This is a genomic window from Rhodanobacter sp. Soil772 (genome assembly GCF_001428385.1).
Taxonomy (GTDB): domain Bacteria; phylum Pseudomonadota; class Gammaproteobacteria; order Xanthomonadales; family Rhodanobacteraceae; genus Rhodanobacter.
The window spans coordinates 1,355,674-1,410,904 of record NZ_LMSK01000001.1 but is presented as its reverse complement, the minus strand read 5'-3'; the positions used below and the strand labels follow the sequence as shown (position 1 = coordinate 1,410,904).

At 65.2% G+C, this 55,231-nt stretch carries 62 protein-coding genes and 2 pseudogenes (2 of these 64 running past the window's edge); 47 read left to right on the top strand and 17 right to left on the bottom strand.

Annotation, left to right across the window (positions count from 1 at the left end):
• The 36 genes and pseudogenes from rpoC to ASG75_RS06515 form a co-directional block, all read left to right on the top strand.
• Positions 1–764, top strand: the 3' end of a protein-coding gene (gene rpoC, locus ASG75_RS06680; RefSeq protein ID WP_056386850.1) for a DNA-directed RNA polymerase subunit beta'. 3,451 nt of this gene lie to the left of the window's left edge; the window shows 764 of its 4,215 coding nt (coding positions 3,452–4,215); its start codon lies beyond the left edge, outside the window; its stop codon occupies positions 762–764.
• A 177-nt stretch (positions 765–941) separates the two neighbouring features.
• Entirely contained in the window at positions 942–1,316 is a 375-nt protein-coding gene (gene rpsL / locus ASG75_RS06675) for a 30S ribosomal protein S12 (protein ID WP_056386848.1), read from the top strand.
• A gap of 78 nt (positions 1,317–1,394) precedes the next feature.
• Entirely contained in the window at positions 1,395–1,862 is a 468-nt protein-coding gene (rpsG, locus tag ASG75_RS06670; protein WP_007514548.1) for a 30S ribosomal protein S7, read from the top strand.
• A 186-nt stretch (positions 1,863–2,048) separates the two neighbouring features.
• Positions 2,049–4,166 carry an elongation factor G gene (fusA, locus tag ASG75_RS06665; RefSeq protein WP_056386846.1) on the top strand — a complete coding sequence of 706 codons (2,118 nt, stop codon included), beginning with the start codon at positions 2,049–2,051 and terminating at the stop codon, positions 4,164–4,166.
• A 122-nt stretch (positions 4,167–4,288) separates the two neighbouring features.
• Positions 4,289–4,395, top strand: a pseudogene (locus ASG75_RS16785) (GTP-binding protein); the annotation flags it as partial.
• Positions 4,396–4,470: 75 nt separating this feature from the next.
• Positions 4,471–5,075 (top strand): annotated as a pseudogene (locus ASG75_RS16620) (GTP-binding protein); the annotation flags it as partial.
• A 1-nt stretch (position 5,076) separates the two neighbouring features.
• The coding region (locus tag ASG75_RS16615) for an EF-Tu/IF-2/RF-3 family GTPase (RefSeq protein ID WP_268793532.1) at positions 5,077–5,761 on the top strand (685 nt) is incomplete at its 5' end.
• Between the two features lie 442 nt (positions 5,762–6,203).
• Positions 6,204–6,515, top strand: coding sequence for a 30S ribosomal protein S10 (rpsJ, locus tag ASG75_RS06655; RefSeq protein WP_007082173.1), 312 nt, complete (start codon positions 6,204–6,206; stop codon positions 6,513–6,515).
• Positions 6,516–6,535: 20 nt separating this feature from the next.
• On the top strand, positions 6,536–7,177 hold the full coding sequence (rplC, locus tag ASG75_RS06650) for a 50S ribosomal protein L3 (RefSeq protein WP_056386844.1): 642 nt from the start codon (positions 6,536–6,538) through the stop codon (positions 7,175–7,177).
• An 11-nt stretch (positions 7,178–7,188) separates the two neighbouring features.
• Positions 7,189–7,791, top strand: coding sequence for a 50S ribosomal protein L4 (gene rplD / locus ASG75_RS06645; RefSeq protein ID WP_056386841.1), 603 nt, complete (start codon positions 7,189–7,191; stop codon positions 7,789–7,791).
• On the top strand, positions 7,788–8,081 hold the full coding sequence (rplW, locus tag ASG75_RS06640) for a 50S ribosomal protein L23 (RefSeq protein ID WP_056386840.1): 294 nt from the start codon (positions 7,788–7,790) through the stop codon (positions 8,079–8,081). Before rplD ends, rplW begins: the two co-directional genes overlap by 4 nt.
• Positions 8,082–8,098: 17 nt before the next feature.
• A complete protein-coding gene (rplB, locus tag ASG75_RS06635; protein WP_056386838.1) occupies positions 8,099–8,923 on the top strand; it encodes a 50S ribosomal protein L2 in 825 nt (274 codons plus the stop codon).
• Between the two features lie 12 nt (positions 8,924–8,935).
• Positions 8,936–9,208, top strand: a complete 273-nt coding sequence (rpsS, locus tag ASG75_RS06630) for a 30S ribosomal protein S19 (protein ID WP_056386835.1) — start codon at positions 8,936–8,938, stop codon at positions 9,206–9,208.
• Positions 9,208–9,543 (top strand): 50S ribosomal protein L22, encoded by a 336-nt coding sequence (gene rplV, locus ASG75_RS06625; RefSeq protein ID WP_056386833.1) that lies wholly within the window; start codon positions 9,208–9,210, stop codon positions 9,541–9,543. Before rpsS ends, rplV begins: the two co-directional genes overlap by 1 nt.
• A 15-nt stretch (positions 9,544–9,558) precedes the next feature.
• Positions 9,559–10,314 carry a 30S ribosomal protein S3 gene (gene rpsC / locus ASG75_RS06620; RefSeq protein WP_056386831.1) on the top strand — a complete coding sequence of 252 codons (756 nt, stop codon included), beginning with the start codon at positions 9,559–9,561 and terminating at the stop codon, positions 10,312–10,314.
• Positions 10,315–10,325: 11 nt separating this feature from the next.
• Positions 10,326–10,739: a 50S ribosomal protein L16 gene (gene rplP, locus ASG75_RS06615; RefSeq protein ID WP_056386829.1), complete on the top strand. Its 414-nt coding sequence runs from the start codon at positions 10,326–10,328 to the stop codon at positions 10,737–10,739.
• A complete protein-coding gene (gene rpmC, locus ASG75_RS06610) occupies positions 10,739–10,924 on the top strand; it encodes a 50S ribosomal protein L29 (protein WP_007082182.1) in 186 nt (61 codons plus the stop codon). The genes rplP and rpmC overlap by 1 nt, the downstream gene beginning before the upstream one ends.
• Positions 10,925–10,936: 12 nt before the next feature.
• A complete protein-coding gene (rpsQ, locus tag ASG75_RS06605) occupies positions 10,937–11,197 on the top strand; it encodes a 30S ribosomal protein S17 (RefSeq protein WP_027485136.1) in 261 nt (86 codons plus the stop codon).
• Between the two features lie 14 nt (positions 11,198–11,211).
• Entirely contained in the window at positions 11,212–11,580 is a 369-nt protein-coding gene (gene rplN / locus ASG75_RS06600) for a 50S ribosomal protein L14 (RefSeq protein ID WP_007513359.1), read from the top strand.
• Positions 11,581–11,593: 13 nt separating this feature from the next.
• Entirely contained in the window at positions 11,594–11,908 is a 315-nt protein-coding gene (rplX, locus tag ASG75_RS06595) for a 50S ribosomal protein L24 (RefSeq protein ID WP_056386827.1), read from the top strand.
• An 8-nt stretch (positions 11,909–11,916) separates the two neighbouring features.
• The gene (gene rplE, locus ASG75_RS06590) at positions 11,917–12,459 is read left to right on the top strand and encodes a 50S ribosomal protein L5 (RefSeq protein ID WP_200935632.1); all 543 of its coding nucleotides are present in this window, start codon (positions 11,917–11,919) and stop codon (positions 12,457–12,459) included.
• Between the two features lie 12 nt (positions 12,460–12,471).
• The gene (rpsN, locus tag ASG75_RS06585; RefSeq protein WP_056386822.1) at positions 12,472–12,777 is read left to right on the top strand and encodes a 30S ribosomal protein S14; all 306 of its coding nucleotides are present in this window, start codon (positions 12,472–12,474) and stop codon (positions 12,775–12,777) included.
• Positions 12,778–12,995: 218 nt separating this feature from the next.
• Positions 12,996–13,391 carry a 30S ribosomal protein S8 gene (rpsH, locus tag ASG75_RS06580; RefSeq protein ID WP_007808190.1) on the top strand — a complete coding sequence of 132 codons (396 nt, stop codon included), beginning with the start codon at positions 12,996–12,998 and terminating at the stop codon, positions 13,389–13,391.
• Between the two features lie 11 nt (positions 13,392–13,402).
• The gene (gene rplF, locus ASG75_RS06575) at positions 13,403–13,930 is read left to right on the top strand and encodes a 50S ribosomal protein L6 (protein ID WP_056386820.1); all 528 of its coding nucleotides are present in this window, start codon (positions 13,403–13,405) and stop codon (positions 13,928–13,930) included.
• An 88-nt stretch (positions 13,931–14,018) separates the two neighbouring features.
• On the top strand, positions 14,019–14,378 hold the full coding sequence (gene rplR / locus ASG75_RS06570; protein WP_200935611.1) for a 50S ribosomal protein L18: 360 nt from the start codon (positions 14,019–14,021) through the stop codon (positions 14,376–14,378).
• A 107-nt stretch (positions 14,379–14,485) separates the two neighbouring features.
• Positions 14,486–14,995 carry a 30S ribosomal protein S5 gene (gene rpsE / locus ASG75_RS06565; protein ID WP_056387080.1) on the top strand — a complete coding sequence of 170 codons (510 nt, stop codon included), beginning with the start codon at positions 14,486–14,488 and terminating at the stop codon, positions 14,993–14,995.
• Positions 14,988–15,185, top strand: coding sequence for a 50S ribosomal protein L30 (gene rpmD / locus ASG75_RS06560; protein ID WP_007513375.1), 198 nt, complete (start codon positions 14,988–14,990; stop codon positions 15,183–15,185). The genes rpsE and rpmD overlap by 8 nt, the downstream gene beginning before the upstream one ends.
• A complete protein-coding gene (gene rplO, locus ASG75_RS06555; protein WP_200935630.1) occupies positions 15,185–15,622 on the top strand; it encodes a 50S ribosomal protein L15 in 438 nt (145 codons plus the stop codon). Before rpmD ends, rplO begins: the two co-directional genes overlap by 1 nt.
• Positions 15,623–15,626: 4 nt before the next feature.
• Positions 15,627–16,949 (top strand): preprotein translocase subunit SecY, encoded by a 1,323-nt coding sequence (gene secY / locus ASG75_RS06550; RefSeq protein ID WP_056386817.1) that lies wholly within the window; start codon positions 15,627–15,629, stop codon positions 16,947–16,949.
• Positions 16,950–17,076: 127 nt separating this feature from the next.
• Positions 17,077–17,433 (top strand): 30S ribosomal protein S13, encoded by a 357-nt coding sequence (gene rpsM / locus ASG75_RS06545; RefSeq protein WP_056386816.1) that lies wholly within the window; start codon positions 17,077–17,079, stop codon positions 17,431–17,433.
• Between the two features lie 84 nt (positions 17,434–17,517).
• Positions 17,518–17,904: a 30S ribosomal protein S11 gene (rpsK, locus tag ASG75_RS06540; protein ID WP_007513384.1), complete on the top strand. Its 387-nt coding sequence runs from the start codon at positions 17,518–17,520 to the stop codon at positions 17,902–17,904.
• Positions 17,905–17,915: 11 nt separating this feature from the next.
• Complete coding sequence (gene rpsD / locus ASG75_RS06535; protein WP_056386814.1) at positions 17,916–18,542, top strand: 30S ribosomal protein S4; 627 nt, start codon at positions 17,916–17,918, stop codon at positions 18,540–18,542.
• 15 nt (positions 18,543–18,557) lie between these two features.
• Positions 18,558–19,556 (top strand): DNA-directed RNA polymerase subunit alpha, encoded by a 999-nt coding sequence (gene rpoA, locus ASG75_RS06530; RefSeq protein ID WP_056386812.1) that lies wholly within the window; start codon positions 18,558–18,560, stop codon positions 19,554–19,556.
• 113 nt (positions 19,557–19,669) lie between these two features.
• On the top strand, positions 19,670–20,053 hold the full coding sequence (rplQ, locus tag ASG75_RS06525) for a 50S ribosomal protein L17 (protein WP_056386810.1): 384 nt from the start codon (positions 19,670–19,672) through the stop codon (positions 20,051–20,053).
• A gap of 191 nt (positions 20,054–20,244) precedes the next feature.
• The gene (locus ASG75_RS06520) at positions 20,245–20,748 is read left to right on the top strand and encodes a disulfide bond formation protein B (RefSeq protein ID WP_056386808.1); all 504 of its coding nucleotides are present in this window, start codon (positions 20,245–20,247) and stop codon (positions 20,746–20,748) included.
• Between the two features lie 19 nt (positions 20,749–20,767).
• A complete protein-coding gene (locus ASG75_RS06515; RefSeq protein WP_056386806.1) occupies positions 20,768–22,138 on the top strand; it encodes a 3-deoxy-7-phosphoheptulonate synthase class II in 1,371 nt (456 codons plus the stop codon).
• 61 nt (positions 22,139–22,199) lie between these two features.
• Here the strand turns inward: ASG75_RS06515 and ASG75_RS06510 are convergent, their stop codons facing one another.
• The gene (locus ASG75_RS06510) at positions 22,200–23,807 is read right to left on the bottom strand and encodes an amidase (RefSeq protein WP_056386804.1); all 1,608 of its coding nucleotides are present in this window, start codon (positions 23,805–23,807) and stop codon (positions 22,200–22,202) included.
• A 98-nt stretch (positions 23,808–23,905) separates the two neighbouring features.
• Here ASG75_RS06510 and ASG75_RS06505 point away from each other — a divergent pair, with 98 nt between their 5' ends.
• Together ASG75_RS06505 and ASG75_RS06500 are read left to right on the top strand one after the other, a co-directional pair.
• Positions 23,906–24,655, top strand: coding sequence for a c-type cytochrome (locus tag ASG75_RS06505; RefSeq protein ID WP_056386801.1), 750 nt, complete (start codon positions 23,906–23,908; stop codon positions 24,653–24,655).
• On the top strand, positions 24,652–25,944 hold the full coding sequence (locus ASG75_RS06500) for a cytochrome c (RefSeq protein ID WP_056386799.1): 1,293 nt from the start codon (positions 24,652–24,654) through the stop codon (positions 25,942–25,944). The genes ASG75_RS06505 and ASG75_RS06500 overlap by 4 nt, the downstream gene beginning before the upstream one ends.
• Positions 25,945–25,998: 54 nt before the next feature.
• Here ASG75_RS06500 and ASG75_RS06495 read toward each other — a convergent pair whose 3' ends face one another.
• From ASG75_RS06495 to ASG75_RS06480, 4 genes are all read right to left on the bottom strand, one after another.
• Complete coding sequence (locus ASG75_RS06495; protein WP_056386797.1) at positions 25,999–27,258, bottom strand: FtsX-like permease family protein; 1,260 nt, start codon at positions 27,256–27,258, stop codon at positions 25,999–26,001.
• Positions 27,259–27,268: 10 nt separating this feature from the next.
• Positions 27,269–28,579, bottom strand: coding sequence for an ABC transporter permease (locus ASG75_RS06490; protein ID WP_056386795.1), 1,311 nt, complete (start codon positions 28,577–28,579; stop codon positions 27,269–27,271).
• 214 nt (positions 28,580–28,793) lie between these two features.
• Complete coding sequence (locus ASG75_RS06485) at positions 28,794–29,303, bottom strand: mismatch-specific DNA-glycosylase (RefSeq protein WP_056386792.1); 510 nt, start codon at positions 29,301–29,303, stop codon at positions 28,794–28,796.
• Positions 29,287–29,991, bottom strand: coding sequence for an ATP-binding protein (locus ASG75_RS06480; RefSeq protein WP_056386790.1), 705 nt, complete (start codon positions 29,989–29,991; stop codon positions 29,287–29,289). The genes ASG75_RS06485 and ASG75_RS06480 overlap by 17 nt, the downstream gene beginning before the upstream one ends.
• A gap of 155 nt (positions 29,992–30,146) precedes the next feature.
• Between ASG75_RS06480 and rng the strand changes: the two genes are divergently transcribed.
• From rng to ASG75_RS06450, 6 genes are all read left to right on the top strand, one after another.
• A complete protein-coding gene (gene rng, locus ASG75_RS06475; protein ID WP_056386787.1) occupies positions 30,147–31,625 on the top strand; it encodes a ribonuclease G in 1,479 nt (492 codons plus the stop codon).
• Between the two features lie 36 nt (positions 31,626–31,661).
• Entirely contained in the window at positions 31,662–35,654 is a 3,993-nt protein-coding gene (locus ASG75_RS06470) for a YhdP family protein (RefSeq protein WP_056386785.1), read from the top strand.
• Positions 35,655–35,716: 62 nt separating this feature from the next.
• The gene (gene tldD, locus ASG75_RS06465; RefSeq protein ID WP_056386783.1) at positions 35,717–37,156 is read left to right on the top strand and encodes a metalloprotease TldD; all 1,440 of its coding nucleotides are present in this window, start codon (positions 35,717–35,719) and stop codon (positions 37,154–37,156) included.
• Between the two features lie 445 nt (positions 37,157–37,601).
• A complete protein-coding gene (locus tag ASG75_RS06460; protein WP_162253094.1) occupies positions 37,602–39,227 on the top strand; it encodes a S53 family peptidase in 1,626 nt (541 codons plus the stop codon).
• Between the two features lie 398 nt (positions 39,228–39,625).
• On the top strand, positions 39,626–39,910 hold the full coding sequence (locus ASG75_RS06455) for a ribbon-helix-helix protein, CopG family (protein WP_056386780.1): 285 nt from the start codon (positions 39,626–39,628) through the stop codon (positions 39,908–39,910).
• A gap of 1 nt (position 39,911) precedes the next feature.
• Entirely contained in the window at positions 39,912–40,208 is a 297-nt protein-coding gene (locus ASG75_RS06450; protein WP_056386778.1) for a type II toxin-antitoxin system RelE/ParE family toxin, read from the top strand.
• Between the two features lie 36 nt (positions 40,209–40,244).
• On the opposite strand, the gene ASG75_RS06445 is transcribed toward ASG75_RS06450, so the two are convergent.
• From ASG75_RS06445 to ASG75_RS06430, 4 genes are all read right to left on the bottom strand, one after another.
• A complete protein-coding gene (locus ASG75_RS06445; RefSeq protein ID WP_235580151.1) occupies positions 40,245–41,069 on the bottom strand; it encodes a DUF3883 domain-containing protein in 825 nt (274 codons plus the stop codon).
• Between the two features lie 173 nt (positions 41,070–41,242).
• Positions 41,243–42,121, bottom strand: a complete 879-nt coding sequence (locus ASG75_RS06440) for a nuclease-related domain-containing protein (RefSeq protein ID WP_056386774.1) — start codon at positions 42,119–42,121, stop codon at positions 41,243–41,245.
• 689 nt (positions 42,122–42,810) lie between these two features.
• The gene (gene yjgA, locus ASG75_RS06435; protein ID WP_056386772.1) at positions 42,811–43,362 is read right to left on the bottom strand and encodes a ribosome biogenesis factor YjgA; all 552 of its coding nucleotides are present in this window, start codon (positions 43,360–43,362) and stop codon (positions 42,811–42,813) included.
• Between the two features lie 29 nt (positions 43,363–43,391).
• Positions 43,392–43,661 (bottom strand): DUF1653 domain-containing protein, encoded by a 270-nt coding sequence (locus tag ASG75_RS06430; protein ID WP_056386771.1) that lies wholly within the window; start codon positions 43,659–43,661, stop codon positions 43,392–43,394.
• 106 nt (positions 43,662–43,767) lie between these two features.
• On the opposite strand from ASG75_RS06430, the gene pmbA reads away from it, so the two are divergent.
• Entirely contained in the window at positions 43,768–45,150 is a 1,383-nt protein-coding gene (gene pmbA, locus ASG75_RS06425) for a metalloprotease PmbA (protein ID WP_056386769.1), read from the top strand.
• Between the two features lie 277 nt (positions 45,151–45,427).
• On the top strand, positions 45,428–45,829 hold the full coding sequence (locus ASG75_RS06420) for a DUF4870 domain-containing protein (RefSeq protein ID WP_082547506.1): 402 nt from the start codon (positions 45,428–45,430) through the stop codon (positions 45,827–45,829).
• Positions 45,830–45,893: 64 nt separating this feature from the next.
• On the opposite strand, the gene ASG75_RS06415 is transcribed toward ASG75_RS06420, so the two are convergent.
• The 5 genes from ASG75_RS06415 to ASG75_RS06395 form a co-directional block, all read right to left on the bottom strand.
• Complete coding sequence (locus ASG75_RS06415) at positions 45,894–46,793, bottom strand: farnesyl diphosphate synthase (RefSeq protein WP_056386766.1); 900 nt, start codon at positions 46,791–46,793, stop codon at positions 45,894–45,896.
• Entirely contained in the window at positions 46,777–47,034 is a 258-nt protein-coding gene (locus ASG75_RS06410) for an exodeoxyribonuclease VII small subunit (protein WP_056386765.1), read from the bottom strand. Before ASG75_RS06410 ends, ASG75_RS06415 begins: the two co-directional genes overlap by 17 nt.
• 75 nt (positions 47,035–47,109) lie before the next feature.
• Positions 47,110–48,411: a tRNA lysidine(34) synthetase TilS gene (gene tilS, locus ASG75_RS06405; protein WP_056386763.1), complete on the bottom strand. Its 1,302-nt coding sequence runs from the start codon at positions 48,409–48,411 to the stop codon at positions 47,110–47,112.
• Entirely contained in the window at positions 48,408–49,145 is a 738-nt protein-coding gene (locus ASG75_RS06400; protein WP_056386761.1) for an NYN domain-containing protein, read from the bottom strand. The genes tilS and ASG75_RS06400 overlap by 4 nt, the downstream gene beginning before the upstream one ends.
• Before the next feature lie 70 nt (positions 49,146–49,215).
• A complete protein-coding gene (locus ASG75_RS06395) occupies positions 49,216–50,172 on the bottom strand; it encodes an acetyl-CoA carboxylase carboxyltransferase subunit alpha (protein ID WP_056386760.1) in 957 nt (318 codons plus the stop codon).
• 163 nt (positions 50,173–50,335) lie between these two features.
• Between ASG75_RS06395 and ASG75_RS06390 the strand changes: the two genes are divergently transcribed.
• Entirely contained in the window at positions 50,336–50,713 is a 378-nt protein-coding gene (locus ASG75_RS06390) for a YajD family HNH nuclease (RefSeq protein WP_056386759.1), read from the top strand.
• Between the two features lie 131 nt (positions 50,714–50,844).
• On the opposite strand, the gene dnaE is transcribed toward ASG75_RS06390, so the two are convergent.
• The 3 genes from dnaE to ASG75_RS16230 form a co-directional block, all read right to left on the bottom strand.
• Entirely contained in the window at positions 50,845–54,471 is a 3,627-nt protein-coding gene (dnaE, locus tag ASG75_RS06385; RefSeq protein ID WP_056386758.1) for a DNA polymerase III subunit alpha, read from the bottom strand.
• Positions 54,472–54,581: 110 nt separating this feature from the next.
• A complete protein-coding gene (locus ASG75_RS06380) occupies positions 54,582–55,118 on the bottom strand; it encodes a TlpA disulfide reductase family protein (protein WP_056387078.1) in 537 nt (178 codons plus the stop codon).
• 66 nt (positions 55,119–55,184) lie between these two features.
• Positions 55,185–55,231, bottom strand: the end of a protein-coding gene (locus ASG75_RS16230; protein WP_157616903.1) for a hypothetical protein. Its footprint extends 130 nt past the window's final position; only the last 47 of its 177 coding nucleotides appear in the window; its start codon lies beyond the right edge, outside the window; it ends in the stop codon at positions 55,185–55,187.

Genomic DNA, 55,231 nt, shown 5'->3' with positions numbered 1-55,231 from the left:
CGAAGGAACCGGCGATCCTCGCCGAGCGCTCCGGCATCATCAGCTTCGGCAAGGACACCAAGGGCAAGCAGCGTCTGGTCATCAAGGATGTCGACGGCAACGAGCACGAAGAGCTGATTCCGAAATGGCGCCAGGTCATCGTGTTCGAAGGCGAGCATGTGGAGAAGGGCGAAACTGTCGTCGACGGCGAGCCGAGCCCGCATGACATCCTGCGCCTGCTGGGCGTGGAGCCGCTGGCCACGTACCTGGTCAAGGAGATCCAGGACGTGTATCGCCTGCAGGGCGTGAAGATCAACGACAAGCACATCGAGGCGATCATTCGCCAGATGCTGCGCAAGGTCGAGATCGTCGAGCCGGGCGACAGCCATTACCTGCGCGGCGAGCAGATCGAGCGCGTGCGGATCAATGGTGAAAATGATCGTGCGGTCGCCAAGGGCGAGCGTCCGGCCGAATACCAGTCGATCCTGCTGGGCATCACCAAGGCGTCGCTGGCGACCGAGTCGTTCATCTCGGCGGCCTCGTTCCAGGAAACCACCCGCGTCCTCACCGAGGCGGCGGTTCGTGGCACGCGCGATACCTTGCGTGGCCTGAAGGAAAATGTTATTGTCGGCCGTCTTATTCCGGCAGGCACGGGCTTGGCGTACCACGCATCGCGTCGTCGCCAGGGCGGTCTGACCGCCACGGAGCTGGAGACTCTTTCCGGTTCCGCGTCCGCGGTCTCGTTCGCCGAGGCTCCGGCCGGCAGTGAAAACGGTGTCGAGTAAGCCCGTTCGGGACCCTACTCGCTGACATACGAAATGAGGTGCATGGACGCACCTCGTGTTCGGGTCCAGGACGGCTGAGCGCTGGCTTGCCTATGGCAGGTTGCTCATGTTAAATTCCCGCTTCTTGGCAGACCGAGCTTATTCGGGCTGCCTTTATGTTTTCAGGAACAGCTTCGCATGACGACAGTCAACCAATTGGTGCGCAAATCCCGCAGCCCCAAGACCTACAAGAGTGGGTCGCCGGCCCTGCAGAGCAGCCCGCAGCGTCGTGGTGTCTGCACGCGCGTTTACACAACCACTCCGAAAAAGCCGAACTCGGCCCTGCGCAAGGTTGCCAAGGTGCGCCTGACCAATGGCTTCGAGATCATCAGCTACATCGGTGGTGAAGGTCATAACCTGCAAGAGCACTCGGTGGTGCTGATCCGCGGCGGTCGCGTCAAGGATCTGCCCGGTGTGCGTTACCACACGGTGCGCGGCAGCCTCGACTGCGCGGGTGTCACCAAGCGCCGTCAGTCGCGCTCGAAGTACGGCGCCAAACGCCCGAAGAAGTGATCTTATTGAAGAGTGCGGCCAGGACGGCCGCTTTTCTGGCGGGCAGGGATGCTCGCAAAAAAATAACGGACAAAAAACATGTCGCGTAAAGGTTCACATCCCGCCCGTCTGGTTCTGCCGGATCCCAAGCACGGCAGCCAGCTGATTGCCCGTTTCATCAACATGGTGATGAAGAGCGGCAAGAAGTCCGTGGCCGAGAGCATCGTCTACGGTGCGCTGCAGCACATCGGCGAAAAGAATGCCGAGCCGGTGGCTCTGGTCGAGAAGGCACTGAACAACATCGCTCCGGCGGTCGAAGTGAAGTCGCGTCGTGTCGGCGGTGCCACCTACCAGGTGCCGGTCGAAGTGCGTCCGGGTCGCCGCATGGCGCTGGCGATGCGCTGGGTCATCGACGCTGCCCGCAAGCGCGGCGAGACCTCGATGCCGCGCAAGCTGGCTGCCGAGTTGCTGGAGGCTTCGGAGAGCCGCGGTGGCGCTGCCAAGAAGCGTGAGGAAACGCATCGCATGGCAGAGGCCAACAAGGCCTTCTCGCACTACCGCTGGTAATGGTCTTGCTTTGCCGTCATCGCTGACGGCAAAGAACAAATCCGCCATTCACGGCGGATTCTTGGAGTTCAAGCCGTCTTCCCTGATGGCAAGAACAAACTGGCGTCCAAGCCGGACTTTTCACTAAAAGCGTGGCCCGGACGGCTGCATAGAATCGGGCAGGCAGCCCGGCACAGGTACATATCAATGGCACGCACCACTCCAATCGATCGCTACCGCAATTTCGGCATCATGGCCCACATCGATGCCGGCAAGACCACCACCACGGAGCGCATCCTGTTCTACACCGGCGTCAGTCACAAGATTGGCGAGGTGCATGACGGCGCCGCCACGATGGACTGGATGGAGCAGGAGCAGGAGCGTGGCATCACCATTACGTCGGCGGCGACGACGGCGTTCTGGAAGGGCATGGACGGCTCGCTCGAGCAGCATCGCTTCAACATCATCGACACTCCCGGACACGTCGACTTCACCATCGAAGTCGAGCGTTCGCTGCGCGTGCTTGACGGCGCGGTGTTCGTGCTGTGCGCGGTCGGTGGCGTGCAGCCGCAGTCCGAGACCGTGTGGCGCCAGGCCAACAAGTACAAGGTTCCCCGCCTCGCCTTCGTCAACAAGATGGACCGTACCGGCGCCAACTTCGACAAGGTGGTCGGCCAGCTGAAGGCCCGCCTTGGCGCGCATCCGGTGCCGATGCAGGTGCCAATCGGCGCCGAGGACAGTTTCGAGGGCGTGGTCGACCTGCTCAAGATGAAGGCGATCGTCTGGGACATGGAGTCCCAGGGCATGAAATTCGTGCTCAAGGACATTCCTGCGGATCTGCTCGACAAGGCTGCAGAAGCGCACAGCTTCATGGTGGAATCCGCTGCGGAAGCCACCGAGGAGTTGATGAACAAGTATCTCGAAGGTGGTGACCTCACCATGGACGAGATCATCGCCGGCCTGCGCCAGCGCACGCTCGCGAACGAGATCATCCCGGTGTTCTGCGGTACCGCGTTCAAGAACAAGGGCGTCCAGGCGATGCTCGACGCAGTGGTTCAGCTGCTGCCGTCACCCGCCGACCGCCCGCCGGTTGCCGGCATCGACGAGAACGATCAGGAAGCCACGCGCAAGGCGGACGACGCCGCGCCGTTCTCCGCGCTCGCGTTCAAGATCATGACCGATCCGTTCGTCGGCTCGCTGACGTTCTTCCGTGTCTATTCGGGCACGTTGAACTCCGGCGATGCCGTGTACAACCCGGTCAAGAGCAAGAAGGAGCGCATTGGCCGCATCCTGCAGATGCACGCGAACGAGCGTCAGGAACTGAAGGAAGTCCGCGCGGGCGATATCGCCGCCGCGGTCGGCCTGAAGGACGTGACGACCGGCGACACGCTGTGCGCGCAGGACCACATCATCACCCTGGAGCGCATGACGTTCCCGGAGCCGGTGATCTCGATGGCGGTCGAGCCGAAGACCAAGTCGGACCAGGAAAAGATGGGCGTCGCCCTCGGCCGTCTGGCCGCGGAAGATCCGTCGTTCCGCGTGCGCACGGACGAGGAGTCGGGCCAGACGATCATCTCCGGCATGGGCGAGTTGCACCTGGACATCCTGGTCGATCGCATGCGCCGCGAGTTCAACGTCGAGGCCAACGTCGGCAAGCCGCAGGTGGCTTACCGCGAGACGATCCGCGCGTCGGACGTCAAATCGGATTACAAGCACGCCAAGCAGTCGGGCGGCAAGGGCCAGTACGGTCACGTCGTGATCGAGCTGTCGCCGATGACCGAGGCCGACCGTGCCGATCCGAACGTGAAGAACGATTTCCTCTTCATCAACGACATCACCGGTGGCGTGATTCCGAAGGAGTTCATCCCGTCGGTCGAAAAGGGCCTGCGTGAGACCATCACCAGTGGTCCGCTGGCCGGCTTCCCGGTCGTCGGCGTGAAGGTGAAGCTCGTGTTCGGCTCCTACCATGACGTCGACTCGTCCGAAATGGCGTTCAAGCTCGCCGCATCCATGGCGTTCAAGCAGGGCTTCGCGAAGGCGAACCCGGTGCTGCTCGAACCGATCATGAAGATCGAAGTGGTGACGCCGGAAGAGTACGTCGGTGACGTGATGGGCGACATGAGCCGTCGTCGCGGCCTGCTCCAGGGCCAGGACGACACGCCGTCGGGCAAGACCATCGACGCGATGGTTCCGCTGGGCGAGATGTTCGGCTACGCGACGACCATCCGCTCGCTGACCCAGGGTCGCGCCACCTTCACGATGGAATTCGACCACTACGCCGAAGCGCCGAACAACATCGCCGAGCAGGTCATGAAGAAGGCGTAACTTGTGCGATCTTCCTGATCGCAACGGCAAAGATCAGGAAGCGGCCATCCATGGCCGCACTCTTAAAAGAAGCGGCCATTCGTGGACGTATCATCAAATAAGTTCTCTCAGAGGTTTGAGTCATGGCAAAGGGTAAATTCGAACGCACCAAGCCGCACGTCAACGTCGGCACGATTGGTCACGTGGATCACGGCAAGACGACGCTGACGGCAGCGCTGACGAAGGTCGGNACAAGCACGACCTGCTGGAGCCGCGAAACGTGCAGCTGCAGATCATCAAATAAGTTCTCTCAGAGGTTTGAGTCATGGCAAAGGGTAAATTCGAACGCACCAAGCCGCACGTCAACGTCGGCACGATTGGTCACGTGGATCACGGCAAGACGACGCTGACGGCAGCGCTGACGAAGGTCGGTGCGGAGCGCTTCGGTGGCGAGTTCAAGGATTACAGCGCGATCGACGCGGCGCCGGAAGAGAAGGCGCGCGGCATCACGATCTCGACGGCGCACGTGGAATACGAGTCGCCGAAGCGTCACTACGCGCACGTCGATTGCCCGGGCCACGCTGACTATGTGAAGAACATGATCACGGGTGCGGCGCAGATGGACGGCGCGATCCTGGTGTGCTCGGCCGCGGACGGCCCGATGCCGCAGACGCGCGAACACATTCTGCTGAGCCGCCAGGTCGGCGTGCCGTACATCGTGGTCTACCTGAACAAGGCGGACATGGTGGACGACGCCGAGCTGCTGGAACTGGTCGAGATGGAAGTGCGCGAGCTGCTGTCGAAGTACGACTTCCCGGGCGACGACACGCCGATGATCCACGGTTCGGCCAAGCTGGCGCTGGAAGGCGATCAGAGCGAGATCGGCGTGCCGTCGATCATCAAGCTGGTCGATGCGCTGGACAGCTACATNGATGATCCACGGTTCGGCCAAGCTGGCGCTGGAAGGCGATCAGAGCGAGATCGGCGTGCCGTCGATCATCAAGCTGGTCGATGCGCTGGACAGCTACATTCCGGAGCCGGTGCGTGCGGTCGACAAGCCGTTCCTGATGCCGGTGGARGACGTGTTCTCGATCTCCGGTCGCGGCACGGTGGTGACCGGYCGTATCGAGCGCGGCATCATCAAGGTCGGCGACGAAATCGAAGTGGTCGGCATCCGCGACACGCAGAAGACCACGGTCACYGGCGTGGAAATGTTCCGCAAGCTGCTGGACCAGGGTCAGGCGGGCGACAACGCCGGTCTGYTGCTGCGCGGCCTGAAGCGTGACGACGTGGAGCGTGGCCAGGTGYTGGCCAAGCCGGGCACGATCACCCCGCATACGGACTTCGAGGCCGAGGTGTAYGTGCTGTCGAAGGACGAGGGTGGCCGTCACACGCCGTTCTTCAAGGGCTACCGCCCGCAGTTCTACTTCCGCACGACCGACGTGACCGGTGCCGTGACCCTGCCGGAAGGCGTGGAGATGGTGATGCCGGGCGACAACGTGAAGATGGTGGTGAGCCTGATCCACCCGATCGCGATGGACGAAGGCTTGCGTTTCGCCATCCGCGAAGGCGGCCGCACCGTCGGCGCCGGCGTGGTGGCCAAGGTCATCAAGTAAGAACCGTTATCCCGGCAGCAAGCTGCCGGGATAACTTCCGCCTTGATTCGACCTGATGGTCGGATAACGCCGGAGAGGCGGCTCGTGGTTTTGCCGCCGAACCACTTCCCTGTAGGGAAATTAGCAGATATACTTCGCAGCTCACTTGTCGATCAAAGCTTCGGCTTTGACCGATCTACCGCGAAATGAGGCGCAGGACGTGCTTCGAGTTCGCGGGCCGGGATGGCCCATCGCAATGGAATATTTCGCAGGTCCTGCCTGCCGACAATGTCTCGTTGCGCGATGCAGATTCTGTCCAGGCGAGCCGAATAGTGCTCGCCTGGCCTTTTCGAATTGGGGTCGGGGAATATTCACGGCTCCCGATGTGGTTGCAAAGGGTTGTGCGAGGCGGTGAGAAGCCGCTTCGTTTCACATTACGTTCTTTCGACAACAGGACACGGTTATGGCGAACCAGAAGATTCGGATTCGGCTGAAGGCGTACGATCACCGGCTGATCGACCGCTCGGCCAGCGAGATCGTCGAGACGGCTAAGCGCACGGGTGCCACGGTACTCGGCCCGATTCCGCTTCCGACCAAGATCGAGCGTTACACCATTCTGACGTCGCCGCACGTCGACAAGGATGCACGCGACCAGTACGAGACCCGTACGCACAAGCGTGTGCTCGACATCGTCGACCCGAACGACAAAACCGTGGACGCGCTCATGAAGCTTGATCTCGCCGCTGGCGTCGATGTTCAGATCAAGCTCGGTTGAGCGACAGACAGGATACGAAGATGAGTATCGGATTGGTTGGCCGCAAATGCGGCATGAGCCGACTCTTCACTGAAGATGGCCGCTCGATTCCGGTGACGCTGATTGAAGCGACGCCGAACCGCGTGACCCAGTTGAAGACGGACGATAACGATGGCTACAGCGCCGTCCAGGTTTCGGCGGGCAGCAAGCGCGCGAACCTGCTGACGCAGCCGCTGAAGGGTCATTACGCGAAGGCCAAGGTTGAGCCGGGTCGTGGTTTGTGGGAATTCCGCGTGTCTGCCGACGATCTCGGCAAGTACACCGTGGGCGCCGAGATCAAGGCTGACGACGTGTTCTCCGTTGGCCAGATCGTCGATGTCGCCGGCGTGTCGAAGGGCAAGGGTTTCCAGGGCACGATCAAGCGCTGGAACTTCAAGATGGGTGACGCCACCCACGGTAACTCGCTGTCGCATCGCGCGCCGGGCTCCATCGGTCAGCGCCAGACGCCGGGTCGCGTGTTTCCGGGCAAGAAGATGGCCGGTCACATGGGTGCCGTGCGCCGTTCGGCGCAGGGTCTGGAAGTGGTCAAGGTCGACGCCGAGCGTCACCTGATTGCGGTGAAGGGCGCGGTACCGGGTGCAACCGGTGGCGACGTCATCATCCGCCCGACGACCAAGGGTTGAGGAGAGTCGCCATGGAATTGAATGTCATTGGCGCCAAGCCGCTCAACGTGTCGGACGAAGTGTTCGGCGGTGAGTACAAGAAGGCCCTGGTCCACCAGGTCGTGATCGCCTATCAGGCGGCCGGCCGTGCCGGCACCCAGTCGCAGCTGTCGCGCGGCGAGATGTCCGGTACCACCAAGAAATTCAAGAAGCAGAAGGGCGGCGGTGCCCGTCACGGTGATTACCGTGCACCGATCTTTGTCGGTGGCGGCCGCACCTTCGCGGCCAAGCCGCGCAGCTACGAGCAGAAGGTCAACCGCAAGGCCTACCGCGTCGCGATCCGCTCGATCTTCTCCGAGCTGGTCCGTCAGGGTCGCCTGAAGGTCGTCGAGAGCTTTGGCGTCGAGACGCCGAAGACCTCCGCGATGGTGGCCAAGCTGGCCGAGCTGGAAGTTTCCGGTCGCGTGCTGCTGGTGTCGGAAGACGCCTCCGAAGCGGTGTTCCTGGCCGCCCGCAACATCCCGTATATCCATGTGCTGGACGTGATGGCGCTGAACCCGGTCAGCCTGGTCGGTTCCGATCAGGTGGTGATGACGGTTGAGGCCGTGAAGAAGGTCGAGGAGTGGCTGGCATGAACAACGAACGCATTCTCGACACGCTGCGCGCGCCGCACATCTCCGAGAAATCGGCGCGTCTGGCCGAGCACAACCAGTACGTATTCGTGGTCGCCCCCGCGGCGACCAAGGCCGATGTCCGCGCTGCCGTGGAGAAGCTGTTCGACGTCAAGGTCGAGCAGGTGAACCTCGTCAACACCAAGGGCAAGGTCAAAGCCTTCCGTCAACGCGCTGGCAGCCGCCAGGGCAAGCGCAAGGCCTACGTGCGTCTTGCCGATGGCCAGACCATCGACGTGTCCGCCAAGGCCTGAGCCAGGAGTTCTGTGAGATGGCACTAATCAACCACAAGCCGACCTCGCCGGGTCGTCGCGACGCAGTCAGCGTCAAGACGGAAGGCCTGCACAAGGGCGCGCCGTACGCGGCGTTGACCGAGTCGCAGTCCCGCACCGGCGGTCGCAATCATCATGGCCGCATCACCGTGCGTCATCGCGGCGGCGGTCATAAGCAGCATTACCGCATCATCGACTTCAAGCGCGACAAGGAAGGCATCGCCGCCCGCGTCGAGCGCATCGAATACGATCCGAACCGCACCGCACATATTGCGCTGCTGTGCTACGCCGACGGTGAGCGTCGTTACATCATCGCGCCGAAGGGCGTGCAGGTGGACGATCGCCTAGTGTCCGGCCGCGATGCGCCGATCAAGGCCGGCAACTGCCTGCAGCTGCGCAACATCCCGATGGGCAGCACGATCCATTGCATCGAGCTGCGTCCTGGCAAGGGTGCGCAGATCGCCCGCAGTGCCGGCGCTTCGGTGCAGCTGGTCGCTCGCGAATCCGGTTACGCCACGCTGCGTTTGCGCTCCGGCGAGATGCGTCGCGTCTCGGTCGATTGCCGCGCCACCATCGGTGAAGTCGGCAACGGCGAGCACAGCCTGAAGAAGCTCGGCAAGGCCGGCGCCAAGCGCTGGCTGGGTATTCGCCCGACCGTTCGCGGCGTGGTGATGAACCCGGTCGACCATCCGCACGGTGGTGGCGAAGGCAAGACTTCTGGCGGTCGTCATCCGGTCAGCCCGTGGGGCACTCCGGCCAAGGGCTACAAGACCCGTAACAACAAGCGCACGCAGCAGTTCATCGTGCGTCGTCGTACCAAGTAACAGGAAGCCGACATGCCTCGCTCTTTGAAGAAAGGTCCGTTCGTCGACCTTCACCTCGTGAAGAAGGTGGAAGCTGCGGTTTCCGCCCACAACAAGCGCCCGATCAAGACCTGGTCGCGCCGCTCGATGATCCTGCCGGAAATGGTCGGCTTGACCATCGCCATCCACAACGGCCGTCAGCACGTGCCCGTCCTGATCAACGAGAACATGGTCGGGCACAAGCTCGGCGAGTTCGCGGTGACCCGTACATTCAAAGGCCATGTCGGCGACAAGAAGGGCAAGTGATGAGCACTGAAGCCAAAGCGATCCTGCGCGGCGCCCGCATTTCGGCGCAAAAGGCACGCCTGGTAGCTGATCTGGTTCGCGGACTTCCCGTGGGCCGGGCCAGCGACGTGCTCACCTACACCAACAAGAAGGCCGCACTCCTTGTCCGCAAGGTGCTGCTGTCGGCCGTCGCCAACGCCGAAAACAATCTCGGCGCCGACGTCGACGAGCTGAAGGTGGCCAGCATCTTTGTCGACGAAGGTCCGGCGATGAAACGCATGTATGCCCGCGCCAAAGGCCGCGGTTCGCGCATTCTCAAGCGCACCAGCCACATCACTGTGGTTGTTGGTAACTGACCGGGGACATAGACGATGGGTCATAAAGTTCATCCCACCGGTATCCGCCTCGGCATTGCCAAGGACTGGAACTCGAAGTGGTACGCAAACAAGGCTGATTACGCCAAGTATCTCGTGGCCGACATCAAAGTCCGCGACATGCTGAAGAAGAAGCTGGCTGCCGCCGGCATCTCGAAGATCCAGATCGAGCGTCCGGCCAAGACCGCGCGCGTGACGATCCACACCGCCCGCCCGGGCGTGGTGATCGGCAAGAAGGGCGAGGATATCGAGAAGCTGCGCAAGGAAGTCAGCGACATGATGGGCGTCCCGACGCACATCAACGTCAGCGAAGTGCGCAAGCCTGAGTTGGACGCGCAGCTGGTGGCCGAGTCGATCGCGCAGCAGTTGGAGCGCCGCATCATGTTCCGCCGCGCGATGAAGCGCTCGGTCGGCAACGCGATGCGCCTGGGCGCGCTGGGCATCAAGATCAACGTGTCCGGTCGTTTGAACGGTGCCGAGATCGCCCGCTCCGAGTGGAGCCGCGAAGGTCGCGTGCCGCTGCATACACTGCGCGCGGACATCGACTACGGCTTCGCCGAGGCGAGCACGACCTACGGCATCATCGGCATCAAGGTGTGGGTCTACAAGGGCGAGATCTTCGACCTGACCCAGATTGGCCAGGAGTCGAAGGACGAGTCGTCCTCGCAGCCGCGCCGCGAAGGTGGCGAAGGTCGTCGTAATGATTCGCGTCGCGAGGCCGGTGACGGCCGCCGCGAGCGGTCTGCGAAGTAAGGAGAGTTGCCATGTTGCAACCCAAGCGAACCAAGTACCGCAAGCAGTTCAAGGGCCGTAACGACGGTCTGGCGCAGTGCTCCAACCTCGTCAGCTTCGGCGAGTACGGCCTGAAGGCTACGACCCACGGCGCGCTCACCGCACGCCAGATCGAAGCCGCCCGTCGTTGCATCACCCGCTTCGTCAAGCGTGGCGGCAAGTTGTGGATCCGCGTGTTTCCGGACAAGCCGATCACCAAGAAGCCGATCGAAGTCCGCATGGGCGCGGGCAAGGGCAGTGTCGAGTTCTGGGTTGCACCGATCCAGCCTGGCCGCATGCTCTATGAAATCGAGGGTGTCGACGAGTTGACGGCTCGCGAGGCGTTCCGCCTGGCCGCCGCCAAGCTGTCGGTGCAGACCCAGTTTGTGACACGGGCGGTGATGTGATGGCCAGCAAAGATATCAACAACCAGTCGGCCGACGAGCTGAAGCAGCACCTGCTGGACCTGCGCAAGGAGCAGTTCAATCTGCGCATGCAGAAGGGTTCCGGCCAGCTCACTCAGCCGCACCAGCTTCGCCGCGTTCGGCGTGACATCGCCCGCACGAAGTTCGTGCTCGGCGGCAAGAAGTAAGGGACGGCCGACATGAGCGACAACAACAAGCAGACGCGCACCCTCGAGGGCCGCGTCACCAGCAACAAGATGGACAAGACCGTCACGGTCCTGGTCGAGCGCCAGGAGCAGCATTGGCTGCTCGGCAAGATCATCCGCCGCTCGACCAAGCTGCATGCGCAGGACGACCTCGGCGCGAACGAGGGTGACCTCGTGCGTATCGCCGAATGCCGTCCGTTGTCCAAGACCAAACATCACCGCGTGGTTGAAATCATCACGCGCGCCAACGTCTAAGGGAGGGTGCAGACATGATCCAGATGCAAAGCACGCTTTCCGCAGCGGACAACAGCGGCGCGAAAGAACTGATGTGCATCAAGGTGCTCGGCGGCTCCAAGCGCCGCTATGCCGCGATCGGTGACGTGATCAAGGTCACCGTGAAGGATGCGATCCCCCGCGGCAAGGTCAAGAAGGGCGAAGTGTACAATGCCGTGGTGGTGCGTACCGCCAAGGGCGTACGCCGCCCCGATGGTTCGCTGATCCGTTTCGACGGCAACGCAGCGGTCCTCCTCAACAACAAGCTCGAGCCGATCGGTACCCGTATTTTCGGGCCGGTTACCCGCGAGCTGCGCAGCGAGAAGTTCATGAAGATCGTCTCGCTTGCTCCCGAAGTGCTCTGAGCGGAGTCAAGAAATGAACCGTATCCGCAAGGGTGATCAGGTCCTCGTGATCACCGGCAAGAACAAGGGTCAGCGCGGCGATGTGCTGCGTGTTGCAGACGATCGCGTGTTCGTCTCCAACGTGAATCTGGTGAAGCGTCACACCAAGCCGAATCCCCAGGCCAACCAGGCTGGCGGCATCGTCGAGCGTGAAGCCTCGATCCATCTCTCCAATGTGCAGCTGTTCAACCCCGCCACGAACAAGGGTGAACGCGTCGGCACCAAAACGCTCGAAGATGGGCGCAAGGTCCGCGTGTTCCGTTCGACTGGCGAGGTCGTGGACGCGTAAGGAACACGATCATGACGCGCCTTGAAAATTTCTACAAAGAGCAGGTAGTTGCCAAGCTCACCGAGCAGTTCGGCTACCAGAACGTGATGCAGGTTCCGCGCATCACCAAGATCACGCTGAACATGGGCGTGGGCGAAGCCGCGGGCAACAAGAAAGTGCTCGAGAACGCCGTGGCCGACATGGCCAAGATCTCCGGCCAGAAGCCGATCACGACCAAGGCGCGCGTTTCCGTGGCCTCGTTCAAGATCCGCGATGGCTGGCCGATCGGCTGCAAGGTCACCTTGCGCCGCGCGCAGATGTTCGAGTTCCTCGACCGCCTGATCAACATCTCGCTGCCGCGCGTGCGCGACTTCCGCGGTGTCTCGGGCAAGGCCTTCGACGGCCGCGGCAACTACAACTTCGGTATCAAGGAACAGATCATCTTCCCTGAAATCGACTTCGACCAGGTCGATGCGCTGCGTGGCATGGATATCTCCATCACCACCACCGCCAAGACCGACGAAGAGGCGAAAGCCCTGCTGGCCGCGTTCAGCTTCCCGTTCCGCAACTGATAGGCGTAATCCATGGCCAAGACATCAATGGTGAACCGCGATATCAAGCGGACCAAACTCGTCCAGAAGTTCGCTGCCAAGCGCGCTGAACTGAAGGCGATCGTGCTGAGCCCCAGCTCCTCCTACGAGGAGAAGATGGAAGCCCAGTCCAAGCTGCAGAAGCTGCCGCGCGACGCCAGCCCGGTGCGCCAGCGCACCCGTTGCGCGTTGACCGGTCGCCCGCGTGCCGTCTACGCCAAGTTTGGCCTGGGCCGCAACAAGCTGCGTGAAGCGACCATGCGCGGCGACGTGCCGGGTCTGCGCAAGGCCAGCTGGTAATACAAAACCGGAGTCGCTCGGGGCGCAAGTGTCGCGAACGACTCACCGGGCTGCTCAACAAGCAGCCGCTGATGCGACTACCGCATCGAGATTCGCTAAAACCTGAAATTGCTGATATAGTCGGCGGTCTGCGCAAGGCAGGCCGTCGTCCATGGCGGCTCACAATCTGATTGATTTCCGGTTTTATCGGATATCGGTGCACTCTGAAGGATGTTTTCATGAGCATGACTGATCCCATCGCCGATCTGTTCACGCGCGTCCGCAATGCCCAGGCCATGGGCAAGCCGACCGTGCGTATGCCGTCGTCGAAACTGAAGGTGGCGATCGCCGACCTTCTCAAGAACGAGGGCTACATCCTCGACGCCAAGACTTCCGCCGAGGAAGGCAAGCCGGTGCTCGAGATCAAGCTCAAGTATTTCGAGGGCCAGCCGGCCATCGAGCGTATTTCCCGTGTCAGCCGCTCCGGCCTGCGTGTGTACCGCGGCAAGGACGAGCTGCCGAAGGTCCTTGGCGGCCTGGGTATCTCGATCATCTCGACTTCCGCCGGTCTGTTGACCGATGCGCAGGCCCGTGCCAAGGGTCTGGGCGGCGAAGTCATCGGCCAAGTGGCATAAGGAGTCTTTCGATGTCACGTGTAGCCAAACAACCAATTTCCCTGCCCAAGGGCGTCGAGATGACCGTCGGTAACGACAGCATTTCGGTGAAAGGCCCGAAGGGCACGCTGTCCGTGCATCACCTGCCGGGCGTCAGCGTCGCCGTGGACAATGGCGTTGCGAACATCAGCCTCGTTGATGGCGCCGACGACAAGTTCGGCGGTACCGCGCGTGCGCTGCTGTCCAACATGGTCACCGGTGTCTCCACCGGCTACGAGCGCAAGCTCGAGCTGGTCGGCGTCGGCTACCGCGTTTCCATGCAGGGCAAGTCGCTGAACCTGAGCCTGGGCTTTTCCCACCCGGTGGTGTTCGAGGCGCCGGAAGGCATCAGCATCGAAACCCCGACGCAGACCGAAGTCCTGATCAAGGGCGCGGACAAGCAGGCGGTGGGTCAGGTGGCGGCCAAGATTCGCGGTTTCCGTCCGCCGGAGCCCTACAAGGGCAAGGGCGTGCGCTATGCCGGTGAGAAGATCACGCTGAAGGAAGCCAAGAAGGCGTAATGCGGGTCCCTCCGCGAAGGTCGGCCGTTCACTGCCGGATACTTCAAAAGAGCCCAACCCCATCCAGCCGATCCGCTTTCGAGGAATTATGACGATGAACAAGAACGAAAACCGCCTGCGCCGCGCCAAGTCCACCCGCTCGCACATCCGCAAGCTGGCCGTGGCCCGCCTGTCGGTGCACCGCACCGGCCAGCACATCTATGCGCAGGTATTCGACGCCTCCGGCAAGAACGTGGTGGCTGCCGCCTCCACCGTGCAGAAGTCGGTCGCCGAGGGCCTCAAGGGCACCAAGAACCTGACCGCCGCTGCTGCGGTGGGCAAGGCAGTCGCCGAGCGCGCGAAGGCTGCAGGCATCGAGTCGGTCGCGTTCGACCGTTCCGGTTTCCGCTACCACGGCCGTATCAAGGCGCTGGCCGATGCGGCACGCGAGGCCGGCTTGAAGTTCTAAGCAGCACCCGGGTCAGGGCACGGCCCTGATTTCCACAGCGACACCTACAACTCCAAGCGGCTCAGCCGCAAGCAAAGTCCCGGTTCGCCGGGCACATGGAAAAGAACATGTCTTCTACCGATCGCGAAAATTCCGACGGCCTGCTGGAAAAGTTGATTGCCGTCAACCGTGTGGCCAAGACCGTCAAGGGTGGCCGCCAGATGAGCTTCACCGCACTGACCGTGGTTGGTGACGGCGAGGGCAAGGTTGGCTTCGGTTATGGCAAGGCGCGTGAAGTGCCGGTCGCCATCTCCAAGGCCATGGAGCGCGCCCGTCGCCAGATGGTGAACATCGAGCTGAACAACGGCACCCTGTGGTACGCCGTGAAGGCGAACCATGGCGCCGCCCGCGTCTATATGCAGCCCGCTTCCGAAGGTACTGGCGTGATCGCCGGTGGCGCCATGCGTGCGGTGCTGGAAGTGGTCGGCGTCAAGAACGTGCTGGCCAAGGCCGTGGGTTCGCGCAATCCGATCAACCTGGTGCGCGCCACCATCAAGGGCCTGCAGGCGGTTGCCTCGCCCAAGAAGATCGCCGCCAAGCGTGGCAAGACCCTGGAAGAGGTGCTGGGCAATGGCTAAGAAGAACGAAACCGCCGCCACCGTGCGCGTGCGCCTGGTCAAGGGCCTGCGCGGCGTGCAGGCTCGCCATCGCCTGAGCGTCAAGGCGCTGGGCTTGGGCAAGATCGATGACGTCCGTGAGTTGAAGGACAGCCCGCAGGTCCGTGGCCTGATCAACACGGTCTACTACCTGGTTCGGGTCGAGGAGTAATCATCATGCGTCTGAATGACATCAAGCCGGCCGCCGGTTCCCACAAGACGCGTCTGCGCGTCGGTCGCGGCATCGGTTCGGGCATGGGCAAGACTGCCGGTCGCGGCCACAAGGGTCAGCATGCCCGTGCGGGCGGCACCCACAAGTACGGTTTCGAAGGCGGCCAGATGCCGCTGAATCGTCGGATGCCGAAGGTCGGTTTCCGCTCGAAGTTGAAGGTCGCGAGCCAGGAAGTGTTCCTGTATCAGCTGGCCAGTCTCAAGGCTGACGTGATCGACGTCGTCGTGCTGCATCAGGCTGGCCTGATCGACAGTCGCGCGAAAAAGGTCAAGGTGGTCCTCAAGGGTGAAATCGGTCGCGCGGTGAAGTTGTCCGGTTTGCTGGCTACCGCCGGCGCCAAGGCAGCCATCGAGGCTGCCGGCGGCAGCGTGGAGTAATCAGGTGGCAGCAGCCAAGGGCAACGCACTCGGCAAGCTCGGCAAACTGACGGAGCTTCGTCAGCGCATCTTCTTCGTGATCGGTGCGCTGGTGGTGTTCCGGCTCGGTTCGTTCATCCCGGTCCCGGGCGTCAATCCGGAGGCGATGACCAATCTGGTCAACGGCAATGGCCTGATGGACATGTTCAACATGTTCTCGGGTGGTGCGCTGGAACGCTTCTCGGTATTCGCGCTCGGCGTGATTCCGTACATTTCGGCGTCGATCGTGTTCCAGATGATGGGCGCGGTAGTACCGAGCCTGCAGAGCCTGCGCAAGGAAGGCGAGGCCGGCAAGCGCAAGATGACGATGTATACGCGCTATGCCACAGTGGCCCTGGCGGCGTTCCAGTCGTTCGGCATTGCGGTGGCGTTGCAGGGGCAGGTCGCGGCAGGTGGCGCACCGGTGGTTTATACACCGGGTTTCGGCTTCGTCTTTTCGTCCGTGGTCGGGCTTACTGCCGGCACCATGTTCCTGATGTGGCTGGGCGAGCAGATGACCGAGCGCGGTGTCGGCAACGGCATTTCGCTGCTGATCTTCGCCGGTATCGTCGCCGGTCTGCCAGGGGCGGTGGTGCATACCCTGGGCATGGCCAGCAACGGTGAATTGTCGCTGATCAAGTTGTTGATGGTGTTTGGCCTGGCGCTGGCGGTGACGGCGTTCGTGGTGTTCATGGAGCGCGCCCAGCGGCGCATCACGGTGAACTACGCACGGCGTTCCGGCGGGCAGAAGGCCTATCAGAACCAGAGTTCGAACCTGCCGTTGAAGATCAACATGTCGGGTGTGATTCCGCCGATCTTCGCGTCCAGCCTGTTGATGTTCCCGGCCACGGCGATCAGCTGGTTCAGCACCGGGCAGCAGTCGCGCTGGCTGCAGGATCTGACCCAGGCGCTGAGCCCGGGCAACCCGCTGTACGAGACGGTGTCTTCGATATTGGTGATGGGTTTTGCGTTCTTCTACACGGCGATCGTGTTCAACGCCGATGAGACGGCCGACAACCTCAAGCGGTCGGGCGCGCTGATTCCGGGCATCCGCCCGGGCAAGGCCACGGCCAGCTACATCGATGCGGTGATGACGCGTCTGACCGGTGTCGGTGCGTTGTATCTGGTGGCGGTGTGTCTGGTGCCGTCGTTCATGCAGAACGCCTGGCATGTACCGTTTTACTTCGGTGGCACGTCGCTGCTGATCGTGGTGGTTGTGGTGATGGATTTCACGTCTCAGGTGCAGGCGCACCTGGTCAGTCACCAGTACGAAAGTCTGCTCAAGAAGGCCAACCTCCGCCGCAGCTGAGGCTGCGGTTTGGTTGGTCAAAGTCGGGGAGTGGCGACACCGCGGTGTCGCAGGGCTTTCCAGTTAGGGTAATTCAGGTTAAAATTGCGCGTTTACCGCGCACGAAACGCATCGGAGAAAGTACATCATGGCGCGCATCGCGGGTGTCAATTTGCCGGTCCAGAAGCATGTCTGGGTTGGTCTGCAGAGCATTTACGGTATCGGCCGCAGCCGGGCCAAGAAGGTCTGCGTGGATGCTGGCGTGGTTCCGACCACCCAGATCAAGTCCCTCAGTGAAGGCGAGGTGGAGAAGATCCGCCACGAGATCGCCAAGTACACCGTCGAAGGCGATTTGCGCCGTGAGGTGGGCATGGCCATCAAGCGTCTGATGGACCTGGGTTGCTACCGTGGCCTGCGCCATCGTCGCGGCCTGCCGGTGCGCGGTCAGCGCACACGTACCAACGCACGTACCCGCAAGGGCCCCCGTCGCGCGATCAAGAAGTGATTGCACCAGTGCGATCTTCCCTGATCGCGAAGATCAAAAAGCGGCCGTTCGTGGCCGCACTGATTAACAAAGAGCCTCTAAACCATGGCTAAGCCGGTCAAGACCAAGAAGAAGATCAAGCGCGTTGTCACGGATGCCGTGGCCCACGTGCAGGCCTCCTTCAACAACACCATCGTCACCATCACCGATCGTCAGGGCAATGCCTTGTCGTGGGCTACTGCCGGCGGCGCCGGTTTCCGTGGCTCGCGCAAGTCGACCCCGTTCGCTGCCCAGGTGGCCGCCGAAAAGGCCGGCCGCGCGGCAGGCGACTACGGCGTGAAGACGGTGGAAGTACGCATCAAGGGCCCCGGCCCGGGCCGCGAGTCGGCGGTGCGTTCGCTGAATGCGTTGGGCTACAAGGTGCTCAACATCATCGACGTCACGCCGATTCCGCATAACGGCTGCCGTCCCCCCAAGAAGCGTCGAGTCTAAGGAGCATACCCATGGCCCGTTATCGTGGAGCTACCTGCAAACTCGCCCGTCGTGAGGGTGCAGATCTCAGCCTGAAGAGCCCGGCGCGCGCGCTGGATTCCAAGTGCAAGCTGGAAAACAAGCCCGGCCAGCATGGCGCGAACAAGCGCATGCGCATGTCCGACTATGCCGTGCAGCTGCGTGAAAAGCAGAAGGTCAAGCGCATCTACGGTGTGCTCGAGCGCCAGTTCAGCAACTACTACACCAAGGCGTCGACGTCCAAGGGCAACACCGGTGAAAACCTGTTGCGCCTGCTCGAAAGCCGTCTGGACAACGTCGTCTATCGCATGGGTTTCGCGGTCACCCGCGCCCAGGCTCGTCAGCTGGTTGCCCACAAGGCGATCCTGGTGAACGGCAAGAAGGTGAACATTCCTTCGTACCAGGTTCGTCCGGGCGACGCGATTGCGTTGACCGAGCGCGCCCGCAGCCAGCTGCGCGTGCAGGAAGCGGCGACCGTGTTCGACACCATGGACCTGCGTCCGGTCTGGGTCGAGGTCGACGCCAAGAAATTCGAAGGTACGTTCAAGTCGGTGCCGGATCGCGGTGATCTGCCGTCCGACATCAATGAAGCACTGATCGTCGAGCTTTACTCGAAGTAATTACCGGAGCTCTGCATGGCAGTTTCGTCAACTAGTGTGCTGCGGCCTCGGGGCCTCAGCGTCGAACAGCTCGGAGCCAACCGCGCCAAGGTGGTAGTCGAGCCGCTCGAGCGTGGCTTCGGCCATACCCTGGGCAACGCGCTGCGCCGCGTGCTGCTCTCCTCGATTCCTGGCAGTGCCATCGTCGAGGTGGAAATCGATGGCGTGCTGCACGAATACACCACCCTGGAAGGCCTGCAGGAGGACGTCATTGAAGTCCTGCTCAACCTCAAGGACGTGGCGATTCGTCAGCATACGGGCGATGAAGTCACCCTGACCCTGTCCAAGAAAGGCAAGGGCGTGGTCACGGCTGGCGACATCGTCGTCGACCACTCGGTGGAAATCATCAACCCCGAGCACGTGATCTGCCACCTGACCAAGGACATCGCGCTCAACATGCGCCTGAAGGTGCGTCGCGGCGTCGGCTACCAGCCGGCCAGCGCGCGCCAGCATCCGGATGACGAGGCGCGCCCGATCGGTCGCCTGCAGCTGGATGCGTCGTTCGCGCCGGTGCTGCGCGTGGCCTACGAGGTGGACGCCGCTCGTGTCGAGCAGCGCACCAACCTCGACAAGCTGGTGCTGGACATCGAGACCAACGGCACGATCGGTGCTGAAGACGCGGTCCGCAAGGCCGCCGAGATCATCAACGACCAGCTGTCGGTGTTCGGCGACTTCTCGCGTCGCGAGAGCGCCACCGACAAGGCGGAGAAGAGCGGTTTCGATCCGTTGCTGCTGCGTCCGATCGACGATCTGGAGCTCACCGTGCGTTCGGCGAACTGCCTGAAGGCCGAGAGCATCTACTACATCGGCGACCTGGTGCAAAAGACCGAGGTCGAGCTGCTGAAGACGCCGAACCTGGGCAAGAAGTCGCTGACCGAAATCAAGGACGTGCTGGGCGGGCGTGGTCTCGCACTTGGCATGAAGCTTGAGAACTGGCCGCCGCCGGGCCTTTCGCACGGTATGCAGCTTGGCTGATTTCGGGTTTCAATACTGAGCCTCGGATTCAACGAGGCCATAAAAGCGGGTAACCGCGGGAAGCCGGACACAAGTGCCGGCTTTTCATAACAACAGACATAGAGACTTTTGCCATGCGCCACCAAAAATCCGGACGCAAACTCAACCGCACCAGCTCGCACCGCGAAGCCATGTTCAAGAACATGGCGTCGTCGCTGATCAAGCACGAGCTGATCCGCACCACCCTGCCCAAGGCGAAGGAACTTCGCCGCGTGGCCGAGCCGCTGATCACGCTGGCCAAGGCCGACGGCGTGGCCAATCGCCGCCTCGCCTTCTCGCGCCTGCGCGACAAGGAAGCGGTCGGCAAGCTGTTCGTCGAGCTGGGCCCGCGCTACAAGGAGCGTCCCGGCGGCTACCTGCGCATCCTCAAGTGCGGCTTCCGCCCGGGCGACAATGCGCCGATGGCGTATGTCGAGCTGGTCGGTCGCCCGCAGGTCGAAGCTGTCGACGCCGAGTAAGCCGGTCGGCCGCCCATCAGGCAGGCTTGGCGTTCAGACGTCCAAACACGAAAACCCGGCCGGGCGACCTGCCGGGTTTTCGTGCATGTGGGCATCAACGAACCGGATATTTTTCCCGGGATGCCGCAAGCGCTGCTGACAGCGCCCCGGCGAACAGGTAAGGTCATTGTTCCGCAACGCAACAATCCGCCATGAATCCATTCCGCTGGTCGTACCGTGTCAGTTTTCTCGTCGGTTTCCTGCTCTGCGCAGGCCTGCTTGGTTTTGCGCTGTATGCCGAGTACGGGCTGGGCATGACGCCGTGCCCGTTGTGCGTCTTCCAGCGCGTCGCCTTCCTGTTCATGGCGTTGTTTTTCCTGCTGGGCGGGCTGCATGCGCCACGCGGCAACGGTCGCTGGGCCTATGCGGGGCTGGTGCTGGCGGGTGCCGTGGGCGGCATCGTTACCGCCGGCCGCCATCTGTGGCTGCAGAGTCTGCCGGCCGATCAGGTGCCTTCCTGCGGTCCCGGGCTGGGTTACATGCTGGATGCGTTCCCGTTGTCGAAGCTGTTGAAGCTGGTGTTCACCGGCTCCGGCGAGTGCGCCAAGGTCGAACCGATCCTCGGCCTGCCGATGCCGGCCTGGAGCTTGCTGTGGTTCGTCGCGCTGGGCGTGCTGGTGGTCGTGGCGGCGCGGCGCCGGGTCGCATCGAAGTGAGTATTGCCAAGGCTGTGCGATGAATCCTGCTTCGCCGAACGTGTTCACGCCCAGCGACTGGACCCCCGGTTCCTGGCAGCAGCGCGTGGCGCTGCAGCAGCCGCATTACGACGATGCGGCCGAACTGGCCCGGGCCGGCGTGCATCTTGCGCAGTTGCCGCCGCTGGTGACCTCGTGGGAAGTGCTGGCGCTGAAGCAAGCCTTGGCCGAGGCGCAGGAAGGCGGGCGCTTCCTGCTGCAGGGCGGCGATTGCGCGGAAACCTTCGCCGACTGCACCAGCCCGGTGATCTCCAACCGGCTGAAGGTACTGCTGCAGATGAGCCTGGTGCTGGTGCACGGGCTGAAGAAGCCGGTGCTGCGGGTGGGCCGTTTTGCCGGGCAGTACGCGAAGCCGCGCTCGACCGACACTGAGACGCGCGACGGCGTGACCTTGCCGAGCTTTCGTGGCGACGTGGTCAACAGCCCGGCGTTCACCGCCGAGGCGCGTCGCCCCGATCCGCAGCGGCTGATCCGGGCGCATGCGCATTCCGCGCTGACGATGAACTTCGTGCGCGCGCTGATCGACGGCGGCTTCGCCGATCTGCACCATCCGGAGTACTGGGATCTGGCCTGGGTCGAGCATTCGCCGCTGGCCGCCGAGTACCGGCAGATGGTCGCCGCCATCGGCGATTCGCTGCGCTTCATGGAGACCCTGGCCGGTCCGATCGCCGGGTTCTCCAAGGTGGATTTCTTTACCTCGCACGAAGCGCTGCTGCTGCATTACGAGCAGGCGCTGACCCGCCAGGTGCCGCGCCATCCCGGCTGGTTCAACCTGTCTACCCACTTCCCGTGGATCGGCATGCGCACGGCGGCGCTGGACGGCGCCCACGTGGAGTATTTCCGCGGCATTCGCAATCCGGTCGCGGTGAAGGTGGGTCCCTCGGTGACGCCCGGGCAACTGCTGCCGCTGATCGATGCGCTGAACCCTGATGACGAACCGGGTCGGCTGACCCTGATCCATCGCATGGGCAATGCGAAGATCGCCGCCGCGTTGCCGCCGCTGCTGGAAGCGGTGAAGCGCGAAGGCCGGCGCGTGCTGTGGGTGGCCGATCCGATGCACGGCAATACCGAGAACACCTCGAACGGACACAAGACCCGCCGCTTCGACAACATCCGTGGCGAGCTGGAACAGGCGTTCGACCTCCACGCGGCGGCCGGTACCCGGCTCGGCGGCGTGCACTTGGAGTTGACCGGCGAGGATGTCACCGAATGCATGGGCGGTGCTCGCGATCTGTCCGAGAGCGACCTCGACCGCGCCTATAAGTCGATGGTCGATCCGCGTCTGAACTACGAGCAGTCGCTGGAACTGGCGATGTTGATCGTGCGCAAGTCGGTGGGCGGACAGGGCTGACGCGCCAGATCGGGACGTCCGATGAAAAGGCGGCCATCGGCCGCCTTTTCTCGTTGCAGGCTCAATGAATGGTTGTCACCGGCTTGCCGCCGACCGTATCCAGGAACTGCGGCGGCTGCCATGCCTTGGCGTGTTGCTCGAAGCCGTAGGCGATCGAGATCAGCGTCGGCTCGCTCCACTTCGCACCGAACAGCACGATGCCGACCGGCAGGCCGTAGGCGAAGCCGGCCGGCACGGTGATCGAGGGATAGCCGGCCACGGCCGCCGGCTGCGAGGCGCCGCCCACGGTGGGGTCGCCGCTGACGATGTGGTCGCCGAGCACCGGATCGGTCATGAAGGCCGGGCCCCACGACGGCGCCAGCAAGGCGTCCAGGTGCTGCGCCTTCAAGGCCGCGTCGATGCCCTGCGGACCGGACAGCCGCTTCGCCTGCGCCAGCGCATTCGTGTACGCCTTGTCGCTGAGCGGCCCCTTCTTCTCGGCTTGCTCGAACAGCTCCTGGCCGAACCAGGGCATCTCTTCGCCGGCATGCGCCTGGTTGAACGCGATCAGGTCGGCCAGCGTCTTTACCTTGAGGCCCGTGCGACTGGCCAGGTAGGCGTTGATGTCGTGCTTGAAGTCGTACAGCAGCACGGTGATCTCCGGCTTGCCGAGCTCGGCCAGGTGCGGCAGCACGACCGGGTCGACGATGATCGCGCCTTGCGCCTTCATCAGCGCGATCGACTGTTCGAGCACGCGGTCGGCGTTCGGTTCGGCGCCGGCGAGCTGGCGTACCACGCCGATGCGTTTGCCCTTCAGTCCGTTCGGGTCGAGGAACTTCGTGTAATCGGTGGCGTGCCTGTCCGCTTCGGCGGTGGCCGGATCGCGCGGGTCGCTGCCGGCGATCACGCTGAGCAGGGCGGCGGCATCGGCCACGTTGCGCGCCATCGGGCCGGCGGTGTCCTGGCTGTGGCTGATCGGCACGATGCCGGCGCGGCTGACCAGGCCCAGGGTGGGCTTGATGCCGACGATGCCGTTCATCGCGGCGGGGCAGATGATCGAGCCGTCGGTCTCGCTGCCGATCGCCACCGTGGTCAGGCCGGCTGCCACCGCAGCGCCGGAGCCGGCGCTGGAGCCGCACGGGTTGCGGTCGAGCACGTAGGGGTTCTTCGTTTGCCCGCCGCGCCCGCTCCAGCCGCTGCTGGCGTGGTTGGAGCGGAAGTTGGCCCATTCGCTGAGGTTGGTCTTGCCCAGGATCAGCGCGCCGGCCTTGCGCAGCCGTTCGACCAGGCCGGCGTCGCGCGGCGCCGGCGCATCGGCCAGCGCCAGCGAGCCGGCGGTGGTGAGCATGCGGTCGCCGGTGTCGATGTTGTCCTTCAGCAGTACCGGGATGCCGTACAGCGGGCCGCGGGTCTTCGTGCGTTTCGCGTCGAGCGCGCCGGCCAGCGCCAGCGCGTCGGGATTCGTCTCGATCACCGCGCGCAAGGTCGGGCCGGAACGGTCGACCTGCTGGATGCGCTCGAGCAACTGCCGCGTCAGCTGGCGGCTGTCCAGCGTGCCGGCATCCATGCGCTGCTGCAGCTGGTCGATCGACGCGTAGGCGACGCTTGGCGGCGCGGCCTCGGCGGCCAGCGCGGGGCCGGCAAGCAAGGCAGTGACGAGTGCGGCGAGATGGACGGCTGAACGGTTCACGGTAACCCCCGGTTTCGACGATGCGACATGTTGTCGCGTGGCCCCAGCTTAGCGCCGGCCCGGAATGGGCGCTGCGGTCGCGAGCGTACAATTGCCGGATGAATACGAACGCCAGCCTGCGTCATGCCAAGCCGTTCGGTGTCGCCATCCTGTTCGCGGTCGCCCTGTTGTGCGGCACCGCCAGCCACGCCGCCGATACTTCCGCGATCCCCGACACCTTGCAGCAGCGCATCGCCGCCTGCACCACCTGCCATGGCGTGCATGGCGAAGGCACGCCCGGCAGCGGTTATTTCCCGCGCCTTGCCGGCAAGCCGGCGGCCTACCTGGCGCGCCAGATGCAGGATTTCCAGAACGGCCTGCGCAAGTACGCGCCGATGGAATACACCGTGCGCCAACTGCCGCCCGCGTACATGCGTGAGATCGCCGAATACTTCGCGGCGCAGCAGGTACCGTATAGCCGCTCGCCACTGCCGCCGGTGTCCGCCGCGACGCTGCAGCGTGGCGAGCAGCTGGTCGACAAGGGCGACCCGGCGCGCAAGATTCCGGCCTGCAGCAGTTGCCACGGCAGCCAGTTGACCGGGGTGGAACCGTCCACGCCGGGCCTGGTCGGCTTGCCGTACGATTACATCAGCGCGCAACTGGGCTCCTGGCGCACGCATACCCGCGCCACGGTGGCGCCCGACTGCATGGCGACGGTGGCGAACCGACTGAGCGAGTCGGACATCACTGCGGTGGCGGCGGCACTGGCCAGTCGCGAGTTGCCGACCGACACGCATGCGCAAGCGGCCGGCTCGGTAACGCCGCCGCTGGCCTGTGGCGTGCTGGGCGCGACGGGAGACCCGTCATGAAATGGCTGCGTTGGCTGTTGCTGCTGATCGCGTTGCTGGTGGTGCTGGCGCTGGGCTGGGTGTTGTTCGGCGGCAGTGGCAGCCGGCCGACCCCGCCGGCCGCGAGCAAGGTCGCGGCGACCACTTTGCGCGATCCGGCGCTGATCGCCAAGGGCGAATACCTGGCCACGGTCGGCGACTGCGCCGGCTGCCATACCGCGCAAGGCGGTGCGCGCTACGCCGGTGGGCGTGCGCTGGCCACGCCGTTCGGCGATATCCCGGTGCCCAACATCACGCCCGATCGCGAGACCGGCCTGGGCGACTGGAGCTTCGAGGATTTCTGGCAGGCGTTGCACAGCGGCAAGGGCCGCCATGGCGAACTGCTGTACCCGGCGTTCTCGTACACCTCGTATACCAAGGTGAACCACGACGATGCACTGGCGATCTTCGCCTACCTGCAGTCGCTGGCGCCGGTGCACCAGCCGGTCGTCGCGCCGGCGCTGGCGTTCCCGTACAGCGTGCGCAAGAGCCTGGCGGCGTGGCGCACGCTGTACTTCCGCGAAGGCGAGTTCAAGCTCGATCCGGCGCAGTCGGCCGAGTGGAACCGCGGCGCCTATCTGGTGCAGGGCCTGGGCCACTGCAACGAATGCCATGCGGCGCGCGACTCGCTCGGCGGCACGCCGCAGGACGTGCACCTCACCGGCGGCCAGATCCCGATGCAGAACTGGTACGCGCCCGACCTGAGCACCCGCAAGAACGGCGGCCTGGAAGGCTGGGGCGCGCAGGACATCGTCGACCTGCTGAAGACCGGTCAGTCCGCCAGGGGCGCGGCGTTCGGCCCGATGGCCGCGGTGGTGTCGGACAGCACCCAGCACATGAGCGACGCCGACCTGCGCGCGATCGCCACCTATCTGCAGTCGCTGCCGCCGCGCGGGCAGCCGGCGCCGCCGACCACGCCATTCGACGCCAGGACGCTGGCCGAGCAGGGCGGGAAGGTCTACGCGAAACACTGCGCCGAGTGCCACGGCAAGCGCGGCGAGGGCGTGGCCGAGGTCTATCCGCCGCTGGACGGCAACTCCTCGGTGACCGAACCGACCGGCATCAACGCGACCCGGATGGTCCTGCTCGGCGGCTTCGCCCCGGTCACCGCGGCCAACCAGCGACCGTACTCGATGCCGCCGTTCGCGCAGCAGCTGAGCGACGGCGAAGTGGCGGCGGTGGTCACCTACATCCGCCGCACGTGGTCGAACCAGGCCTCGATCGTGCGCGCTGAGGGTGTCAGCACGTACCGGCACACGCCGATCGAGTGAGGCCTTGCCCGATGTGACGTGCTGCACTCTTCATAGATCACTCGCCGAGGCGGGTCACGATGAGCGCATAGCCTCCACCGGTGCAATCCGCGCAGCGCGCAGTGCGGGGGCGAGGGCGGCTCCCTGGCTTAGCAGTACAAGCGTCACCGCGCCGATCAGGACATAGACCGGCGAAAGCCGTGCCAGCTCGAACTGCCCCATCAACCATCCGCTGAACCCGAAGGCCAGCAGTACCCCGACGATGACCCCGGTAGCGCTGATAAGCGCGTTTTCGACAAGAAAGTAACGAATGATGTCGCGCCGGGTTGCGCCGAGCGCACGGCGCACACCTATTTGTCGCCGGCGCTGGCCAACCCAGAAGCTGGAAAGTCCCGCGATGCCGCAACCGGTTACCGCCAGCAGGATGCTGCTGATCACACCCATCAGTATCGCCAATGTGCGATCGCCTTGGTAAGCCTCGGCACGAATCTGCGCGAAGCTGCGCACACCGACTTCGTCGCCCTCTGATCCGTCAGGAATCACACGCTGCGGATCCTGGGCATACAGGGCTGCCGGTACGCTCTGCATGGCAGCGGCCAGCCGACCTGGTTTAGTGCGCACCACGTAGTAGCGGGAGGGGGTTACCAAGCGCATGGGCACCAAGGTGGAGTCCCATGTCCTGTTATCGGTCGAGCTACGAACCGAGCTAGTTTGCATACGTTCGACGATGCCGACGATGGTGCTCGGTTTGGTGGCGCTGGTGAAATAGATCTGCTTGCCCAGAGCGTCACCGTGAGGAAACAGATTGTCAGCCAGGTGCATGGAAACGATGATGACCGCTGGCTGCAGAACACCAAAATTATCATCCTCGCCAATCTCGTCGCTGCGAAAATTACGCCCCGCCACTAATCGCAGGCCCAGCGTTGTGAGGGTATGCTCATCGGCATGGAAATAGGTGGTATGAGAGCCGTAAGAACCGCTAGGCACCATCCTTATTCCAAGCCCCCAAGGGCTACCACTCAATGGCAGCGAATGGGTTTCGTAGGCATCGACCACATCTGGCAACTGCCGCAGGGCGGTCAGGTCAGCCTTGATCGATGCGTCGAGTGTTGCCTTGCCGGCGTCCGTGCTGCTGTTGATACCGGATTGTGTCGTTGCAACCATGAGCAGATGGTGCTCGTCGAGTCCCGTAGGGCGGCCCATCTGCTCGAACTGCGTCCTGATGATGAACAAGGCATTGCAGACAATCGCCAGGGTCAGCGCGATCTGCAGGGCAATAAGGGTTGTGCCCGTCTTGTGCCGGCGCAACGCGGAAAGTATGGGGTGTATGGACATGCGTGGCTGCTCAATCTTCCTTGAGCTGCAACGATGGGCGCACGTACATGGCGCGCCAGATCGGATACAGACCCGCCAGCACGGTGGCGACAACGGCGAGTAGCAGGGTCTGCCACAGCAGCAACGGATCGATGTGAGCCAGGGCGGCGATCTGCCTCGGTAGCAAACCGTGCATCGCCTGTATGCCTGCCCAAGTCAACATCAATCCAAACAGTCCTCCCGCCGCGCCGATCGTGCCGGCTTCCACGCCGAACTGAGCAGCAATGGCGAGGCGACTGGCGCCCAGTGCGCGGCGCACCCCGATTTCGCCCGATCGCCGCAGAAATTTTGCCAGCAGCAAACCCACCGTGTTGACCATGCAAACCAGCAAAAGGCAAAGCGCGACCACAAAGGAAATCTTGGTCTGCGATGGAACAACCTGCCAGAAATCCAGCCAGGCAGGCAAATCGCTCAGGCGATTGTTGGGCGCCCAGCCGAAACGGCCCGAGGCCTGCTGATCATGTGCATATCCGTCCAGATAGGCGCGATAAGCACTGACCTCAGATGGTGAGCCCAGTTCGACCATATAGCCGATCCAGACACAACTTGAGCTCAGCATGGCGGCGTAGCCGGGATCGGGAAGTTGGACACACATGAAACCGCTTTTGGTGGCGAGTTGAGCGTCGGTCGCCGTCGTAAATGGGAGGAACACTTGATCAGCTGGGCCAAACGCATCGGTTGTGGCCAAGTCATAAAACTTTGGCTGTGGATGCCAGTCGTCCAGCACACCGCTCACCCGATAGCTATGGCTATCCAGCTGAATACTTCGCCCCACACTGTTCTCACCCTTGAATAGTCTTTGATTCAGGCTCTTGGTGATAACTGCCACCTTTGCGTGCTGTTCGTCATCTGCGGCAGTCCAGCCACCGCCATACAGAAATGGCACATCGAGCATGGGAAAGAACTCGCTGTATACCGCTTGCCCAGGTGCAGTTCGCGACTTTTGCGTCGCATCGTCAGAATGGACAGTTGGAGCAATCGGATAGAGCGCGGTCTGGAGATGCGCACGATGATCGCGCATCATCGAAACGGCATCGACATACGTCATGGCGGCGCGAGGTTCAGTGCCGTTCCGCCGCGAATCGGGTCCCCATGCGTCGATCTGGGGAAAGAACAATTTATCCGACTTCCACGGGATCGGATCGCCCGACATGGCGCGTAGTACCGTATACGTCGTCATCGATGACGCTACGCCAAAGCCTATTGCCATCACCATCAGCGCTGTAAGCACCGGGTTGCGGCGCAGCCTGCGCAGGCCCAACTGCAGGTAGTACTTGAGCATGTGGTCCCCTGTTGTTCACACATCCCATGCCGTGGCAGAGGAGAAATTAACTCTACTCGCCAGACGACATGAATGAGGGTGCAGAAACGTGGCTTTCTGGTCAGACCGACTATCTGGTTGTTGGTGACGCTTGCATTGGATTGTGTAGGGTGAGCAGGACAGCAACAAGCGACTTGCCGAGATCATCTTGCGACAAACTAGTCGCACTCAACGATCAAAGCTTGCTGACACGTTCTGACAACATCAGCCATGGCGCAAGAGTCCAATGGCCACGTGCCTGTCCCGAGGGTGACGGCAACACGAACAATTGGGTGCTGCCGATGACCTCAGTCTGCAAGCCGTAGTGGACAGTACGCCCCAGTACCGCACGTGCCGCATTTTTGCTGGTGAACGCGAGCAGACGCGGGGCGTGGCGTTCAATCTTGGCGAGCAGCGCGGGCGCGTCGAAGGCGTCGCGCGGCAGTTCGTCGTCGTTGCCCGAGTGGCGCTTGGCCAGATCGGTGAGGCCGATGCCGTAGCGGGGCAGCAGCGGGAATTCCGCCGGCAGCAGCAGGCGCGGGGTCAGCCCGGCCTCGAACAGGGCGCGCCAGAACAGGTTGCCGGGGTGGGCGTAGTACGCCTGCTCGGCGGCCGAGCGCTTGCCGGCGGCAGTGCCGCAGAACACCAGTGCGAGCCCGGGTTGCAGCACGTCGGGCAGAATGTGCGCCTCAGTGCGTCGCGGCATGCGCGTCCAGCAGGAAATCGGTGAACTGGAAACGCCCGTCGCGCAGCACCGATTCGCCGCGGCGCAGCTTGAGCGGCCGGCGAAACAGCGGTCCGGCGTAGCTCAGCGTGTGGAATTCGCCGCGCTCGCCGCAGGGGTCGACGCCGGCCGGTAGCGCGTCGAGCAGGGCGGCGTCGTAGTCGCGGCCGCAAAAGTCCGCGGCGAGCTGCTGGGTATCCACGCAGCACAGCACCGCGCGGTGGCCCTCGCCGACGAAGCGGCGCGCCAGCGCGGCGGTGTCCTCGCCCCACAGCGGGAACACCGCGCGCCAGTTTTCGCGGCCGAGCTGGCGCACGCGGTAGTCGCGCACGTCCTCCAGGAACAGGTCGCCGAACGCACAGTGGCGGATCCCCGGCCAGCGCATGCGTGCCTCGACCAGCGCCTGCGCGTGGGCCGCCTCGTAGGCCTCGTTGCTGCCGGGCCAGTCCAGCATCACCTCCAGCAGCGGCAGGCCCAGCGCGGCGGCCTGTGCCTGTAGCACCTCGCGCGGCGTGCCGTGCATGGCCACGCGCTGGTAGTTGCGGTTGACCGTGGTGAGCAGGCCGACCACCTGCCATTGCGGGTCGGCCAGCAGCCGCTGCAAGGCCAGCAGGCAGTCCTTGCCGCCGCTCCAGGCCAGCAGGGTCGGCGTCGGCGTGGGCGTCGTCATGCGTTCAGCTCCAGGGTGATTGGTCGGGCGGCGGCACTCCGCGCGTCAGTGTCTATTTTGCGTTATCCAGCCCGGCCATGCGGATTCCATGCCGTGGTTCATCGACAGTCCGTGGCCGCACCGCTATAAAGATCATCTGTCCGGGGGAGTATGCGGTGAGCGAAGAAATCCTGATCAACGTGACCCCGCGCGAGACGCGGGTCGGGGTGGTCGAGAACGGCATGTTGCAGGAGGTGCATGTCGAGCGGGCATCCCGGCGCGGCTATGTCGGGAATATCTACAAGGGCCGCGTGCAGCGGGTGATGCCGGGCATGCAGGCGGTGTTCGTGGAGATCGGGCTGGAGCGCGCGGCGTTCCTGCACGCCTCGGACATCGTGCGCCCGCTGCCGCCCGAAGGCGCCGAATCGAACGGCAACGGCAATGGCCACGTGCCCTCGATCAGCGAACTGGTGCACGAAGGCCAGGAGATCGTGGTGCAGGTGGTGAAGGACCCGATCAGCACCAAGGGCGCGCGGCTGTCGGCACACCTGTCGATTCCCTCGCGCTACCTGGTGCTGCTGCCGTACGCGCGCACCCTGGGCATTTCCGCGCGGATCGAGGACGAGGCCGAGCGCCAGCGGCTGCGCGACGTGCTGACTCCGCTGATCGGCGATACCCCGCTGGGCTACATCGTGCGCACCAATGCCGAGGGCCAGAGCGCCGAGTCGCTGGCGTTCGACGTGACCTACCTGAGCAAGGTATGGCGGGTGGTGCAGGAGAACATCGCCAAGGCCAGGGTCGGCGAGCGCGTGTACGAGGAATTGTCGCTGCCGCTGCGCAGCCTGCGCGACATGCTCAACGAGGACATCGAGAAGGTGCGGGTGGATTCGCGCGCGACGTTCGAGAACGTGGTCAAGTTCGTGCACAAGTTCATGCCGAACCTGGACGACCGCATCGAGCACTACGACGGCGAGCGGCCGATCTTCGACCTGTACGGCGTCGAGGACGAGATGCAGCGCGCGCTGAAGAAGGAAGTGCCGCTGAAGTCCGGCGGCTACCTGATCGTCGACCAGACCGAGGCGATGACCACGATCGACGTCAATACCGGCGCCTACCTGGGCACGCGCAATCTGGAAGAAACGGTCTACCGCACCAACCTCGAAGCGGCGCAGGCGGCGGCGCGCCAGCTGCGCCTGCGCAACCTGGGCGGCATCATCATCATCGACTTCATCGACATGAGCGACGAGGAACACAAGCGCCAGGTGCTGCGCATGCTCGGCAAGGGGCTGGCGCGCGACCACGCCAAGACCACGGTGTACCCGATGTCGGCGCTGGGCCTGGTCGAAATGACCCGCAAGCGCACCACCGAAAGCCTGGCCCGCCAGCTGTGCGAACCGTGCCCGACCTGCAGCGGCCGCGGCGTGCTGAAGACCGCCGAAACGGTGACCTACGAGATCTTCCGCGAGATCACCCGCGCGGTGCGCCAGTTCAACGCGCAGAAGCTGCTGGTGATGGCGAACCCTGCCGTGGTGAACCGGATCCTGGAGGAAGAATCCAGCGCGGTCGCGGAACTGGAAGAGTTCATCTCCAAAAGCATACGCTTTCAGGCCGAAGAGCATTATTCGCAGGAACAGTTCGATGTCGTCTTGCTGTAAATCCGGCGGCCGTAGATTCGACCGGGCTCGCCGCGCGTGAACGCGTTGTGGCGGCGGCGGCTGCATCGTTGCGCCCGCGCGTCGGGCTGGGTCGCCGGGGTCGCGCTGATCCTGCTCGCCGTCATCGCGGCGCTGGCCCAGTTACTGCTGCCGTTGCTGGCGCGGCACCCGGACTGGGTGGCGGCGCAGCTCAGCGCGCGGCTGCAGCGCCCGGTCAGCTTTGCCTCGATGGAAGGGCGCTGGACCGGCTCCGGCCCGGAGTTCGTGATGCACGGGGTGACCATCGGCGCGGCAGCCGGCGAGAGCGGTGCCGCGCTGCAGCTGCCCGAGTCCGAACTGAAGTTCGACTTCGGCGGCTGGCTGCTGCCGTCGCGGCACCTGCTCAACCTGCACGTACGCAACCTGCAACTGGACTTGCTGCACGACGCCCACGGCTGGCGCGTCAACGGCATCGGCGTGGCCGGCGGCAGCGGTCGGCAACCGCTGTCGCTGGGCCGGCTGTCGGCCGACCTGTGGCTGGAGGACCTGCGCGTGGTGGTTACCGACGCCACCCTGGACAAGCACTACACGCTGCTGTCGAAACAGCTGCGGCTGAGCCACCAGGGCAGCCATATCCGCTTCGGCGGCGTGCTGCGGCGCGATGGCGTGAGCGCCGCGGTGCGCACCGCCGGCCGTTTCCGCGATGACGGCAGCACGGGTCAGGTGTGGGCCAGCGTCGACGGCACCGAACTGAAGCCGTTGCTGGACGGCATCGATATGGGCGGCTATACGGTCGACCACGGCCGCGGCCAGCTGAGCGCCTGGCTCGACTGGCGCAAGGGCCAGCTGAGCCGCAGCCTGGTCCGTTTCGACCTGGACACGCTGGCGGTGATCGCGCCCACCGGCGGCAGGGCCAGCGTGGCGTCGCTGCACGGCTTGGCCGGCGTGCGTCATGTCGACGACGGCTACGACGTGCGCTGGGCCGGCGACGACGGCAGCGCGCTGATGCTGGGTGTGCATCTGCCCGGTACCGACAACACCAGCGTGGATGTCGCCGCGCGCAAGCTGCAGCTGGCGCCGTTGCTGCCGTGGCTGGCGCTGAAGCCGGCGTTGAAGCCGGCACTGGCGCAGTGGCTGGGCGGCGGCCATCCACGCGGCGAGCTGAACCGGCTCGCCTTGCACTGGAATCACGCCGAGGGGCTGCATTCAGTCGACCTGGCGTTCAACGGCCTGGGCATCGACCCGGTCGGCAAGCTGCCGGGCGTGAGCAGCCTGCACGGCGAGTTGCGCGGCGATGCCGAGGCGCTGTCGCTGGAACTGCCGGCGCAGGCCACCACGCTGAGCTTTCCGCAGGAGTTCCGCGAGCCGTTCGTGATGTCGACGCTGGCCGGCACGCTGGCGTTCTGGCCGCAGGACGGCGACTGGCACATCGGCGTCGACGCGCTGGATTTCGCTGGCGCCGGCTATGCCGGCCAGGCCCGCGGCGAGCTGGTCCTGCCGGCGCAGGGCGGCGCCCCGTTCATGGACATGTACGCGAAGCTCGACCATGCCGACGTGGTCGCCGCCAAGCTGTTCTGGCCGCTGGGGTCGATGTCGCCCGGCACCATCGCCTGGCTCGATCGCGGCCTGCAGGCGGGCCGCCTCGACGAGGCGCAGGTGCTGGTGCGCGGCGACCTGCACGACTGGCCGTTCCGGCACAACGAAGGGCGCTTCGAGGCGCGTGCGGTGATCAGCGACCTCACCCTCGACTACGGCAAGGGCTGGCCGCGCGCCGAAGGCGTCAGCGCGGTGGCCAACTTCATCAACAACGGCATGCTGGTCGAAGCCAGCGACGGGCATTCGCTCGGGGTAAAGGCGGAGCGGGCGGTCGCCGTGATCCCGGATTTCCACGACGCATTGCTCGACCTCAACGTGCAGGGCGGCGGCAGCGGTGCCAGCCTGATGGAATTCGTGCGCAAGAGCCCGGTCGGCAGCCGCGAGGCCGACACCCTGGCCAAGTTGAAACTGGGCGGCAGCGGCACGTTCGACTTCCACCTGACGCTGCCGTTGAAGCCGGGCGGGGAGCCGCAACTGGACGGCCTGGCCCGGTTGAAGGACGCCGACCTCAGCGCGCCGGCATGGAACCTTCAACTGGACAAGCTCAACGGCCCGCTGAAGTTCGATGCGCACGGCATGCAGGCCGGTCCGCTGGACGTCGGCTTCCGCGGCCAGCCGTCGACCCTGCAACTGGCGATCGCGGCGGCCAACCGTGACCCGGCCACCGTGCTGTCGGCGCAACTGCACGGCAACTACCGCATGGCCGAGCTGGTGCAGGACTATCCGTCGCTGGGCTGGATCGGCCAGCTCGCCGACGGGCGCAGCGCGTTCGACATCGGCTTCGCCATCGCCCGCGTGCCGGGCAGCGATGCGCTGGCGCAGACCCTCAGCGTCGACTCGTCGCTGGACGGGATCGCGCTGGACCTGCCGGCGCCGCTGCACAAGCCGGCAGCAGCCAGCCTGCCGCTGCACCTGACCATGAGCCTGCCGGTCGGCGGCAGTGAATTGCGACTTGGCCTGGGTGATGCGATGCGCGGCTACCTGCGCCTGGCCGACGGCGAGCAGCGGCCGCTGGCCGGCACTCTCGCGTTCGGCAACCAGATGCCCGAGACCTTGCCGGATCGCGACCTGCGCATCCGCGGCCACGCCAACCGGCTCGACGTCACCGGCTGGGTGCAGCGTGCGGTGGCCGGCAGCGGTAGCGGCGGACCGGGGCTGGAGAGCCTCGACGTCAGCACCGACCAGGCCGAATGGTTCGGCCGCGAGTTGGGCGCGTTGAAGCTGCACGCCACGCTGCAGCCGGACCTGCTGAGCGTGGACGTGGACGGTCCGGCGATGCTCGGCAACTACAGCATGCCGACGCGGGAACTGGACAAGCGCGGCGTCACCGCGCGGCTGAAACGGCTGTACTGGCCGAAAGACCCCGCAGCCGAGGCCGCCAGCCATCCGCCCAAAACCGCCGCCGGCGCCACGCCGCCGGCCGCCGCGGCTCCCGTCGTTCCAGTACCCGATCCGGCCAATACCGGGATCAACCCGGCGGCACTGCCGCCGTTCCACGTGTGGGTGGGCGACCTGCGCATGGGCGACGCGAAACTCGGCGAGGCGCGCCTGGAAACCTGGCCGACGGCGGAGGGCCTGCACATCGAGCAGTTGCGCGCGCTGTCCAGCCGCGTGCAGATCAACGCCAGCGGCGACTGGAACGGCAACGCCAGCAGCAGCCGCACCCACATGCGGATCAACTTCGCCGCCGAGGATCTCGGCGCGATGCTGGGCGCGCTCGGTTTCGACGGGCTGGTCAACGGCGGCAAGACGCGCGACCAGCTCGACGCCAGCTGGCCCGGTGCGCCCAGCGGGTTGTCGCTGGCCACCATGGACGGCACGCTCAGCATCCAGGTCAACGACGGCCGCATTCCCGAGGCGGCGTCGCCGGGCGTGGGGCGGCTGCTCGGGCTGGTTTCGCTGGCCGAGCTGCCGCGCCGGCTCACCCTGGATTTCGGCGACGTGTTCGGCAAGGGGCTCGCGTTCGACTCGATCAGCGGCGACTTCAAGCTGGCCAACGGCAACGCCACCACCGACAACCTGGTGATCGCCGGCCCGGCGGCGAACATCAGCGTCACTGGCCGCACCGGCCTGCGCGCCAAGGACTACGACCAGCAGATGCTGGTGGTGCCGCATGTCGGCAACAGCTTGCCGCTGGTCGGTGCGGTGGTCGGCGGCCCGATCGGCGCGGCGGCCGGCTTCGCCGTGCAAGGCCTGCTCGGCAAGGGCCTGAACCAGGCCGCCAGCGCGCGCTACCGGGTCACCGGCAGCTGGGACGACCCGGTGATGACCCTGCTGGAGAAGCGCGGCACCGCCACGGCGCCGGCCGCGCCCTTGCTCAATCCCGCCCTCAGCCTGCCGGCCGCGGCAAGCAGCGTGCAACCGCCGGCACTACCTGGTTTGCCGGCCGCCCCGGGCAGCGCCGCGCTGCCGGCCGCGGCCAGCTCGGTCCCGCCGCCCGCGTCCAGGCTTTAAAGCCGTCGGCGACAGCCCCATGTGGGATAGTTCCGGACCGACCACAGACAAACGAAAGCCCCATGGATTCCCTGATCGCCCTCGCCGAAAGCAAGCTGTTGTCCCCCGGCGGCATCGCCACCGGCGACCTCGACCGCGTGTTCACCCAGCTGATGGGCCCGTCGATCGACGCCGCCGACCTGTACTTCCAGCATTCGCGCAGCGAGTCGTGGACGCTGGAGGAGGGCATCGTCAAGGACGGCAGCCACTCGATCGAGCAGGGCGTGGGCGTGCGCGCGATCAGCGGCGAGAAGACTGGCTTCGCCTATTCCGACGAGATCGTGCTGCCGCAGTTGCTGGAAGCGTCGAAAGCCGCGCGCGCGATCGCGCACGACGGCAACGGCGCCGGCAAGCCGCTGGCGCTGAATGGTGCGCGCCAGCTGTATCCGGCGATCGATCCGGTCGAGAGCCTGCCCAACCCCGACAAGATCGCGCTGCTGCGCGAGGTCGATGCGTATGCGCGTGCGCGCGACCCGCGCATCAAGCAGGTCATTGTCAGCCTCGCCGCGACCATGGACACTATCCTGATCGCCGCCTCCGACGGCACCCTGGCCGCCGACGTGCGCCCGCTGGTGCGCATCAACATCCAGGTGATCGCCGAGCAGAACGGCCGGCGCGAGCAGGGTTATTCCGGCGGCGGCGGCCGCTACGGTTACCGCGAGCTGATCGAGAACGGCCGCGCGCTGGCGTTCGCCGACGAAGCCGTGCGCCAGGCGCTGGTGAACCTGGATTCGGTCGATGCGCCGGCCGGCCAGATGACCGTGGTGCTCGGCCCCGGCTGGCCCGGCGTGTTGCTGCACGAAGCGATCGGCCACGGCCTGGAAGGCGATTTCAACCGCAAGGGCAGCTCCGCGTTCTCCGGCCGCATCGGCCAGCGCGTGGCCGCCAAGGGCGTCACCATCGTCGACGACGGCACCTTGGTCGGTCGCCGCGGCTCGCTCAGCATCGACGACGAAGGCACGCCCACCGAATGCACCACCCTGATCGAGGATGGCATTCTAAAAGGCTATATGCAGGACAAGCTCAACGCGCGCCTGATGGGCATGGCGCCCACCGGCAACGGTCGCCGCGAATCGTTCACCGCCCTGCCGATGCCGCGCATGACCAACACCTACATGCGGGCCGGCTCGCACGATCCGGCCGAGATCATCCGCTCGGTGAAGAAGGGCCTGTACGCGCCGAACTTCGGCGGCGGCCAGGTCGACATCACCAACGGCAAGTTCACCTTCTCTGCGTCCGAGGCCTACCTGATCGAGGACGGTCGCATCACTCGTCCGGTCAAGGGCGCCACGCTGATCGGCTCCGGCCCCGAGGTGCTCAACCGCGTTTCGATGATCGGCAACGACCTCGCGCTGGATGAAGGCGTGGGCGTGTGCGGCAAGGACGGGCAGAGCGTGCCCGTGGGCGTGGGCCAGCCGACGCTGAAGATTGACTCGATGACGGTGGGCGGCACCGCGTCCTGAACTCCGGCGCCGCGCCCGTTCACCCGAAGCGCAGCCAACCCGCCGCCATTCGCCCTGAGTGAAGTCGCAGGCGCTTGCTGCGACGACACGGCTGCTGCGCGGCAGCCTTCGGCTGCATCCGGAACGAAGAGTTTTCCCAGGCCTGAAGACAGCCGGGCGTATCGCCCGTGGGCGAGCCCGACACATGCGCGGCAAGCCGGCTCTGGATGTTGTTGCGAAGGGGTTGCTAGTTCATGCGGTTTCGCAAAGTATTGCGAATCAATAACTTGTTTGCATTTTTTTGACGGACGCACGGATCATTCAGCGTCGCTGCGTGTTAGCGTCGAAGACTGGCGAGGTCGGGAATTTGTCCGGGGGGACCCAAGGCCGCGTCATGTGATTCCGGTCCGTTGGCGGCCGGAATTTTTCTGTTCGCACCATCAATTTTCGGGGATGAACCATGCAGATGAAGAAGACTTCGCTGTGTCTGGCGATGGGGGCAATCTGGGCGCTGGCGTCCACGGTCGCAACGGCGGCCGGCGTCGATGCAACCTGGAGAACGACGGCCACGCACGCCCACGTGCCGGCCGCGTCGGTGAACATGAGTGACCTGGTGGCATTCGACATGCCGCTGCACGTGCAGGTGGCGTTGAAGATCCAGAACAAGGGCGCGCTCGACGATTTCATCGCCGCCGCGCACAACCCGGCCAGCCCGCTGTTCCGCGCCAAGCTGCAGGCGGGCGATGTGGCCGCGAATTTCCTGCCGAGCCAGGTACAGGCGCAGGCCGTGGCCGATTACCTGAGCCGGGCCGGTTTCACCAACGTCAGCGTCTCCGCCAACCGCCTGCTGGTTTCCGCCGACGGTACCGCCGGCAGCGCGCAAACCGCGTTCGGCACGCGCTTCGTCAAGGCTGCCGATGAAAACGGCCGGGCGGCGTACGCCAACATCGACGACGCCAGGGTGCCGGCAGCATTGGCCGACCTCGTGCTGTCGGTGAGCGGCCTGCAGACGGTGACGCATCCGCACACGATGATCGTCAAGGCCGCGCTGCAAAACAGCGGCACGACGACCCACGGCCGGCCGGGCGGCGGCAGCACGCTTGTCGGCCACAATCCGACCACGTTCCCGACGATCTACGACGTGGGCAGCACACCGACCGCCTCGACGATCACGGTGGGCATCATCAGCGACGGCGACATGACCCAGCCGCTGAAGGATCTGACCAGCTTCACCACCGCCAACCATCTGCCGGCGGTGAATACCCAGGTGGTGACGGTGGGCACGCCGGGCACCGACACCAGTGGCACGCCCGAGTGGGATCTGGACAGCCAGGATATCGTCGGCATGTCCGGCGGCGTCGGCAAGCTGATCTTCTACGCCGCCAATTCGCTGACCAACAGCGCGCTCACCGCGGCGTTCAACCGGGTGGTCAGCGACAACCAGGCGCAGGTCATCAACGTGTCGCTCGGCGAATGCGAAACCAGCGCTTACCAGGACGGCTCGATGGCGGCGGACGACCAGCTCTTCGCGCTGGGCACGGCGCAGGGGCAGACGTTCTCGATCTCGACCGGCGACGCCGGCTCCAACGAGTGCGGCAAGTCGCCCAGCGGCACCACGCCAAGCTACCCGGCCAGTTCGCCCTACGTGGTGGCGGTGAGCGGCACCACGCTCACCACCGGCACGTCGAACAGCTGGGTGAGCGAGACGCTATGGAGCAAGGCCGGCGGCAGCCCGAGCACGGTGGAACCGAAGCCGAGCTGGCAAACCCAGGGCGGCGGCACCACCCGCGACGTGGCCGACGTGGCGTTCGATGCCGACCCGAATTCGGGCGCCATCATCATCGTCAACGGCAGCAACGCGCAGTACGGCGGCACCAGCCTGTCCGCACCGCTGTTCGCCGCCACCTGGGCTCGCATGCTCGCGGCGCACCCGACGCTGGGCTTTGCGGCACCGCACCTGTACACCGTGTCCACCGCCAGCTATCACGACGTCACCTCCGGCAGCAACGGCGGCGAGACCGCGACGGTCGGCTGGGACTACGCCAGCGGGTTCGGCAGCGGCATCGTGAGTGCGCTGAACGCGGGGCTGTAACTTCCGCGATGCGCCATGCGCGGGCGTCCGCCGAGAGGAGGGCGCCCGCGTTGTGTGTGACCACGGATAATTGCCGCGCGGCCTATCGACCCCGACTCACCTCGCTTGGCGCTTGCCGGGCATTGGCAACCGCTCCTGCGTTGTCTCAACTCCGGTACCCATGCGCTCGCCATGGCCCGCATTCGGTCGCAACCGTTGCGTGGTCGCGAGAGCGAAAGCTGAAGAGCCGAGTCTTGTCACGTGCGGCCTCTCCCGGGCATCGCCGATCTCGATCAGTCCGCCAGCAAAGGTCTTTCCAGCCAAGCAGCCTGATGCCGAGCGAGTTGTTTGTTTCGTTGTGCTTCATGTGTCACAAGTGTGCTACATTCGCAGGCGATGACTCTGCCCCGGAGCGTTTCATGAGCACCACGACCATCCGTTTGTCCGAGGATCTGAAAGCTCGCATCGCCGCGGCGGCGAAACAGGCAGGCACGACCTCGCACAATTTCATCCTGGAAGCGATCGCCGAGAAGGCCGACCTGGCCGAGCGTCGTGCCGACTTCGACGCCACGGCGGAGCAGCGTTACGCCCGCATCGTCGAGTCCGGCAAAACCGTTCCCTGGGACGACATGCGCGGTTATCTGGAGGATCGCATCGCCGGCAAGGCAGCGCGGCGCCCGGCGGCCCGCAAGCTGGCGAAATAGCGTGGCGCGCGTCGAACTGGCATCGGAGGTCGGCGCGGATCTCGACCGCATCCTCGACCACCTCCAGCGGCATGAGGCCGAGCATGTCGCAGCCCGACTGCGCGAAATCATCGCAGCGGTCGACGTGCTGCGAACCAATCCGCTGATCGGACGTCCGACCGGCAACGACAAGCGTGAGCTGGTGATCGGTCGAGGTTCGCGCGGCTATGTGGCGCTGTACCGCTATGTGACCGGCATCGATACCGTGTTCGTGCTGGCCGTGCGGGCGCAGCGCGAAGCGGGGTTCGCGGGGCCTTGAAAGTTGCCCGGCCAGAAAAACTTGGTCGGTGACCGGTCAGGCTGTGAACGATGCCAGGTACGTCACGGGATCGAGCGTGCAGTGGACATCTATCGATCCGGGCAACTGGAAAACCCTCGGCTTTTCGCGAAAGTCGAAGAGCCTGTACAGACGGTACTTGTCCGCGTCCGCATTTGATCGAGCGATCTCATTGCGGCTGACGTAGAACGGTGTCAGCTCACCGAACGCCGTCGTCTTGACCTCGATCAGGCGCTCGCGGCCGTCGTTTTCGAAAGACAGGATGTCGTAGCCCAAGCCACCGCCCTGGCTTGCGGCGACATGCTCGACGCGCGCGCTCAAGGACTTTTTGCCCTCGGCGTGCAATCTGCGTGATTCCAGTTCGAGCACGAACAGTTCGCCGGCGCGACCAAGCGAACGGTTGCGTGCTTCGCGGGCGAGATAGTCGCGCCGGACCGGCGAGAAGCGGGGCGCGTACTCGGGAGCGCGTTCGCGCACCTTCGAAGGTTTTGGTGCGGGCACCCACACCGACGTGGATTCGCTGACGGCGATCTCGATGGCCGGGCGCTCGACCGCAGCCTGGGCCGCCGCATCAATGATGGCGTTCCCTTCCAACTGCGACTCCACCACGTCCAGCAGTTCAGCCTGGTAATTGGAGCGAGGCTTGTAGCCGTTGATGTACGGATAGCCCAGAGCGATCAGGACGGCGCTGATGTTGCAGTGCTTGAACTCAACCGATCCCCGGCTGCGCCCATCAAGCTTCTGCACCAGTGCCTCGGCATACTCGGTCTTGTTGTAGCGCTGGCCGTTGAGCTCCAGCGCCAGCATCGTGAGATACGAAGCGACGCAAGCCTCAACTTCCATTCGCGACCAGTCATCGCCTCTAGCCATGTGATGCGCCCTCCCGAATGGATGCTTCCAAGTATGGACAGGCGGCCGGCAGTCGTAACTGAAGGAGAGTCGGCATTGGGGCAGTTGCCGAGGCGGCCTGTGAGACGATCACAGGCCGATCAAATCGCCTGACACCATTCGCCGACTCATGGCAGCGCCGGATAACGCTGCATCAGCGCGTAAGCAATTCGGTTACGCAACGAGTCGCTGAGTGGTTTATCGCCGTGCTTGCCGGTGAAAGTGGCGTGCATCTTCGGGTTGAGGACGATGACGTCGGACAGATGGGCATTCCGGCCGGAATTGACATACCAGCCCGGCAATGCCACCACCGGTACGACAGGTACATTTTCGCCTGCTGCCCCGCGGAGGAACTCTGCCAGCCAGCGTGCCTCGTGGCGAGCCTGTTCCACGGGTTTGCTGGTTACATGATCGGGGAAGCGAAGCGCTTTGCCGTCGTACTCGACGTTGGCGCTTTGCTTTCCCTTGCCGGGTTTTCTGCGTGACTTGGTTTCGACCATATAGACCGCGTGCGGACCGATCACTACGTGGTCAAGGTTGAAGCCATCGGCGGGGATGTCGTGGAAGACTTGGCAGCCTTTGGACGCAAGCGGTATCAGAAGCTGTGCGGTCATCAATTCGGCATCCAGGCCCTCGCGCAGCCTCTGGCGTTTGGCGACCAGTCGCGTGACCTTGCGGATTGCCCAGGCCAACATTCCTACGAAGAAGATGCTCAGTATCCATTCGCCGAGGCCAAATTTGACCTTCGACCAATCGAGTTGTGGCAACGCCCAGGCGCAGATGAGGAATGGCCCGATAAAAGATATGGTCATAAACGCTTCATCGATGCCGTCGCTGGATTTTTCCAGCTCGCGACGCAGTTGCTCACCCGGGCCATGATGCAATTTGTCGGTCAGTGGTGAGCGTCGCCCGTCGCGCATCTGCAAGAAGCGGATCAGAAACACTATCGCGACCGCGACGAGTATCGGAAGGATTATCGAAAGAAGCGGAATGAGCGTGTACATCATTCGGGTGTCCTCGCAGTGGCGCAGCGTTGCGTGGCCTCTGGCGTGGTGTTGCCCGGCGACACGTGTTTACGTTCGTGCGAAAGGCGTGGCGATCGATCTCCGATCTCGTTCCAGTGAAGTTGCATGGTGGCCCCCTTTAATTCGGAAGAATACGCCACCTGCACACGGGTGCAGCTGTGCGCAGCAGTGCCGACTGTTTGCTCCGGCTCTTGTTTTGTCCTGGCTCTTCTGAAAAGTGCGGGCCACGATGGCCCGCTGCTCTACAGGGGTCCCTTGCGCGGCGGTGAGTCGGGGTCGACAGGCCGCGCAGCGGGAGTCGACAGGGGTGTCGACTCCTTTTCGCCCGGACAGGAGTCCGGTCGAAAAGCCCGGCCCCGGCTCACGGACTTGCCGCCCATGGATGGGCGGCAAGCGCCGAGCGGGGTGGCCTTTCTCTTTGGTTATCTTTCTCTTTGGCCACACAAAGAGAAAGTAACTCGGTCGCCGAAGGCGATCGACTGCTCTGCACTTGAGCTTTTTGCTTCGAGGTACACGGGAGGAAACGGCTCGCTAGCGGAGGGAGCGCAGAAAGTTTTGCGCGCCTTGGATATGGCGCCCGGCCACTGCTTTGCAATCACTCTGCGACTTCGCTGCGCTACGCCTGTCCTGAGCTGGTCGAAGGGCTCAGGGCGAACGGGCGGGGAGGCGCGTCAGTCCTCGGAGGCGTCGCCCGCCTGCAGATCCTTCAACAACTGAAAGATCTCTCGATATGCCCGCGGCGGCTTGTTCGGCGTGTCCTTCTCGATGCGCGCTTGGCGCACCAGCGAACGCAGGTGCTGGCGATCGACCTGCGGATGTTCGGCGATCAGTTCCGACAGGGCGGCTTCGTCCTCGGCGACCAGGCGGTCGCGCATCGCTTCGAGGCGATGCATCGCTGCGGTTTCCTGACGCTGCTTCTCGCGGTTCTCGCCGAGTTCGGCGCGCACGGCGGCGAAGTCATCGTCACCGTAGCGACGCATGACTTTGGCGAGGAAGGCGAGCTGGCGCTTCTTCGCGCCGTGGGAAGGGGTGCGGCGGGTGACGTCGATCTCGTGGCGCACGTCGTCCGGCAGCGCCAGTTTGGCCAGCCGGCTCGGTTGCAGGTCGACCAGTTGCTGCGCCAGCACCAGGACGGCCAACGCCTCACGGCGCTGCTGGGTGCGGCTGGGGCCGTAGTCCTCGTCGTCGAGTTCGGTCTGGTTGCGGCTGCGGCTCGGGCTCACGGGTTCATTCCAGAAGAAAAGCGGGTGGATCAGGCGTGCGGGTCGTTGCTGGCCAGCCCGGTCGGGCCTTGTTCGGCCGGGTCCAGTTCGGCTTGTTCCAGCGCGAAGCGGGCGATCGGCTCGCCGTCCAGTTCGATGGTTTCGCTGAACATCGCGGCGGGGCGCACCCACAGGCCGTGATCGCCGTAGAGCGCCTGGTAGACCACCAGCGGTTCCATCGTTTCGCTGTGGTGTGCGGTGCCCAGCACGCGGTAGCGCAGACCCTTGTAGTGACGATAGATGCCGGCGGTGGGTTGCATGGGCGTTCTCCGCAGCTCTTTTCATTTCGCCGCCGCGCCCCCAAGTTGGGGGCCTGCGGTCGCGAACCGCTTATTCTACCCGTCTATTTCCCAGGAAAGCCCGAACGTGAGCGAAGTTGCCATCAGCCAGGACCGCAACCTGCCGGATCGTAGTGAGCCTGAACTCGACCGGCTGGCGCAGCTGGCCGAGGACGTGATCCGCCGCGCCCGCGCCGCCGGCGCCAGCCAGGCCGAGGTGGCCGCCAGCATCGACACCGGGCTCAGCGTGAACGTGCGCCTGGGCGAGGTGGAGACGGTGGAGCACACCCGCGACCGCGGTTTCGGGCTCACCGTGTACTTCGGCCAGCGCAAGGGCTCGGCCAGCACCGCCGACCTCAACCCCGATTCGATCCAGGCCACGCTGGACCAGGCTTGCGCGATCGCGCGCTTCACCGAGGCCGATCCGGCCGCGGGGCTGGCCGATGCGGCGCGCATGGCAAGGTCATTTCCCGACCTCGACCTGTGGCATCCGTGGGACATCGACACCACGCGCGCGATCGAGCTGGGCATCGCCATCGAGGACGCCGGTCGCGCGCACGCCGGCATCAGCAATTCCGACGGCGCCAGCGTGCAGGCCGGGCAGGGGCTGTCGGTGTACGCGAACTCGCACGGCTTCGTCGGGCGCGAGCGCGGCACGCGGCATTCGCTGTCGCTGGCGCTGATCGCCGGCGACGAGGACGGCATGCAGCGCGATTACTGGTATGACAGTGTGCGCGCGGCCGGCGATTTCATCAGCGCGCAGGCACTCGGCGACAAGGCGGCCGAACGCACGCTGGCGCGGATGGGCGCGCGCAGCCTGTCGACGCGGCAGTGCCCGGTGCTGTTCGCGCCGGAGCTGGCGCGCGGGCTGATCGGCCACCTGCTCGGTGCGGTCAGCGGCGGTGCGCTGTATCGCCAGGCCAGCTTCCTGCTCGACCATGTCGGCAAGCCGGTGATGCCGGCCTGGCTGAATGTCGACGAGCGGCCGCACCTGCCGCGCGGCCAGGGCTCCGGCAACTTCGACGCCGAGGGCGTGGCCACCCGCGACAGCGCGCTGATCGAAGGCGGTGTGCTGGCGCGTTACGTGCTGGGCAGCTACTCGGCGCGCAAGTTGGGCTTGCAGTCGACCGGCAACGCCGGCGGCATCCACAACCTGATCGTGGAGCCGGGTGCGGTCGACGGCGAGCGCAGCGATTTCGACGGCATGCTGCAACGCCTAGGCAGCGGCCTGCTGGTGACCGAGGTGATGGGGCAGGGCGTGTCCACCGTCACCGGCGATTATTCGCGCGGCGCGGCCGGCTTCTGGGTCGAGAACGGCCGCATTGCGTACCCGGTGGAAGGGATCACCATCGCGGCGAACCTGCGCGAGATGTTCGCCGGCATCGTCGCGGTGGGCACGGATGTCGACCCGCGCTCGCACATCCTCACCGGTTCGATCCTGCTGGAGCGGATGACGGTGGCGGGCGAGTAGGCATGACTCCCTCCCCTGCGTGCAGGGGAGGGTTGGGGTGGGGTGCTCTCGATCTCCGCGCCAGCTCGGAGCAACCCCCTCCCACCCTCCCCCTGCAAAAGCAGGGGGAGGAGCCAGGCGCTGGCACCTCTCTCCAACGATGCAAAGTGGCCGGGTCGCGCTGGCGGCCCGTGCCGCAGATTCATGCGGCAAAGCGGCGCAAGGCTTGCTAGCATCGGCACAACCGGCCAGCGGCCGGCGAGCCGTCGACGCAAGTTCTGACTACAAGGAGATGCGCATGAGCGTTCCACCCGAGTCCGTCATTCCGCCCCCGCCAAACGAGCCGCCCATGGCCGGGGCCCCTTCCGCCGAGGAGCGTCAGTGGGCGATGTTCGCGCACCTGTCCGCGCTGGTCGGCGTGATCATTCCGCTGGGCAGCATCATCGGTCCGCTGGTGATCTGGCTGATCAAGAAAGACACCATGCCGTTCGTCAACGACCAGGGCAAGGAAGCTCTGAACTTCAATATCACCGTGGGTATCGCCGCCATCGTGGGCTGGATCCTGTGCTTCATCCTGATCGGCTTCCTGCTGCTGGCGGTGCTGGCGATCGGCTGGCTGGTATTCGTGATCATCGCCACGATCAAGGCGAACGAGGGCACTACCTACCGCTACCCGTTCACGCTGCGGCTGGTCAGCTGAAACAACGCTTCGCATGATGAAACGAGGGCGGCGCAAGCCGCCCTTTTCATTGCGCGGGGTTCGATCAGTACCGGCGGTGGGCGGCGTACAACGCCAGCTCTTCCAGCAGGGTTGCGCGTGCGCTCAGCGGCGCGATCGCGGCCAGCGCGGCGTCGGTCAGTTCGGCCAGCCGGGCGCGCGAGGCGTCGAGGCCGATGATCGAGGGGAAGGTGGGCTTGGCGGCGGCGGCGTCCTTGCCGGCGGTTTTGCCGATCACCGCCGATTCGCCTTCCACGTCGAGAATGTCGTCGCGCACCTGGAACGCCAGGCCGACCGCGTGGGCGTAGCGGTCCAGCGCCTGCAAGGTGTCGCCGTCGGCGCCGGCGACGAGTGCGCCCAGTTGCACCGAGGCGCGGATCAGTGCGCCGGTCTTGCAGGCGTGCATGTGCTCCAGTTCGTCCAGCGTCAGCGGATGGCCGACGGCCGCCAGGTCCAGCGCCTGGCCGCCGGCCATGCCTTCGGCGCCGCAGGCGCGGCCCAGCGTGCGCAGCATCGCCATGCTAGTGGCCGGGCTGGTGCGCTGTGAGCTGTCGTCGGCGAGGATCTCGAACGCCAGCGCCTGCAGCGCGTCGCCGGCGAGGATCGCCATCGCCTCGCCGAACACGATGTGGCAGGTCGGGCGGCCGCGGCGCAGCGCATCGTCGTCCATCGCGGGCAGGTCGTCGTGCACCAGCGAATAGGCGTGGATCAATTCCACCGCGCAGGCGGCGGCATCCAGCTGCGGCCCGTCTTCGCCCAGCGCGTGCGCGGCGGCGTAGACCAGCAGCGGGCGCAGCCGCTTGCCGCCGCCAAGTACGGCGTAGCGCATCGCGCGGTGCAGCTCGGCGGGGGATTGTTCGGCCGGGGGCAGGCTGCAATCCAGCGCCTGTTCGGCGCGGTGGATCAGTGCTTGCAGGGCGGGGCCAGGCTCAGAGTTCGGGTTCAAACGGTTCGGCGCTGTCGGGGGCATCGGGATCGAGCAGCAGGCGCACGCGCAGTTCGGCCTGCTCCAGCGACTGCTGGCAGTGACGGAACAGGCCGATGCCGCGCTCGAACGAGGCCAGCGATTCGTCCAGGCTCATGTCGCCGCCTTCCATCTTCGCGACCAGTTGCTCCAGCTCGTCGAGGGAGTGTTCGAAGTCGGCGGCGGGCGGGGTCTTGCCGGGTGCGGGAACGGTCTTGGCCATGGCCCGCAACGCTAACGCAGCGGGCGTCCGGAATCAATCTGCGCGGGTGGTGGAAAGCCCCTGGCGTGACCTGGATCAGCGCCCCGGACGCCAGTGCGGTGGCGCGCCGGCCTGGCGGAAAATTGCGGTGCCGCGGGTGCTGATCCAGCGGTCGGCCACCGCGACCAGTTCGCCGTCGGCATACAGCAATGGGCAGGCGTTGCGCTGCCACGGCGGCTGACGCGATTGCTGGAACAGGTCGCGCAGTTCGCGCGTATGCGCGTCGCCATCGGGCTTGATGCGTTCACCGCCGCGACGCAGGCGCACTTGCAGCGGCTCGGCGAGGTGGGCGCCGGCGACGGTCAGCCGCAGTTCGCCGCCGTCGGGCAGCGCCAGCGGTTCGCCGTGCCAGGGCACCTGCCAGTCGGCGTCGACGATGCGCTCGGGTGGCAGTGCCCACAGCCGATCCTTCCAGATGTGCAGTTCGGTGCCGGTCCAGCGGATGCACGGCAACTGGCCCGCACGCGCCCCGCACTGGCGTTCGACCTGCCGCCGCTGCGCGCTGGTAGGCGCGGACAGGCCGCGTGCGTGCAGCCAGTGATCGAGCAGCGGTTCACGCAATGCCGGGGCCAGCGCCAGCCAGCCGCGGGCATCCAGGCTGCCGCTGGCCGGGTCGTGCAACGCCTCGAACGCGGTCAGCCATTGCACCTGCAGCGCATCGGCGGCGGCACGGCTGAGCGCGGCGCTGTGCAGGATCGAATCCACCGCCTGCGGCCAGTGCTGCAGAAGGCGCGGCAGGATTTCGTGGCGCAGCTGGTTGCGCGCCAGGCGGGTGTCGCGGTTGGACGGATCGTCGATGCAGTCCAGCTGCTGTGCCTCGACGTAATCGCGCAGTTGCTGTCGCGACAGCGCCAGCAACGGCCGCCACAACTGGCCGCGACCGAACGGGCGCAGCGCACGCATGCCGCCGAGTCCTTCCGGCCCGGCGCCGCGCAGCAGTTTCAGCAGCACGGTTTCGGCCTGGTCGTCGCGATGGTGGCCGAGCAGCAGGTATTCGCCGTCGCGCAACTGCGTGACCAGCGCGGCATAGCGTGCTTCGCGGGCGGCGGCCTCCACGCCCCTGCCGGTGCCGCTGTCGACCTGCACGCGCAACACCTCGCACGGCACGCCCAGTGCGGCGCAGAAGCGTTCGCAGTGCGCGGCCCAGGCCGCACTGTCCGGGTGCAGGCCGTGATCGACATGCAGCGCGCGCAGTCCGCGCGCACGCGCTTCGGGCAACTGTGCCAGCGCATGCAGCAGGGCGCTGGAATCCGGGCCGCCGCTGAAGGCCACGCACAGTGGCGTCGGTGGTGTGGCCGCCAACGCGGCGTGCAGATGCTGGTGCAGCGGGTCGCTCACTTCTTGCCGTCGCGGGGCCGCACGTAGAGGTGTTTGCCGTTGCCGATCTGGCGCTCCTCGGTGTCGAACAGGCCGATGCCCTTGATCAGGCCGCTGAGCTTGGCGTAGCCGTAGTTGCGCGAGTCGAAGTCGGGCGACTGCTTGTTGACGATCTGGCCGATACGCGCAAGTTGAGCCCAGCCGGTGTCATCGTCCGAGGTTGCCTCGATGGCGCTGCGCAGCAGGTTGACCAGTCGCGTGTCGCCGCGCAGCTCCTTCGCCGAATGCTTCTTCGGGGCGGCCGCAGCGGCGGCTTCGGTCGTGCCGGCCAGCACTTCGGTGTAGATGAACTTGTCGCAGGCGGTACGGAACGGCTCGGGCGTCTTCTTCTCGCCGAAGCCGTAGACGATGCGCCCGGATTCGCGGATGCGCGAGGCGAGCCGGGTGAAGTCGCTGTCGCTGGAGACGATGCAGAAGCCGTCGAAGCGCTCGGCGTAGAGCAGGTCCATTGCGTCGATGATCATGGCCGAGTCGGTGGCGTTCTTGCCGACGGTGTAGCGGAACTGCTGGATCGGCTGGATCGAGTGGCGCAACAGCACTTCCTTCCAGCCGTTGAGGTCGGGCTTGGTCCAGTCGCCGTAGATGCGCTTGACGTGCGCGGTGCCGTACTTGGCGATCTCGGCGAGCAGGCCTTCGACGATCGCCGGGCGGGCGTTGTCGGCATCGATCAGCACCGCAAGTTTGTCGTGGGCCATGACGGATCCCGGCAGCATGAAGGTGATGCCGATGGTAGCGCCAAGCGGGTGACGGGTGCCGCGGCGGGGATTATTCCTGGTACGCGCCGTAGCTGCGCAGGCGCTTGTAGCGTTGCTGCAACAGGTCGGCGACCGGCATCGCCGCGAGTTCGTCGAGCTGCTTCAGCAGCACCGCCTTCAGGCGAATCGCCATCGAGCGCGGGTTGCGGTGCGCGCCGCCCAGCGGCTCGCGCACGACCTTGTCGATCAGACCCAGTTCGAGCAGGCGCGGCGCGGTCATGCCCAGCGCCTCGGCCGCGTCCTTCACCTTGTCCGGGCTCTTCCACAGGATCGAGGCGCAGCCTTCCGGCGAGATCACCGAATAGGTGGAGTACTGCAGCATCAGCGTGCGGTCGCCCACGCCGATCGCCAGCGCGCCGCCGGAGCCGCCCTCGCCGATCACGGTGCAGATGATCGGCACCTTCAGCTCGGCCATCTCCAGCAGGTTGCGCGCGATCGCCTCGCTCTGGCCGCGCTCCTCGGCGCCCACGCCCGGATAGGCTCCGGGCGTGTCGATCAGGGTGAGCAGGGGCAGGCCGAAGCGCTCGGCCATCTTCATCAGGCGCAGCGCCTTGCGGTAACCCTCGGGGCGCGGCATGCCGAAGTTGCGGCGCACCTTGGTCTTGGTGTCGCGGCCCTTCTGGTGGCCGATGATCACCACCGGCCGGCCGTCGATGCGGCCGAGGCCGCCGACGATGGCCGCGTCTTCGGCGTACATGCGGTCGCCGGCCAGTTCGTGGAATTCCTCGCAGATCACGCCGATGTAGTCGAGCGTGTACGGTCGCGCCGGGTGGCGCGACAGCTGGGTGGTCTGCCACGAGTTGAGGTTGCGGAAGATCTCATTCGTCTTGAGCTTCAGCTTCTCGCGCAGGCGGCCGACTTCGTCCTCGATGTTGAACGCCTGGCCGTCGCTGGCGTGGCGAAGCTCTTCGATCTTCGCGTCCAGTTCGGCGATCGGTTGTTCGAAATCGAGGAAGTTGGGGTTCATTCGCGGCAATTCTTGGTACAGAAGCGGCTCAGTATACCGTCCCGCAGGAAAACGCGAGAACGCCGCCGTATGGCTGTGACGGGGTCGACACAAGCCCGCCGCGGGTTCGGCGATTGCGCTATCTTCCGCTCCATCGAGCCACTGCATTCGCCGGATCCGCACCATGCCCAGCAAACCCGTCATCGACAACGCCAAGCTCGACCGCATCGTGGCCGAGGCCCGGCGCAACGCGGAGCAGCGCGAGCTGGGCTATCGCGAGCGCGCGCTGAAGATGTACCCGTGGGTGTGCGGCCGCTGCGCGCGCGAATTCACCCGCGCGAACCTGCAGGAACTGACCGTGCACCACCGCAACCACGACCACGACTACAACCCGCCGGACGGCAGCAACTGGGAGCTGCTGTGCGTGTACTGCCACGACAACGAGCACTCGCGGCATATCGACCACGTGCGCGGCGGGGTACTGGCGGTGGAGGACGCACCGCCGGCGACGGGTAATCCGTTCGCCGACTTGAAGGCGATGCTGGAGCGCGGCAGGAAGTGACGGGGCGGTTCCTCCCCCTGCGCAGCAGGGGGAGGTCAGGAGGGGGTAGGGCTCTTGATCTTGGGCTTCAAGATCAAGAGCGACCCCACCCCAACCCTCCCCTGCGAAGCAGGGGAGGGAGCACAGCGGGCTCAATCTTGTTGCTTGACGATGCGCAGGCGCGCGGCTTGCACGCCGGGCAGGGCGCGCACGGCGCGCAGCAGTTCGGGGATGGCTTCCACGCGCCAGGCTTCGCCGAGTTCGAGGTCGGCCCGGGCGTGGCGGTTGCGGTAACCGTGCAGCGTTACGCTGGTGTGGCCGCCGCGGTAGCCGGCCAGTGCGTGTTGCAGCTGGCCGATGAAGTCGGGGCCGATGCCGTTCAATTTCAGCTGCAGCAGGCGTGCATGTTTGCGGCAGGCGTCGGCCAGTGAACAGGCGCTGCGCGCGCGCAGCTGGAAGCCGCCGCCGGAGAACTCGTCGATGCGCAGGCCGCCGTCGACGACCAGCATCTCGTCGCGGGTGAGCAGCGGTGCCATCTGCTGGTATAGCTCGCCGAAGAAGCTCACCTCGATGATGCCGCTGCCGTCTTCCAGGCGCACGAACGCATCGCTGTCGCCGCGCTTGCGCACGGCGGTGACCATGCCGGCGACGGTCCACGGCGTGTCGGGGCCGCGGCGGAAGCGGTTGCCGTCGTCGTTGTCGTTCCGGCGCGGTTTCGGCGGCTGGTAGCGGTCGACGATTTCGCCGAGCGGGCAGGTCGACAGCTGTGCCAGCTCGTCCTTCCACGGGTCGGTGGGATGGCCGGACAGGTAGTGGCCAAGCGTGTCGCGCTCGCCCTGCAGTTTCCGCTCCAGCGGCCATTCCGGCACGGTCGGCAGCTCGATCTTCAGCACCGGCGTGGTGCTGGCACTGCCCATGGCGGCGCCGAACATGTCGTTCTGGCCGGACTGTTTGTCGCGCAGGTGTTGCTCGGCGGCCTTGATCGCGTCGGGCAGTTGCTGCATCAGGCTGGCGCGATTCGCGGCCAGCGCGTCCAGCGCGCCGGACAGGATCAGCGCTTCCAGCACGCGGCGGTTGAGCCGGCCCGGATCGACGCGGCGGCAGAAGCCGGCCAGGTCGGTATAGGCGCCGTGCGCGCGTTCGGACACGATCGCCTCGCACGCGCCCTGGCCGACGCCCTTGATCGCGCCGAGTCCGTACTGGATGGTCTTCGGTTCGGTCGCGACGAACATGTGGTCCGATGCGTTGACGTCCGGCGGTTGCACGGTGATGCCGATCGCGCGCGACTCGTCGAGGAAGGTCACCACCTTGTCGGTGTTGTCCATGTCCGAGGAAATCGTGGCGGCCATGAACTCGGCCGGGTAGTGCGTCTTCAGCCAGGCGGTCTGGTAGGAAACCAGCGCATAGGCGGCGGCGTGCGACTTGTTGAAGCCGTAGCCGGCGAACTTCTCCATCAGGTCGAAGATGGTGTCGGCCTTGTCGCCGCTGAGGCCGTCCTTCGCCGCGCCCTCGCGGAACTTGGCGCGCTCCTTCGCCATCTTCTCGGCGTCTTTCTTGCCCATCGCGCGGCGCAGCAGGTCGGCGCCGCCGAGCGAGTAGCCGCCCACGATCTGCGCCATCTGCATCACCTGCTCCTGATAGACCATGATGCCGTAGGTCTCTTTCAGGATCGGCTCGACACGCGGGTCGGGATACTCCACGTCCTCGCGGCCGTGCTTGCGCGCGATGAAGCTGGGGATCAGGTCCATCGGGCCGGGGCGGTACAGCGCCACCAACGCGATGATGTCCTCGAAGCGATCGGGCTTCGCGTCCTTCAGCATGCGCTGCATGCCGGAAGATTCAAGCTGGAACACCGCGACGGTCTGCGCCTTTTTCAGCAGGTCGTAGGTGGCACTGTCGTCCAGCGGCAGCTGCGAAATATCCAGTGGCGCTTCCGTGAAATCCTCGGCAGCCGCAGGCTGCCCCGAATTCCCTTCCCCTGCTTGCAGGGGAAGGTGCCCGGAGGGCGGATGGGGTCGCTTTTTCGCACGACGCACATTGATCGCCTTCACTGCCCAGTCGATGATGGTCAGCGTGCGCAGGCCGAGGAAGTCGAACTTGACCAGGCCGACCGCCTCGACGTCGTCCTTGTCGTACTGAGTCACTACGCCGCCGCCGCCGGCTTCGCAGTACAGCGGGGCGAAGTCGGTCAATGGCGTCGGCGCGATCACCACGCCGCCGGCGTGCTTGCCGGCGTTGCGGGTGAGGTCTTCGAGCTTCAGCGCCAGGTCGATCAGCGCGTGGGCGTCCTCGTCCTGTTCGTAGGCCTCGCAGAATTCCTTGACGACGCGATCAGTTTCCTTCTTCGACTTTTCCGAGCGGCCGAGTGCGTCGGACAACGTGAGATCGAGCGGACGCGGCGGCACCATCTTGGCCAGCCGGTCGACCTGGCCGTACGGCATGCTCAGCACGCGGCCGGAGTCGCGCAGCACCGCCTTGGCCGCCATCGAGCCGTAGGTGATGATCTGGCTGACGCGGTCGCGGCCGTACTTGCGCGCGACGTAGTCGATCACCTCGTCGCGGCGGTCCATGCAGAAGTCGATGTCGAAGTCGGGCATCGACACGCGTTCGGGATTGAGGAAGCGCTCGAACAGCAGGTTGAACTGCAGCGGGTCAAGGTCGGTGATCTTCAACGCCCAGGCGACCAGCGAGCCGGCGCCGGAACCGCGGCCGGGGCCGACCGGAATGCCGTTCTGTTTGCCCCAGTTGATGAAGTCCGCCACGATCAGGAAGTAGCCGGGAAAGCCCATCTTGACGATGACGTCCAGCTCGCGTTCCAGCCGCGCCTCGTAGTCGGCGAGCGTGTGGCCGGTGGCCAGCGGCGCGCTGACCAGGCGTTCCTTGAGACCTTGCCGCGCCAGCTCGCGGATGTGGCTGTCGAGGTCGTGGCCTTCGGGCACCGGGAAGTCGGGCAGGTAGTAGGTACCGAACTTCAGTTCCAGCGTGCAACGTTTCGCCAGTTCGACGGTGTTTTCCAGCGCCTCGGGCAGGTCCGCGAACAGCGCGGCCATCTCCTCGGGCGTCTTCAGGTATTGCTGGTCGCTGTACTCGCGCGGGCGTTTCGGGTCGGCCAGCACGCGGCCCTGGTTGATGCACACGCGCGCCTCGTGCGCACCGAAGTCGTCCTGCTTGAGGAAGCGCACGTCGTTGCTGGCCAGCACGGGCAGGCCGAGTTCGGCGGCCAGCGCCAGCGCGGCGGTATTCCAGTTTTCCTCGCCGTCGCGGCCGCAGCGGGTCAGCTCCAGGTACAGCCGCTCGGGGAACAGCCGGGCCAGCGGGCGCAGCTTCGCCAGCGCGGCCTCGGTGCCCTGGTTCAGCGCGATGCGACCGACTTCGCTGTCGCGGCCGAGCAGGGCGATCAGCCCGCTGCTGGCGTTGGCGCTCAACCAGCCGGCTTCGACCAGCGCGCGGCCGCCGTGCTGGCCTTCCTGCCAGGCGCGCGAGACCAGCCGCGACAGGTTGAGGTAGCCGTCGCGGTCCTGGCACAGCAGGGTGAGCCGCCACGGGCGCGGGTCGTCCGGCGCGGAGATCCACAGGTCGCAGCCGCCGATCGGCTTGATGCCGGCGGCATTGCAGGCCTTGTAGAACTTCACCAGCGCGAACATGTTGCATTCGTCGGTCAGCGCCACCGCCGGGATGCCGTCGCGCACGCAGGCGGCGACCAGCGCCTTGATGCGGATGGTCGAATCGACCAGCGAGTATTCGCTGTGCAGGTGCAGGTGGGTATAGCGGACGGTCATGCAGGTTTACGCGGTGAGTCCACGCAGGCTAACCGGCGCTGTGCCCAGCGGCAAGATTGACTTCCGCGCGGTTTGCGCAAAGCGCGGCGGCGCCCCGGATACCTGTCGGGTCAGTTTGCCGCGACCGCTGCCGGAGCGGGTGGCGGTTCAGCGAGCAGGGCGTTGATCTCGGCCACCAGACTGTCCAGCATGTCCTCGCCGTAACCGACGTGGACATGTGCCACGGTGCCATCCCGATGCAGCATCACCATCACCGGAATGCCTTCCACGCCGTAAGGCTTGCCGAGGTCGCCGTCTCGATCCCAGGTGAGCAGCAATCCCGGAAGATTCTTTCTCAGTGCGCGGGAAGCGCGCACGAAGATGTCGCGGTCCTCGCGATGGTTGATGGCGACAACCTGCAGGGGCAGACCGCGCTCGGTGGCCAGCGACTGCAGGTTCGCCAGTACCGGCAACTCCTTCATGCAGTAGCCGCACCAGGTGGCCCAGAAGCTGATCACCACGACCTTGCCGTGCAGGGACGAGACGGTCACCACTTGCCCGCGCTGGGTCGTGCCCAGAGCGTCCGGCGGCGCTTCGCCGGGTTTCACTCCGGCCCTGGCGGCGAAGCAGAGCATGAGGCCGAGCAGTGCGACGCCGATCCTGCGCATGTCATCCATCCCCCGATTGATGGCGCCAGCGTAGCAACATGCCTGGAGCGGAGAAAGGGGCCGCGGTCAGCGCGTGCCGTGGGCCTGGCCGGTGCGGCCAGCGGACGTAAAAG

Coding starts and splice junctions, on each gene's coding strand:
- rpsG (WP_007514548.1), top strand. CDS start 1,395: ATGTCGCGTAAAGGTTCACATCCCGCCCGTCTGGTTCTGCCGGATCCC.
- ASG75_RS06485 (WP_056386792.1), bottom strand. CDS start 29,303: ATGCCGCGACGCACTGAGGCGCACATTCTGCCCGACGTGCTGCAACCC.
- rpsM (WP_056386816.1), top strand. CDS start 17,077: ATGGCGCGCATCGCGGGTGTCAATTTGCCGGTCCAGAAGCATGTCTGG.
- rpsJ (WP_007082173.1), top strand. CDS start 6,204: ATGGCGAACCAGAAGATTCGGATTCGGCTGAAGGCGTACGATCACCGG.
- ASG75_RS06515 (WP_056386806.1), top strand. CDS start 20,768: ATGAATCCTGCTTCGCCGAACGTGTTCACGCCCAGCGACTGGACCCCC.
- rpsH (WP_007808190.1), top strand. CDS start 12,996: ATGAGCATGACTGATCCCATCGCCGATCTGTTCACGCGCGTCCGCAAT.
- ASG75_RS06495 (WP_056386797.1), bottom strand. CDS start 27,258: ATGTCCATACACCCCATACTTTCCGCGTTGCGCCGGCACAAGACGGGC.
- rpsN (WP_056386822.1), top strand. CDS start 12,472: ATGGCCAAGACATCAATGGTGAACCGCGATATCAAGCGGACCAAACTC.
- rplP (WP_056386829.1), top strand. CDS start 10,326: ATGTTGCAACCCAAGCGAACCAAGTACCGCAAGCAGTTCAAGGGCCGT.
- ASG75_RS06380 (WP_056387078.1), bottom strand. CDS start 55,118: ATGCGCAGGATCGGCGTCGCACTGCTCGGCCTCATGCTCTGCTTCGCC.
- rpsS (WP_056386835.1), top strand. CDS start 8,936: ATGCCTCGCTCTTTGAAGAAAGGTCCGTTCGTCGACCTTCACCTCGTG.
- ASG75_RS06505 (WP_056386801.1), top strand. CDS start 23,906: ATGAATACGAACGCCAGCCTGCGTCATGCCAAGCCGTTCGGTGTCGCC.
- rplW (WP_056386840.1), top strand. CDS start 7,788: ATGAACAACGAACGCATTCTCGACACGCTGCGCGCGCCGCACATCTCC.
- ASG75_RS06520 (WP_056386808.1), top strand. CDS start 20,245: ATGAATCCATTCCGCTGGTCGTACCGTGTCAGTTTTCTCGTCGGTTTC.
- tldD (WP_056386783.1), top strand. CDS start 35,717: ATGGATTCCCTGATCGCCCTCGCCGAAAGCAAGCTGTTGTCCCCCGGC.
- rplD (WP_056386841.1), top strand. CDS start 7,189: ATGGAATTGAATGTCATTGGCGCCAAGCCGCTCAACGTGTCGGACGAA.
- rpsQ (WP_027485136.1), top strand. CDS start 10,937: ATGAGCGACAACAACAAGCAGACGCGCACCCTCGAGGGCCGCGTCACC.
- fusA (WP_056386846.1), top strand. CDS start 2,049: ATGGCACGCACCACTCCAATCGATCGCTACCGCAATTTCGGCATCATG.
- rpmD (WP_007513375.1), top strand. CDS start 14,988: ATGGCTAAGAAGAACGAAACCGCCGCCACCGTGCGCGTGCGCCTGGTC.
- ASG75_RS06410 (WP_056386765.1), bottom strand. CDS start 47,034: ATGGCCAAGACCGTTCCCGCACCCGGCAAGACCCCGCCCGCCGCCGAC.
- rpsL (WP_056386848.1), top strand. CDS start 942: ATGACGACAGTCAACCAATTGGTGCGCAAATCCCGCAGCCCCAAGACC.
- ASG75_RS06430 (WP_056386771.1), bottom strand. CDS start 43,661: ATGCAACCCACCGCCGGCATCTATCGTCACTACAAGGGTCTGCGCTAC.
- rplV (WP_056386833.1), top strand. CDS start 9,208: ATGAGCACTGAAGCCAAAGCGATCCTGCGCGGCGCCCGCATTTCGGCG.
- ASG75_RS06395 (WP_056386760.1), bottom strand. CDS start 50,172: ATGAACCCCAACTTCCTCGATTTCGAACAACCGATCGCCGAACTGGAC.
- dnaE (WP_056386758.1), bottom strand. CDS start 54,471: ATGACCGTCCGCTATACCCACCTGCACCTGCACAGCGAATACTCGCTG.
- ASG75_RS06455 (WP_056386780.1), top strand. CDS start 39,626: ATGAGCACCACGACCATCCGTTTGTCCGAGGATCTGAAAGCTCGCATC.
- ASG75_RS06500 (WP_056386799.1), top strand. CDS start 24,652: ATGAAATGGCTGCGTTGGCTGTTGCTGCTGATCGCGTTGCTGGTGGTG.
- ASG75_RS06480 (WP_056386790.1), bottom strand. CDS start 29,991: ATGACGACGCCCACGCCGACGCCGACCCTGCTGGCCTGGAGCGGCGGC.
- rpsK (WP_007513384.1), top strand. CDS start 17,518: ATGGCTAAGCCGGTCAAGACCAAGAAGAAGATCAAGCGCGTTGTCACG.
- ASG75_RS06460 (WP_162253094.1), top strand. CDS start 37,602: ATGAAGAAGACTTCGCTGTGTCTGGCGATGGGGGCAATCTGGGCGCTG.
- ASG75_RS06390 (WP_056386759.1), top strand. CDS start 50,336: ATGCCCAGCAAACCCGTCATCGACAACGCCAAGCTCGACCGCATCGTG.
- ASG75_RS06440 (WP_056386774.1), bottom strand. CDS start 42,121: ATGATGTACACGCTCATTCCGCTTCTTTCGATAATCCTTCCGATACTC.
- rpsC (WP_056386831.1), top strand. CDS start 9,559: ATGGGTCATAAAGTTCATCCCACCGGTATCCGCCTCGGCATTGCCAAG.
- rpmC (WP_007082182.1), top strand. CDS start 10,739: ATGGCCAGCAAAGATATCAACAACCAGTCGGCCGACGAGCTGAAGCAG.
- rplB (WP_056386838.1), top strand. CDS start 8,099: ATGGCACTAATCAACCACAAGCCGACCTCGCCGGGTCGTCGCGACGCA.
- ASG75_RS06445 (WP_235580151.1), bottom strand. CDS start 41,069: ATGGAAGTTGAGGCTTGCGTCGCTTCGTATCTCACGATGCTGGCGCTG.
- ASG75_RS06400 (WP_056386761.1), bottom strand. CDS start 49,145: ATGGCCCACGACAAACTTGCGGTGCTGATCGATGCCGACAACGCCCGC.
- rplQ (WP_056386810.1), top strand. CDS start 19,670: ATGCGCCACCAAAAATCCGGACGCAAACTCAACCGCACCAGCTCGCAC.
- rplX (WP_056386827.1), top strand. CDS start 11,594: ATGAACCGTATCCGCAAGGGTGATCAGGTCCTCGTGATCACCGGCAAG.
- rplN (WP_007513359.1), top strand. CDS start 11,212: ATGATCCAGATGCAAAGCACGCTTTCCGCAGCGGACAACAGCGGCGCG.
- rplC (WP_056386844.1), top strand. CDS start 6,536: ATGAGTATCGGATTGGTTGGCCGCAAATGCGGCATGAGCCGACTCTTC.
- rpsD (WP_056386814.1), top strand. CDS start 17,916: ATGGCCCGTTATCGTGGAGCTACCTGCAAACTCGCCCGTCGTGAGGGT.
- ASG75_RS06420 (WP_082547506.1), top strand. CDS start 45,428: ATGAGCGTTCCACCCGAGTCCGTCATTCCGCCCCCGCCAAACGAGCCG.
- ASG75_RS06490 (WP_056386795.1), bottom strand. CDS start 28,579: ATGCTCAAGTACTACCTGCAGTTGGGCCTGCGCAGGCTGCGCCGCAAC.
- rplR (WP_200935611.1), top strand. CDS start 14,019: ATGACGATGAACAAGAACGAAAACCGCCTGCGCCGCGCCAAGTCCACC.
- rplF (WP_056386820.1), top strand. CDS start 13,403: ATGTCACGTGTAGCCAAACAACCAATTTCCCTGCCCAAGGGCGTCGAG.
- rpoA (WP_056386812.1), top strand. CDS start 18,558: ATGGCAGTTTCGTCAACTAGTGTGCTGCGGCCTCGGGGCCTCAGCGTC.
- rpsE (WP_056387080.1), top strand. CDS start 14,486: ATGTCTTCTACCGATCGCGAAAATTCCGACGGCCTGCTGGAAAAGTTG.